We start from the raw sequence: 56,024 nt of genomic DNA on the forward strand, positions 1-56,024 counted from the left end.
AAGGTACGACAAGTTGGCGGTCCGCTACGAGGCGACCGTGCTGGTCGCAGCCATCAACGAATGGCTATGACCAGCACATTTGAAACGCACCCTAGGGGACCGGTGCGGCGCCGCTGACGGGGGCGGCGCGGACGCGGACGAGCAAGCTCCCCGCACCGGCCCGGACCACGTCACCACCACCCGGCCGGTCTCCGTTTCCGGCACCGGCACGTGAGACGTGGTTCGCTCTGGGTGCCCAGCTCACGTTAGGTTTCTCAGCATGACCGACACGAACGTTCGCACCACCGGAGCCGTCGCCGCCGGCCTCGCCACCATCGCTGCCGACGGCACCGTTCTCGACACCTGGTTCCCCGCCCCCGAGCTGGTCGCCGAGCCCGGCCCGGCCGGCACCGAGACGCTCTCCGCCGAGCGGGCCGTGGAACTCCTCGGCGCGGGCGCGGCCAAAGCGATCGGCCCGGACGCCCGCCGCAACGTCGAGGTCGTCGCGGTCCGCACGGTCATCGCGTCGATCGACGAGAAGCCGGTCGACGCGCACGACGTCTACCTGCGCCTGCACCTGCTCTCGCACCGCCTGGTCAAGCCGCACGGCCTGAGCCTGGAGGGCCAGTTCGGCTTCCTCGCGAACGTCGCGTGGACCTCCCTCGGTCCGGTCGCCGTCGACGAGATCGAGCAGGTCCGGCTGAACGCCCGCGCCGAGGGTCTGCACCTCCAGGTGACCTCGGTCGACAAGTTCCCGCGGATGACCGACTACGTCGTCCCGAAGGGCGTCCGGATCGCCGACGCCGACCGGGTCCGCCTCGGTGCGCACCTCTCCGAGGGGACCACCGTCATGCACGAGGGCTTCGTCAACTTCAACGCCGGCACGCTCGGGACGTCCATGGTCGAGGGCCGTATCTCGGCCGGCGTCGTCGTCGGCGACGGTTCGGACATCGGCGGCGGCGCCTCCACCATGGGCACCCTGTCCGGCGGCGGCAACGTGATCATCTCCATCGGTGAGCGCTGCCTGATCGGCGCCGAGGCGGGCGTCGGCATCGCGCTCGGCGACGAGTGCGTGGTCGAGGCCGGCCTGTACGTCACCGCGGGCACCCGCGTCACCATGCCCGACGGCCAGATCGTCAAGGCGCGTGAACTCAACGGCGCCTCCAACATCCTCTTCCGCCGCAACTCGGTCTCCGGCGCCGTCGAGGCCCGCCCGAACAACGCGGTCTGGGGCGGCCTGAACGAGATCCTGCACAGCCACAACTGACGAACGGCGGCCGTGACCTGCGGCCGCCTAACGGATCTTCGCTCTGACCTGCTGCCGAGCTGTCGGCAGTTGTCGACGTCGGTCACCACTGAGCGCCCTTCCACGGCCCGAGGACGGCCCGGGGGAGGGCGCTCACGTGCTTCCTCTGGCAGGGGGCAGCAGCGAACCCGTCGGCTGCGGCAGGGCTGGGGGCCATGGACTGTCGATCGATGGGGATCTCGTAGACGATCTCGCAGTGTGCGGCGGCCACGATGATGTCCGCGGTCTCCACGGGGCGTCCCTGGTCGCTGTAGCAGGTCCGCCGGATGTGGGTGACGAGCGCGGCTTCCTGGATGCCGAGGAGCGAGGCTTCCTCGGCGGTGGCCTGCCGGGGCTCGGGTTGCTCCACGGCGTGGCTGACGGTGATCCCGATGGCGGCCATGCGGTTCACGACTCCGGTCCCGGCGTGCGGGCCTCCCTCGGGGAGGACGACGAGGGTGCCGTTGGGGGGTCGTAGGGCTCCCAGCTGGTGGAGAGCTGCACGGGCCTGCCGTCGGCCAGGAACTCGTACGAGGTCCGCACGCACAGGTCGCCTTCGGCGATGCCCAGCCGCGCGGCGATGTCGGCGGGTGCGGGGACCTTGGCGTCGGTCCGGCTCTCCCAGTCGCCCTGCTTGCCGAGAGCCTTCATGTCCGTGCGGAACGGCGACCCCTGAGGCTGCTCACGCGCCGAGGACCGAACGACCCGCACGCGCTCCCGGGGCTCGGCGACGTACGTACCCGATCCGGCTCGCCCTTCCAGCACGCCCTGTGAGATGAGCAGTTCCTGCGCCCGGCGGACGACGTTCTCGCCCAAGCCGCACTCCTGGCCGATCTGCGCGCGGGGGGGGAAGGCGGTCCCCCGGCTCCCACACGTGCTCCGCGATCCGCCCCGCCGGAGTTCGTCGGCGATGCGGAGGTAAGGCGGCTGCTCAGGCATATGGCCTCAAGAGGCCGGGGGCGTCCCACCCCGTACGCCTTATGATCCGTAGCTCTAGCCGGATCGGTCAGTGAGGCCCATACCGGCCGTGCCGAGGCCATGGACGAACATTGGTGGACGGGGCCGGTTGCTGGGGTTGCGGTACTGCGCTGCTGTACGTCGAACGGGCCGGAAGCCTCTCCCGCCGGGTCCCTCATTGACCGCGAGCAACCGCGCCTTCCGGCAGGTCTGTGATACGTCGGGCGGTTACCAGGTAGCCCGCGAAACGAACGTCCGGCCGGGCCTGTGCCCACCCATCCGCCTCATTGACCGGAACCAGCACAGTCGTGCCCGGAACGGGGTGGTTCACCTTGTCCGTGGCGCCCGGGGGTACCTCGTAACGGCAGTGGACCTCAGCGATCGACAGCACCTCCACCGAGGTGGGTACATGCCCCTCCTCCTGGCCGTGATGCTCCTCGCGCAAGTCGATCTCATTCGCATGTTCGCTACCGACAACGTCGGCGTAGTCTTCCGAATCGACCTCCAGCAACGTCCAGGAGACAACGTCCCCAGGCGCGAAGTTCGTTCCGCAGCACTGGATCTGCCAGTCATCGACCCAAATCGTCAACGTCACGACGTCATTGTCCACCGAGCGCCCTGAGCTCGTCAGGGGGCTCGTGAATGATCTACGACACCCGCTTCAGAAGTTCTGTCTCGCCCCGGCGTGGTCGCAGTCCACCGCGCGAACGGGTGCCGGGAGTGTCTCCCGGTTGCCACTGCTGTTCGTGGCCGTTGATGTCAACGTTGGATGTCAGCGGAGGCAATCCCTTGGGGAGGGTCTTCGGGTGCCAAGACGGGCTTTATGGTGTACGCCGACGGCGACGTGCCAGGACTGCTACACGAAGTGGGCACGGCACACCTCGAATGGACGGCCGGCATGATGCGGTGGCACTTCGTCTCAGGGGCTGCACATTGGCCATGCGACTACGAACCCGACTCACCTTGCACGGATTATACGCCGAGTGCTACACGGGACACGTTGCGCTCGCTACGCTAGCGTTCCTAGCGCGTCATGGCGGAGAGCGGGGGACGCGATGCCCAAGATCATGAAGTGGCGTCGGAGCCGTCAGGAGCCCTCAACGTCGAGGTTCACGGCGACTGGCGACCGTTCGGTCGCGGCCAACCAAATTCAGTACGCCGTAACCGGCGACAACTTGACGATCAACCACTTGCCCAACCATGAGGCCGAACGTGCGGTGCTGTCCAGTCTGGCCAGCGAACGTCAAAGGTTACGCATGGACATGTATCGGCAGGCACTCAGCCACGCTGAGACGACCTTCCGGCTGAGTGTGTTTTTCATGGCTGGTGGCGCCGCCGTCATCCTCACCGGAGCCGTCCTCGCCCTGCTGCACGCCGGCCAGGGAGGAGCGGATTACACGCCCTTGATCACAAGCCTGACAGGCGGGCTTATCACAGGTGGTGGTGGAGCCTTGGCCATCCATGCCAACAGGGCACGCAAACACCTGACGGAGCAGGGTGACCGCCTCGATACGCAGATCGAAAGGGATCACAAGGTGGAAAAGCTGCGCGGCTGGATCGATCGAGTCGTGAACGCTGACACCAGGGACCATCTCAACGCGGCGGCGGCTATGAGCGACATGGGACTAGAACCCAACCCCGACGCGGTAGCCGAGCGCGTGCTACCGACGTCTCGTGAGCCTATCGGCCAGATTGACCCGGAAAGCCCTTCAGGAGAGTGAGTCGGTCATCGACCGCATAAACTGCACTAACTCCTCCGGGGGCACCTTGTTGGTCCATCAGCTTGGGAAGCTGCGGGCATTGTGGGCCGGCTCTTCCGCTGACCTGGGCGAACGGCCAAGGGGCGGCCTCCGCGAGCCCGGCCCCTTTCACCGTGGGTCGCCGGCGTCGGTGCCAGCGGTCCGACAAGACCGCGGTTGCAATGGAAGCAGCAGCAAGCGCGGCACACGTCCGCCAACTGTTGAAGTCGTTGGTGGCCAAGCCGATGAAGCGGAGCGCAACTGTCGTCAGGATCCACTGGACAACAGACCAGGCTGCCGCTTTGATCCATTTGCATCTGCCGCTCATGAGCCAAAGGCATCTGGCCTCTGACCGACGGTCAGGGTGCGTCTGGACGGCCTTCTGACCGTAGCTCCAGCGGGGGATCGGTCAGCGGGGGTCCTGCCGGCCGCTGGGCGGGCCCGGAGGGGCGCTACCGTGCGGGGGCGGCTACCAGGTCGCGGTACCGCACGATCCACACGGGGTCACCATGGAACGGCATGTGCTGGAATCGCTGTTGATCGGTGATGACGAGGCGTCCGTGACAGCTCTGGCCGCCCTTCGCAGCGGCGCCCCCTACTCGGTGGCGGAGCGTGTGCAACCCAAGGGCGCACACGCTGGAGTCTTCGGTCGCCGACTTCAGCGCATGCGGATGCACGGATTCGAACCCCTTGGCCTGGAGCGAGCAGTGCAGCTCATCAGGGAATACGACCGGCCTGTGCGCTCAGCGCTGATCGATCCTGGCAATCGGACACGGTTCACCCTGCTCTTCCTCGCCGAGGACGGCAGCGCACTGGTGGCCTGCGCTAGCTGGCCGCTGCCGCTGATTGCCAGGAAGCCACCGCTTTAGAGTTCGAACTACCCCCCCGGGGCCGTTGACGGCTGGTCCGACGGTTGCCCGGGGGTGCCGCCGTAGGCCGCCGTCCGGCCTCGTTGATGTCTGGGTTGGATGTCAGCGAAACAGCTCCGGAACTGGGCAGACTTCCAACGGATCGTCCGGCCGGTCCGCCCACTGCCACCACGTGTGCCGGTCCGGGCACCGCCTCACCGCCCGGCACGTCCGTCGGCCGTCGTCCTCTCGCTCGGAGAGCACCAGGCCACCAGACCCCATAGGCCGGTGGCACTCTGGACAGGCCGGGGTGTCGTTGGTCGTGGGGTGCACCCCAACTGAGTGACCTCTTCGTCCCGAAGCGCCTTGGACGGGGGTTCTGCCTCGAGCTGGTGTGGCTCTCGGCTGCGCTGATGGTCCGCAGACGTTCGTGTGCGTCCGCCGCTGTTCGTCGACGTCATCACGCAGTTGGGGACACTCATGTCTGCTGGGCAGCTTGCTTCGCCGCCGCGTTCCGGGCGTGAGCCTCGCGTCGCAGTCGGCGTTCGTAGTCCGCGATCTGGCGGGCTATGGGGACACCGGTGGCAGTTCGGATCAGCCGTTCGTTTTCACGATCCACCAGGAAAGGACCGTTGCCTCCCAACCGAGGGCGCTGCCCGCTCTGACCGTCCCGGACTGCCCCCCAGTAGAAGATCCACCCGAACGGCAAGGCCTCCACGCGCAGGATCTGAAGGTCGTACGCGCTGTGGCTCCGCATGTCGTCGATCTCGGCAAGAACCAGTCGGTGCGCGTCCTCCTCGGTCAGCATCATCCGATGATGGCATGGCGCCTTCACGTGCTGGCTCGCGTACACCCGCTTCAGAACTCCTGACGGAATGAGTACGCAGCGGGTGCTCGCGCAAACAGTCAGAACTGGCCCGGCAAGCTCGACCAACTGCGCGCGGACTGCGAACCGACCACGGCATGACCCGTACCACCGAGGGCGAACAGGCCCCCGATGACGTCCTGGTGGCCCTGGCCGACCCGATCCGCCGAGAGGTCCTGGCCGTCCTTGCCCGTAAGGCGGCGCGACCTCGACATCCCTGGCGGCACGCCTCCCCATCACCCGCCAGGCGGTGGCCAAACACCTGGCCGTCCTGGACCGCGCCGGACTGGTACGCGCCCACCGGGCCGGACGTGAGGTCCGCTACGAGGCCGACCTGCAACCACTGAGGCGGACAACGCGATGGATGGACGCCCTCACCGCCCAGTGGGAGCACCGCCTGAACGCGATCAAGGATCTGGCGGAGGGGGCCACCGGACCCTGAACCCCTGCGGCGCCGTCTCGAAGGCCCATGGCGGTGCGGAGTCTTCTCCAGCAGATCAGTGCGCATCCCAGGGTGGGGAAGGCTTCGTGGATGTCGTCGCGTATCTCGATCGGACACGCGAGGGGCACGGTCCGGGTCCGGGCTCCCCGCCTGCTGTCGTGTGGTCTACGGCTCGCCCCACTCGGGGACGCACATCATGCTGTGCGCCGGCACAACGGGTTCCCCCGGCTGCGGATCGATTCCACGGATTCGTACGGCCACGATATCGGTGGGGATGGGGGATGATCGGGCCGGGAGCGGCATCAAACGCCATCTGAAGGCCTCTGGGACGTCTTTGGCGGGCAGTTCCAGCATGGCGAGGCTGACCCACCGGTCGTAGATCGTGGGGTATATGCGGATCAAGGCGCCGCATTCGGGGCAAACCGGCGGCTCGATCCAGGTCACGTCATCAGGGTCGGGCTCGGGCCGGGGTGGGGCCGTGGCTCCGTCGGCCTCGGCCATCTCGTTGGCGAGCGTGTCCCAGCATCTCTGGCAGTAGCTCGCCATGAGGCTGATGCGCCCGCGCTCGCGTACGGAGTCGCCGACCCCGCCGCAGCGAAGACATACGGACTGGTCACCATCCCGCGTCGCCCCCATGGGTTCGAGTGTGAGCGGATCTGACCGGGTCCTAGTAGGTCGCGATTTAGACTCATTTGGCGATCACGTGCCGAGGGGCTCGGTGGAACCTCGGTGGCCGTACCGAGTCCACCGGCCTGCCCTCTCGGTGCGAACTACGGGCATGGTCGTCGCTGAGGTCTACCGGGCACGTCAGGCGGGGGCTCGGCGCCGGTGATGGTCGGGGCCGGCGGAAGTGGCGGGCTTCGCGGTGCCCGTGAACCGGCATCGATCAAACGTGCGGCCCGCTTGCGGCAGTGTCTTCCGTGGACCCTCCGCGGCCTCGCATGGTTGCCCGAATTCGGTCGATGATGAGTCCCACGGTTGCAGCCAGGAAACCGATCGCCGCTACGCCGAAACCCATCCGCAGTAGTGGCGGTCGTCCGTTGCTCAGAGCGCGGAAGCCGGCCCAGGCCGCTGCGGCCATGAGTCCGAGGCCCTGCATCCACCATCGCTCATCTCTGGCCCTTGTCATGTACTTAATCAACGCCATACGTGATGATCTCACTCACACCCACCCACCACTCACCCCAACTCCCATCCCGTCTGCCGTCGGCCCACACACCGTGGAGCGGGCGCGGTTCATGGCGTCCAGGGGGAGCGCGGCACCCCTTGACCTGCATCGCAATCAGCGCAGCCACAACTGGCGAACGGCGGCCGCGGTGCGCGGCTGCCGGTGTGCGGTCGGCCGTCGCTGAACGCCCTTCCACGGCCCGGGAACGGCCCGCGGGAGGGTGTTCGCGGTTCACTCTGTATGGGGGGCCGGACAGGCAGGGGCTTAGACGTCGTCGATGGACGCTGACCGGCCCCGCACCTCTGCTCAGTCGAGGATCGCGGTGGCTTCGATCTCGACCAGGTGGTCGGGGACGTCCAGTGCCGCGACGCCGATCAGGGTGGCCGGTGGGACCGGGGTGACGCCAAGCTTCGCGGTTGCCCGGGAGATGCCCTCCAGGAGCGGGGGGCATCTTGTCGGGGGTCCAGTCGACGACGTAGAAGGTCATTTTCGCGACGTCGTCGAAAGAGCCGCCGACCTCGGGCACATCGAGACCGCCCGCCGCCGCTTCGACGTCTGACCCCGGCCACGCGCCCCGCGAAGCCGCCCAGGGACACCGCTTCACGGCGCCGATGGCACTCAGCCCGCTCGGCGCGCTCAGCCCGCTCAGCCGGCGTCCGGCAGGGACGTCCTGAACTGCGCGAGCGCGGTGAAGTCCGCCTCGCGCAGGCCGACCCGCGGGTTCACGTGATGCAGCAGCGCGGGGCCGGGATGGCGGGCGCGGACGTACAGCGTGTCCGCCGGGCTCTGTTCGTCGTCCACCCATGCGAACGCCCGCCCGGCGGCGTACTCCACGATCGCCTCCGTCTTCCAGTGCACCCCGTCCGGCCGCTCCGCGAACAGGCCCCGGCCGAAGTCGACGTACGGCAGCTCGGGCAGGCCCACCACCGGGGCGATCCAGCGGTTGGCCGCGGCCATCCAGGTGGTCGCCCAGCACAGCTCGTAGTCGAGGGCCAGCAGTGCCGGGCCGTGGTCCGGGTTGAGCCACACCCGCAGGGGGTGCCCGGGTCGGGCGGCCGCGCGGATCGTCCTATAGCCCTCAGGACGTCGCTCGGGCTGCGCGGCGTACGGGTTGAGCGGGCCGTCGACGTCCAGGAAGAGCAGGGGGCGGCTCATGGGGACAACGTACGGCAGCGGGTGGACGGGCACGTGGAGGTTTTCCGTACCGGACAGGCATAGTGGCGCCGCCCCGCGCGCGTCAGCACGGGTACGGGGCCCGGACACGAGGTGGGCCCGGGGGAAGAGAAGGTGACGATGGATGCGGAACTGCGGGAGAGCTTTCGGGAGTTCGTGGACACCCGGTCCACGGCGCTGCTGAGAACCGCCGTGCTGCTGACCGGCGGTGACCGGCATGCCGCCGAGGACCTGTTGCAGATCGCCCTGATGAAGGCGGCGGACCGCTGGCAGCGCATCGACGAGCCCGAGGCATATGTACGGCAGGTCCTCTACCGGCAGCAGATCAGCCGCTGGCGGTTGAAGTGGCGACGGCGTGAACTCAGCGTCGCCGAGCCGCCGGAGAGCCCACCGGGACCCGACAGCGCGTCCGCCGCCGAGCTGCGGCTCGTGCTCCGCTCGGCCCTCTCCCGGCTCACCGCCCGCCAGCGCACAGTACTGGTCCTGCGCTACTTCGAGGACCTGCCCGAGGCCGACGTGGCCCGGCTGCTCGGCTGTTCCGTCGGCACCGTACGTTCCACCACCCACCGCTCCCTCGCCCGGCTGCGCGCCCTCGCGCCCGAACTGGCCGCCCTCGATCCGGACCCCGGACCCGAACAGCCGCCGTCCCGTGACTACTCGCCCGTGGAGGTGCGGCCGTGAACGTCGAGGAACTCGTCCGGGAGGCCCTGCGTGAACAGGCCGCCGAACAGCCCCCCGCGGCGCCGGGATTCGCCGACCGGGTCCTCGGTGCCCGCCGGCACCGCCGGACCCGTCGCGTCGCCGCCGTCGCCGTGGCCGCCGTGGCCGTGGTCGCCGTCGCGGTGGGCGTGCCGCTGCTCGACGGCGGCAAGGCGGACGTACGGCCCGCCGGGGTCCTCGACCCCGACGAGACCCGCGCCCACCCCGACCAGTCGCCGCCCCGCGAGCTGATCCGGGCCGGCGACGCCACCATGGCCGCCTACTACACCGTCGACACGGTCAAGGAGACGGCCCACCGTTCCCGCACCACGCGCACCTACTGGCTGCTGGACGAGCGCACCGGCCGCTACCGGAAGGACGCCCGCTGGTCGTACGTGGCCGTCGCCCCGGGCCTGAAGACCGCCGCCGTACTGGAGCGGCAGCTGCCCGCGTCGCGGATCGGCCTGCTCGACCTCGGCACCGGCGAGGTGACCCGCTGGATCCCGGTCGAGCACGGCGTCGGCGGGATCGCCTTCTCCCACGACGGCCGCAGGCTCGTCGCGACGACCTACGCCACCGACCCCGACGTCCTGACCCAGACGCAGGACGACAAGGACATCAAGGTCTTCTCCATGCCCGCCACCATGCCGCGCACCGGCTTCTACGTTCTCGACGTGGCCTCCGGGAGGGGGCCCTGGAGTGCGGTGCGCGACCCGCACGACAGCATGGGGCTGTCCACCATCAACTCCCGCCAGGACTTCGCCCTCAGCCGCTCCGGACTGTACGTCTGGTCCGGCCTGACCTCCGATCCCGGGATGCAGTTCTACGATCTCAAGGGCGACGAGGTCCCCGCGCCGGTCCGGGAGCGGAACCTGAAGTGGTACGTCGAGGCGGGACTGTCGCCCGACGGCAGGCGGGTCGCCGGCGACTTCGCGGGCAGGACCATGAAGACCTCCTCCTGGGTCCTCGACCTGGACACCGGCAAACAGGTCGAGGTGCCCGGGCAGGAGCTGCTCGCCTGGGCCGACGACACGTCGCTGATCGCCTGGGACGTGGGCAAGGACGGGGGTGGCGAGTACCACAACCGACTGGTCCTCGTCACCGTCGGCAGCGACAAGGTCGTCCCGCTGAGCGGCTTCCGTACGGGACACGACAGTTCCGCCGGCCGCTGGGAACCGGTCTTCGCCGAGCGCTGATCAGCCGCCCGCCGACACCAGTTCCGCGTACACCGCCCGCAGCCCGTCGGCCGCCTCCCGGCCGGCGGGCCTGAGCGGTGCCCGTACCGGTCCGGCCGGCAGACCCAGCGCGGTGAGCAGGGCCTTCGCCGTGACCGTGCCCGGAAGCGCCCCCGCCGTCATCGCCTCGATCAGCGGGACCGCCCGCAGCTGGAGTGCGGTCGCCCGGGCGGTGTCGCCCGCGTCGAAGGCCTCCAGGATCGCGGCGACCCGCCCAGGCACCACGTTCGCGACCGTGCTCACGCAGCCCGCCGCGCCCACCGCGTACAGGGCGAGGATGTGCTCGTCGCAGCCCGCGTAGTACGCCAACCCGGTGCGTGCCAGCACCTTCTGGGTGCCGAGGAAGTCGTACGAGCAGTCCTTCACGGCGACGATCCGGGGGTGCCCGGCGAGCCGGACCAGAGTCTCCGGTTCGATGCGGGTGCCGGTGCGGCCCGGGATGTCGTACAGCATCACCGGCAGCCCGCTCGCCTCCGCCACCTCCAGGAAGTGCGCCTCCAACGCGTCCTGCGGGGGCCGGCTGTAGTACGGCGACACCACCAGGACACCGTCGGCGCCCGCCTTCTCGGCGGCCAGCGCCAGTTCCACGGTGTGCCGGGTGTCCGCCGTGCCCACGCCCGCCACGAGCGGCACCCGCTCACCCACCGCCTCCCGCACGGCCTCGACCAGCTGCGCCTTCTCCGTGTCGGTGGTGGTCGGTGACTCACCGGTGGTGCCGTTCAGCACCAGGCCGTCACAGCCCTCCGCCACCAGGTGCGCGGCCAGCTGCCCGGCGCCGTCGAGGTCGATCGCCCCCGCCGTGGTGAACGGCGTGATCATCGCGCACAGAGTCCGTCCGAAGGGGCGCGGGGCGGGGGCAGGGGCGAGGGCGGGGGAGGCGGAGGGGGAGAGGGCGGGCCTGGTGCCCTGTGGGGTCGTCATAGGGGTAGTGTCGGCACGAACATCGGCTTAGCTCTACTTAATTCTTCTACGGTTCATGTCTTAGCAGTGCTACGAAGTCCCGGTCCGGCGGTGGCGCGAGCAGGGCTGAGCGCTGCTGATCCGGGTATCCGGAGTCTCAGTAGAGAGGAAGTCGACGACACTCAGGAGGGGCACCGATGACGAAGAGGACCGCACGCGGAACGGGGGCTCGACTGACCGGCACCGCGGGCGCGTTGGCGGCGAAGGCCGATCTCAAGGGGCGCACCCAGGCGCGTGCCGCCGATCTGATGGACAAGGCCGGCGCCCTGAGCGTGCAGTTGCGCTCGGGTGCGACCAAGGCCGGTCACCAGGCCCAGAGCCGGGCCGTCCGGGGCGGGCACGCGGCGCAGGAGCAGATGCTGAAGGCGCGGCACACCGTCCAGGAGCGGGCGCTCAGGACCGGACACGTCGTCCAGGAGCAGGCCGGGCGGGCGGGGCACCTGGCCTCCGAGAAGGCCGCCGAGGCCGGTTGTGCCGCCCAGGGGCCTCTCGCGCGGCCCGTGCGCATGGCGGTACGCGCCGCGCTGCGCCGCCCCCGTCAGATCCTGATCGCGGGCGCCGCCCTCGCCGCCGCGGGTGTGGCCGTGGGTGTGGTGCGCCGCGGTTCGCGCCGCTGAACTCCACCGGGAGGGCCGACCCCGTCGCGGTTCCGGTCCCACCGTCAGCTCCGGGCCCCGCCGTCCTGCCGAAAACTTGAGCCATCTGGACAAGAAAAGTTTTCGGTGGGAGGGTGGGGCCATGCTGGATGTGACCGTGATCGAGGACCCCGAGGCGGCGGTCGTGTCGCTGGACCCCGTCCGGGCCCGGCTGCTCGCCGAACTGGCCGCCGCGCCCGCGTCGGCCACGATGCTGGCCGGCAGGGTGGGGCTGCCGCGGCAGAAGGTGAACTACCACCTCAAGGCGCTGGAGCGGCACGGCCTGGTCGAGCTGGCGGGAGAGCGGCGCAAGGGAAACGTCACCGAGCGGCTGATGCGGGCGACCGCCGCGTCGTACGTCATCTCACCGGCCGCGCTGCCCGCCGTGCAGCCGGACCCGGACCGCTTCCGTGACCAGCTCTCCGCGCGCTGGCTGCTCGCGCTCGGCGCGCGTCTCGTGCGGGACGTCGGCACGCTGCTCACCGGCGCCGCGAAGGCCCGCAAGCGGCTGGCGACCTATGCGCTGGACGGCGAGGTCCGCTTCGCCTCCGCCGCCGACCGGGCGGCCTTCGTGCAGGAGCTGACGGCGGGCGTGAGCGCGCTCATCCGCAAGTACGACGCGCCCGGCGCGGAGGGCGGCCGGGACCACCGCATCGTCGTCGCCGTCCATCCCGCACTCATGGAACCAGCCGCCCCCGGGCACCAGGACCCCTCCGCCCCCGTCCCCGGGCACCAGGAACCCTCCGCCCCCGCCCCCGGGCACCAGGACCCCTCCGCCCCCGTCCCCGGGCACCAGGACCCCGCCCTCCCCGCCCCCGCGGACGGCGGACCGGCCGTGTCCGTGACCGGCCGGCCACCCGCCGCGCCCGGCTCGACCGCCCCCGATCCGGACCAGTAGGCAGCAGGAGTCCCGTCATGGCCAAGGAATTCGAGATCGTCCGTGAGTTCGAGGTCGACGCCACGCCCGCGGAGGTGTGGGAGGCGATCACCCACGGCACCGGTGGCTACCTGTGGCCGATGGAGCCGCCCGAGCCCAGGGTCGGCGGCGCGGCGGCCTTCGGCTCGACCGTCACCGCCTACGACCCGCCGCACCACCTGGTCACCCGCAGTGAGGACGTCGGCTTCCCGACGCAGAGCGCCAACCAGCTGGAGCACCTCATCGAGCCGCGCGACGAAGGCCGCCGCGCCTGGGTGCGCTACGTGCACAGCGGGATCTTCACCGACGACTGGGACAACCAGTACGACGGCGCGAGCCGGCACACCGGCTTCTACCTGCACACCCTGCGCGAGTACCTCACCCACTTCGCGCCCCGCCCGGTCACCTTCGCCCAGGTGAACGGGCCGGAGGCGTCCCGGGCGCCGGACGCGTTCGACGCGGTGGCGCGGGCCCTCGGCCTGCCGGACGACGTGGCCGAGGGTGCCAAGGCGGCCGTACGCGGGCCCGGCGGGCGGACCCTGGACGCGGTGGTCGACTACCGCGACCGGTACTTCGTCGGGCTGCGCACCGACGACGCCCTCGTCCGGTTCTTCGGGCGCAACCACTGGGGCGCCCCGGTCGGCATCAGCGTCCACGACTTCGCGCCGGACGCCCACGCCGCTGCGAACGAGGCGGCCTGGCAGGACTGGCTGAACGGCGTGTTCGGCCGGTCCTGAACCGGACCCGCCGCTCACGGGCGGAAGCGGAGCACGCACGCTGCCGTACCGGAAGTCGCCGTCGCGGCGGATCTTGCTGATCATGATCTGGTCCGGGGACATACGGACGTGCCGGGACGCGCGACGTCGGTGTGGCGTGCGTAGATAAAGGGTGGACAGTTGTCCCCCCGCTTTCTACGCGCGTCAATCTCCTGCGCGGTAGCGGGAGTTGTCAAGGTTTCGGCCATGTGCGGGGCCGGACGGGGAGATGAACCGGTCGGCATGGGTGGAAATCCGTCTAGGCTGAGCGGTTGAGCCGTACGGCGTCCAGGTGGCCGTACGGATGTCGATACGGCGTCCAGGTCGCCGTACGGCCGCCCAGGCATCCGAGGAGAACCAGCCGATGTCAGACAGCTCGCCCCTGCCGCCGGTGCGGTTGCTCCCCGAAGCGGAGCTGGCGCGCGCCGCACTGTCCACGCCGCTGCTCTCCCGGGCCGCCCGGCTCGCCCGCTGGGCCGGCCCGGACACCCGCGTCGACGCAGGTGGCGAACTGGTCGAGGAACAGCTGCCGGCCGCCGCCGAACTGCTCGGCCTCGTCGGGGACGATGCCGCGGCGTACGCCGGTGAGGCCTGGCGGGTCGCCGTGGACGCCGGGCTGGTCGAGATCGTCGACGAGGAGGCCGGCGCCGTGGCGGCGGGGGAGGAGCTGGGGCAGCTCACCGGGGGCTCGCCGCACGACGTCCTCGCGGTGTGGCAGGCGGCGCTCGACACCGTGATCGCCGACGCGAGCGTGCCCGACCTGGACGGAATTGTCGACGCGCTCGACGAGGGCGGCGAGGTCGATTTCTCGTCACTCGGGTGGGACCCCCAGGCGGAGGCTGACTTCCTCGACGGCGTCCTCGGCAACCTCTATCTGCTGACGGCGAGCGAGGACGGACCCGGTGCGGCGCCGGTGCCGCTGCCCGCGCTCGCCGCGTCGATGATCGTGCCCAGCGACATGGGCGAGCCGACCAACGACGTCCTCGAACAGGTCTCCGACGCGATGATGCGGCTCGACGACCAGTTCCGGCTGCTGGAGCCGGTCGGGCTGGTCGAGTACCAGCCGGTGGACGAGGCGCTGATGGCCGACACCGACGAGGAACCGGCGGCGGGACCGGTCGACGAGGCCGACGTCTCCCGCTACGGCATGGTGCGGCTCACCCCGCTCGGCGCCTACGGGCTGCGGGCGCGGCTGTTGGAGGCGGGCTTCGAGGCGCCGGCGGTCGGCGAACTCGCCGACAAGGGCGCGGACGCGCTGCTCGACGGTACGGCCGCCTTCCCGCAGGGAGCCGCGCGGGCCGAGACCGAGCAGTGGCTGGCCCGCCGTGAGTCCCTGGCCGCCGCACGGGAGTTGCTGTCCGCCGCGCGCGGCGCGGACCCGGGCGCCCCGCTGCGGCGGCTGCGCTGCCAGCAGGCGCTGTCACTGCTCGGACCGGAGGCCGAGCCCGCCCTCCGCGAGGTCCTGGACGACGCCGAACTGGGTGGTCTGGCGCGGGTCTGGCTCGCCGAACGCGGCGCGGCCGACGTGCCGCAGCCCTCCCAGGACCTGATCTTCTGGCTGACCATCGACACGGTGGCCGCGCAGCTCGCGGCCGAGGGGAACTCGGACGAACTCCAGGCCCTCGTCGAGGGGTTGGCCCGGCAGCATGCCGGGTTCTTCGCCGAGGCGTGGCGGGTGGGGCACCCGGACACGGCCGAGGTGCTGGAGGCGATGGGCCGGCTGCACCCGGACAAGAAGGTGGCGAAGGAGGCCAGGAAGGCGGCCTTCAAGGCGCGTTCCCAGCACGGGGTGTAGGGAGCGGGAGGGGGTTTCCGCGGCGCGACTTTTGGCTCCCGTGGGCCGGTGCTTACGGATTCATGGAAAAACCGGAGCCGAAGTCGCCCGCTGTTCAACCGGCGTTCAGGAGCGGCCGGGAGCGTGTGCGCCGTCTTGAGGTCCGCCACCCTCCACGGCACTTTGACCGTCACAGGAGACACCATGTCGCTCACCCGCAGGGACTTCGCCAGGAAATCCGCGATCACCGGTGCAGGTGTCGCGCTGGCGGGCACCGTCGGCGCCCTCGCCACCGCCCCGAACGCGCTCGCCGCTGCCGACTCCGCCGAGGGCGAGTCGGCGCACGGACACCGCGGCGTCGGCTACGGCCCGCTGGTCGCCGACCCGCACGGCATCCTCGCGCTCCCCGCCGGCTTCAGGTACGAGATCATCACGTACAGCGGCCGGACCAGGCTGGAGTCCGGCGAGTTCACCCCCTCAAACCATGACGGGACCGCCGCCTTCGACGGCCCGCGCGGCGGCACCCTGCTCGTCAACAACCACGAGCTGAAGGGCCCGCGGCCCGACTGGGACCACCCGGTCCCGCTCACCGAGGGCCTGGTCTACGACCCGGCCGCCTCCGGCGGCTGCACGGTCGTCGAGGTCCGGCCCGGCGGCCACGTCGCCGAGTGGGTCGGCATCGCCGGTACCTCCACCAACTGCGCGGGCGGCAGCACCCCGTGGGGCACCTGGCTGACCTGCGAGGAGACCGAGGACAAGGCCGGTGCCAACGGTATGACCAAGGACCACGGCTACGTCTTCGAGGTGGACCCCGAGGACCGCCGGGCCAACCGCGACCCGAAGCCCGTCAAGGCGCTGGGCCGGTACGCCCACGAGGCCGTCGTCGTGGACCCCGGGCGCGGCCACCTCTACCTCACCGAGGACGCCTCGGGACCCAACGGCCTGCTCTACCGCTGGACCCCGCCGCAGGGCTTCCACCACGGCCGCGGCAGGCTGCGCACCCTCGCCGACGACGCGGGCGCCCTCCAGGCGTTCAAGTGCTTCGACTCCGGCGGTGTGTTCGTCGACGACCTGTCCCGCGCCACGAAGGTCGGCACGGTCTACGGCGTCGACTGGGTCGACGTCCCCGACCGCGACGCGAAGTCGGTCTCCGTGCGCAAGCAGTTCGGCACCGGTCAGATCACCCGCGCCCGCAAGCTGGAGGGCATGTGGTGGGGCGACGGCGGCGCCTACATCGTCTCCTCCTACGCCCGTGCGGAGAGCCCGGTCCAGCACGACGGCGCCGTCTGGTTCTACGACCCGAAGCGCCGCACCCTCACCCTCAAGGTCCTCATCGGTGTCAACCCGGACCCGTCCGCGGAAGGCGCCTTCGACGGCCCGGACAACATCACCGTCTCCCCGTACGGCGGTCTCGTCATCGCCGAGGACGGCGAGGGCCTCCAGCACCTTTTCGGCGCCACCGAGAGCGGCCGCACCTACCCGATCGCCCGCAACGAACTGAACATCGGCACCGCGGACGACCCGGAGTACAGCGAGTTCACCGGCGTCACCTTCTCACCCGACGGCCGGACCCTGTACGCCAACATCCAGACGCCGGGCATCATGCTCGCGATCACGGGACCCTGGAAGCGCTGGCAGCGGTAGAGCGCGGGTTCCCGCGCACGGGAGGCGGCCTTGTCCGGCGCTGGACTGACATCTAACATGTCAGTTCATGGAGGCTCTGCGACCCGTCGCCCGTACCCTGCTCCGCGACCGTGCCCACGCCGCGATCAGGGACGCCATCGTCACCGGGGACATCGAACCCGGTGCGGTGGTGCGCGACGCCGAGCTCGCGGAGCGGCTCGGACTGTCCCGGGCGCCGGTGCGGGAGGCGTTCTCCCGGCTCGTCGACGAGGGGCTCCTGGAGAGCAAACCGCAGAGCTACACGCGGGTCACCCCGGTCGTGGCCGCCGAGGTGCGGGACGCGGCGGCCGTGGTCGGCGCCCTGCACGAACTGGTCACCCGGGCCGCGGTACCCCGGCTGCGGGACGCCGATCTGGACGAGATGCGCGTGTCCAACGCCCGGTTCGCCGCCGCCGTGCGGGCAGGTGACGTGGACGAGGCGCTGCGCGCCGACGACGACCTGCACGACGTGCTGGTCCGGGTGGCCGGAAACCGCGCGGCCGCCGCCACCGTCGCCCGCTACACCCCGCTCATCCGCCGCCTGGAACGCCGTCGCTTCGGCGAGGGCGGCTCCTGCCGCTCCGCCGGCCTGCACGAGCGCCTGATCGAGGCCTGCGCGGCGGGGGACGCGGAGGCGGCGGCGCGGGTCACGGCGGACATCTGGCACACCCTCGGGGACCTGGCAGACGACGCCACCCACTGACCGCTCCGCCAGGAGGCGCCCCATGTCCCTTTCCTCGTACGACCGTTACCCGCTCCTCTTCGGCCCCTCGCCGGTGCACCCCCTGGAGCGGCTCAGCGCCCACCTCGGCGGCGCCGCGCTGTGGGCCAAGCGGGAGGACTGCAACTCCGGGATCGCCTACGGCGGGAACAAGACCCGCAAGCTGGAGTACCTGGTCGCGGACGCGCTGGCCAAGGGCTGCGACACGCTCGTCTCCATCGGCGGGGTGCAGTCCAACCACACCCGCCAGGTGGCCGCCGTCGCCGCCCGCGCCGGGCTCGCGTGCGTGCTGGTGCAGGAGAGCTGGGTGGAGTGGCCGGACTCCGTCTACGACAAGGTCGGCAACATCCTGATCAGCAGGCTGGCCGGAGCCGACGTACGCCTCGTGCGGGCCGGGTTCGGGATCGGCTTCAAGGAGAGCTGGGAGCTGGCGCTGCGCGAGGTCGAGGAGTCGGGCGGCAAGCCGTACGCCATTCCGGCCGGCGCCTCCGACCACCCGCTCGGCGGGCTCGGCTTCGCGGGCTGGGCGTACGAGGTGGCCGAGCAGGAGCGGCAGTCGGGTGTCTTCTTCGACACGGTGATCGTGTGCTCGGTGACCGGTTCGACGCAGGCCGGCATGGTCGCCGGGTTCGCGGCGCTGGAGGAGGCGGGCGGCCGCCGGCGCCGGGTCATCGGCATCGACGCCTCGGCCAGACCCGTCGAGACCCGCGAACAGGTCGCCCGCATCGCCCACCGCACCGGCCGCCTCATAGGTCTGCGGCGTGACCTGACCGTCGACGACGTCGAACTCGACGAGCGCTACCACGCGGGCGTCTACGGAGTCCCGGACGACACCACCCTGGCCGCGATGCGCCTCGCGGCCCGCACCGAGGGCATGGTCACGGACCCGGTGTACGAGGGGAAGTCCATGGCGGGGATGATCGACCTGGTCGAACGGGGCGAGATCGACCGCGGCTCCACCGTGCTGTACGCACATCTGGGCGGCCAGCCGGCGCTGAACGCGTACAGCGCGCTCTTCTAGCCGGGACCTCCGCTCCGGCGGGCACGCCCGACCCTCTGTGCCCGGCAGCCGGGCACAGAGGGTCGGGCGTGCGGGAACCTACTTGGCGAGGAAGGACAGCAGGGCGGCGTTCACTTCCTCGGCGTGCGTCCACAGCAGGCCGTGCGGGGCGCCCTCGACCTCCACGTACTCGGCCGACGGCAGCAGCGCGTGGAACGGACGTCCGGTCGCGTCGATGGGCAGGATGCGGTCACCGGTGCCGTGCAGGATCAGCGTGGGGACGTCGACCTTCGCCACGTCGGCGCGGAAGTCGGTGATCCAGGTCGGCACGCAGGCCACGGACGCGTGGGCGGAGGCACCGGCCGCCACGTTCCAGCTGTTGCGGACGGCCTCCTCGCTGATCCGGCTGCCCAGCGTCTCGTCCAGGTTGTAGAAGTCCTGGTAGAAGGCGGTGAAGTAGGCGTACCGGTCCTTGCTGACCGCGTCCAGGATGCCGTCGAAGACCGCCTGGTCGACGCCGGTCGGGTTGTCGTCGGTCTTGAGCAGGAAGGGCTCCAGGGAGGCCAGGAAGACCGCTTTGGCGACCCGGCCCGAGCCGTACGTGCCCAGGTAGCGGCCCACCTCGCCGGTTCCCATCGAGAAGCCGACCAGGACCGCGTCCGTCAGGTCGAGCGCGGTGAGCACCTTGTCGAGGTCGCCGGCGAAGGTGTCGTAGTCGTAGCCCGTGGTGGGCTGGGAGGAGCGGCCGAATCCGCGGCGGTCGTAGGTGACGACGCGGTGCCCGGCCTCCAGCAGGACCGGCACCTGCTTCTCCCAGGAGTGGCCGTCGAGCGGGTACCCGTGGATCAGCACGACGGGCTGGCCGGTGCCGTGGTCCTCGTAGTAGAGCTCGATCGGCGCGCTGTTCTCCTCGCCAACGGTGATGTACGGCATGACGGTTCGTCCTCCTCGGTTCGGAGAGTCCAGCACACCACCGTCGCCGGACTCCCGCCAGGCAGAAGTGCAGGCGGAAGTAGAGAGCGCTTGTTCTAATTGTCGTGATGACCAGACGTTCCTCCTCCGACCTGCCCCACGGCGGCACCGCCTTCGGTGTGACGCTGCGTTCCCTGCGCCGGACGGCCCGGCTGACCCTGGAGGAGCTGTCACAGGCGTCCGGCGTCAGCGTCCGCGCCCTCGGCGACATGGAACGCGGCCGCAGCCGCGGACCGCAGCGCCGTACCGTCGACGCACTCGCCACCGCCCTGGACCTCGACCACGAGCAGCGACAGCGGCTCCAGCGGCTGGCCGACGCCGGCCGGGAACGCGGCGGTCCGGCCGCGCCGCCGTACCTCCTGCGCACGGTCCCGGACTTCACCGGACGCAGGCGGGAGCTGGCCGATCTGGAGGCGCTCGCCGAGGGGGCCGGCACCCGCGCCGTGGTCCTCTTCGGGCCCGGCGGGCAGGGCAAGACGACCCTGGCCGCGCAGGCCGCGCGGCAGCTGACGGGAGAACACTTCCCGGACGGCTGCGTCAGCGTGCAACTGCACGGCATGAGCGACACGCCCGTGCCCCCGGCCGAGGCACTGGTCCTGCTGCTGACGGCACTCGGGCACCCGCCCGACCGGATCCCGGTGGACCCGGTGGCGCGCGAGGCCGTCTACCGGGCCACGCTCAGCGACCGGCGGGTGCTGGTCGTCCTCGACGACGCGGCCGACGAGGCGCAGGCCAGGCCACTGCTGCCGGACGCGGAGGGCAGCTTCGTGCTCGTCACCAGCCGGCGGCCGCTGACCGGCCTCGAGGGCGTCCGGCGGATCAGGCTCGGCGCGCTCAGCGGCGGGGAGTCGGTGACGCTGCTGGAACGGATCCTCGGGACCCCGCGCACCGACGGACAGGCGGACGGCATCAGCCGGCTGGCGGAGCTGTGCGGGCATCTCCCGCTGGCCCTGCGGATCGTCGGCAACCGCCTGTCCAGCCGCCCCGCCTGGACCCCGGCCCGGCTGGCGGACCAACTCGCCGACGAGGAAGGGCGGCTGGGCACCCTGGTCGCGGGCGACCTGGCGGTACGCGGCGCGCTCGCCCTCTCCTACCGCCAGCTCACCGCTCCCCGCAGGCTGCTGCTCCGCCGCCTCGGCCTGCTCCCCGGCCATGAGACCGGCCCCCACCTCGCCGCCGTGCTCACCGGCGGCGACGACCCGGTCGCCGTCCGGGACGCCCTCGACCTGCTGGTCGAGCGGGGCCTGCTGGAGGAGCCCACGCCGGGCCGCTACGCCTTCCACGATCTCGTACGGCTCTTCGCGCGCGAGCGACTGCGGGCCGAGGAACCCGCGCCGCCCGTCGAGGCCGCCGCGCTGCGCATGGCGGACTGGCTGCTGCGGTCGGCCTCGGCGGCCGGCCGCTGGTTCGAGGCACCCGGTGCGGACGAGCCGTGGCCGGGCGCACCCCCGGCCTTCGCCCCGGCGTCCGCGGCGGCGGCGGAGGAGTGGCTCAGCACCGAGCGCGCCCACTGGGCGGGCGCGTTGCGGCTCATGTTCGAGGCGGAGCGGCACCAGGAGATCGTCCACACGGCGCGCACGCTGTACTGGTTCTCCGACCGCTGGGGCACCTGGCCCGAGTGGCGCACCCTGTTCACCTACGGCGTCCGCTCCGCCGCGGCGCTCGGCGACCCGGCGGCCCAGGCCCACCAGCTCAACTGCCTCGCCTGGACGTACTCGGTGGGCGGCGCCCGGTACGAACAGGCCGAAGAGCACGCCCGGCAGGCGCTGGACCTGGCCACCGAGGCCGGTGACAGGGGCCAGCAGGGCTGGGCATGGACCTACATCGCCGGGGCCTGCATGCGGTTGGACCGGCCCGCGGAGGCGGCCCGGGCCGCCGAGGAGGCCGTACGGCTCTTCGAGGCGACCGGTGACCGGGCCGGGCAGACGGTCTCCCGCCGGGTGCTGGGCAGCGCCCTGCGGGAATCCGGCCGCGCGGAGGAGGCGTTGGCCGTGCACCGGGACCTGCTCGGAGCGGACGCGGGGGACGTGCCCGGTTTCCAGGAGTTCGCCCAGGCGATCCTGCGCCATCAGATAGCTGGTGACCTGCTGGCCCTCGGGCGCTGGTCGGACGCGGTGGCCGCCTACCGGGCGGTCGTCACCCCGGCCACCCATGGCGGCACCGACCGCTTCAAGGCCCAGGCGCTCAGCGGACTCGCCACCGCCCTGGAGCACTGCGGGGACACGGCCGAGGCCCGGGCCCGGCTCGCCGAGGCGCACCGGCTGTTCACCGCTGCCGGGGACGCGGCCGCCGCCGAACGGACGGCGGCCGCGCTCGACCGGCTCGCGACCTGACGCGGTCGGCGACGACGAGGAGGGCCCGCGGCCGGGTCTACAGCGCCTCCGCCCCCGGCTTCACCATGTTGCGCACCGTGCGGGCCTTCACGAACGAGCCGAGCGCCGTCATGTCCCACTCCCCGGAGAACTGGCGGACCAGCTTGGCCATCAGGACGCCCGTCTGCGCCTCCGCGCCGGTCAGGTCGAAGCGGACCAGTTCCTCGCCGGTCGCGGCGTCCAGAAGACGGCAGTACGCCTTGGCGACCTCCGTGAACTTCTGGCCCGAGAACGAGTTGACGGTGAAGACCAGGCCGGTGACCTGCGGGGGGATCCGGCCGAGGTCGACCACGATCACCTCGTCGTCGCCGCCTCCCTCGCCGGTGAGGTTGTCGCCGGAGTGCTTGATCGCGCCGTTCAGGATGGACAGCTTGCCGAAGTAGCAGCTGTCGACATGGTCGCGCTGCGGGCCGTAGGCGACGACCGACGCGTCCAGGTCGATGTCCTTGCCGCGGAACGCCGGTTCCCAGCCGAGGCCCATCTTGACCTGGGTGAGCAGTGGGCTGCCGCCCTTGACCAGGGACACGGTCTGGTTCTTCTGGAGGCTGACCCGGCCCTTGTCGAGGTTGACCTTCCCGGCCCCCGGGGCGGGGGCGGCGGGAGGGGCGGCCGGCATCGGGGGAGCGGCGACCGGCGCCTGGTGCACCGCCGCAGCCGGGGGCGCGGCCGGAGCCGGGGGTGCGGCCGCGGCCGGTTCCTCCACCGTCACGCCGAAGTCCGTCGCGATGCCGGCCAGCCCGTTCGCGTAGCCCTGGCCGACCGCGCGGGCCTTCCACGCGCCGCCCCGGAGGTAGATCTCGACGACCACCAGGGCCGTCTCCGTGCCCAGTTGCGGGGGCGTGAAGGTGGCCAGCACCGAGCCGTCGTCCGCGTCGCGGATCGTGGCCGTCGGCTCGATGCCCTGGAAGGTCTGCCCCGCGGTGTCGGGGCTCGCGGTGACCACGATCTTCTCGATGCCCGCGGGGACCGAGGCGGTGTCGACGATGATCGCGTCGGGCGCGGCACCGCCTCCCGAGCGGTAGGTCACGCCCGCGCCCGTCGGCTGGTTGTAGAAGATGAAGTCGTCGTCGGAGCGCACCTTGCCGTCGCCCGTCAGCAGCAGGCCCGACACGTCGAGCCGCACCGGAGCGGCGACGTCCACCGCCACCCGGGAGGCGGAGAGCGGGATGTTCGAGCCAGGGGTCATAGCTGTCATGCCGGGTGAACGAACGACCCCGCTTTACCGTTCCCTTAAACTTCTACGGCACCACCACGATCTTCCGTCCCACCCCCGCCGCGAACTGCTCCAGCGCCTGCGGATAGCCGTCCAGCGGCAGCCGGTCGCTGATGAAGACATCGGGGTCGAGGACGCCGTTCGCGAACAGCTCGGCGGCGCGCTCGTAGCTGTGCAGCACGGCCATGGAGCCGGTGACGGTGATCTCCTGGTTGTAGATCCGGTACGGGTCGATCGTCACCCGCGTCGCGTAGTCGGCCACCCCGAACTGGAGGAACGTGCCGGCCTTGGCGACCCGGTCCAGGCCGTCCTGGATCGCCGCCGCGTTGCCGGTCGCGTCGATCACCACGTCCCAGCCCCGCGGCCGGTCCAGCTCGTCCGCGTTCGCGGCGGCCGCCGAGACGCCCAGCCGTCGCGCGGTCTCCAGGCGGGCCGGGTTCAGGTCGACGACGTCGACGCTCGCCGCGCCGGTCCGCTTGGCCAGCTCCAGCATCATCAGGCCCATGGTGCCCGAGCCGTAGATCAGGACGTGGGCGCCGAGGCGGGAGCCGAGGACGTCGTAGCCGCGTACCGCGCAGGAGAGGGGCTCGATCAGGGCCGCGTCCTGGGTGCGGACGTGCTCGGGGAGTTTCACGCAGTTGGCGACGGGGGCGAGGGCGTACTGCGCGGCGCCGCCGGGCACGGTCACGCCGATCGCGGCCCACCGCTCGCAGAGGTTGTTGTGGCCGTCCCGGCAGTAACGGCACTCGTGGCAGTACAGGGACGGGTCGACCGCGACCCGGTCGCCGACCGCCACCTCGGTCACCTGGGCGCCGACGCCCACCACCTCGCCGGCGAACTCGTGCCCCGGCACGATCGGCAGCTCGGGCGCGAACTCGCCCTGGAGGATGTGCAGGTCGGTGCCGCACAGACCGCAGGCGGCGACCTCGACGACCACCTCCCGGGGTCCGGGCGTGGGGTCGGGCACCTCGGTGACGACGGCGCGGCCCACGGACTCGATGACGGCGGCCTTCATTTCACGGCTCCGAGCGACAGGCCCTGGACCAGTTTGTCCTGGGCGGCGAACCCCGCGGCGAGCACCGGCAGGGAGACGACGAGCGACGCGGCGCACACCTTGGCCAGGAACAGGCCCTGGCTGGTGATGAAGCCGGTCAGGAAGACGGGGGCGGTCTCGGCGACCACGCCGGTCAGCACCCGCGCGAACAGAAGTTCGTTCCAGCTGAAGATGAAGCAGATCAGAGAGGTCGCGGCGATGCCGGGCAGGGCGATCGGGGCCACCACGCGCGCGAGGATCGTCGGCAGGCGGGCGCCGTCGATCTGCGCGGCCTCGATGACGGCCACCGGGACCTCGGCGAGGAACGACTGCATCATCCACACCGCGATCGGCAGGTTCATCGAGGTGTAGAGGATGACCAGGAACCAGATGTTGTCCAGCATCCCGGTGTTCTTCGCGAACAGGTAGATGGGCAGCAGCCCGGCGACCACCGGCAGCATCTTCGTGGACAGGAAGAAGAACAGGACGTCCGTCCACTTCCTCACCCGCCGGATCGACAGCGCGTAGGCCGCCGGGAAGGCGAGGACGAGCACGAAGAGGGTGGAGACGACCGACGCCACCGCCGAGTTGATCAGTGCCGGCCAGGGGCTCGCGCCGCCGCCCGCGCCGAAGAACTCGCGGTAGCCGTCCAGGGTGAGGGCGGCGCCGAAGGAGGGCGGGTTGGTCGCCGCGTCCGCCTCGGAGTGGAAGGACGTCAGCGCCATCCAGGCGACGGGGAAGAAGAAGACGATGCCGACCAGCCAGGCCACCAGGCCGATGCCGCGGCCGCGGTGCTTCCTGACGTGCGGGGCGAGGACGCTCATGCGCGGGACGCCTCCTCTCGGAACAGGGACGACACCACGCGCAGGGCGAAGGTCGCGAGGACGATCGAGCCGATGACCACCAGGACGCCGGCGGCCGAGGCGAGGCCGTTCTCGTGGGCCTGGTAGAAGCTCTGGTAGACGGTGTAGGGCAGGTTGGCGGTGCCCAGGCCGCCGGACGTGATCGTGAAGACCGCGTCGAAGTTCTGGACGATGTAGATGCTGCCCAGCAGGGCGCCGAGTTCGAGATAGCGGCGCAGGTGCGGGAGGGTCAGGTGGCGGAAGATCTGCCATTCGCCCGCGCCGTCCACCCGGGCGGCCTCGATCTGCTCCGGGTCCCGGCTCTGCAGCCCGGCGAGCAGGATCAGCATCATGAACGGCGTCCACTGCCATACCAGTGCGGCCTCGACCGCCAGCAGCGGGGTGTTGGAGATCCAGTCGGGCTGCGGTCCGCCTACGTAGTGCAGCAGACCGTTGAGCAGGCCGTACTCGGGGTTGTAGAGGACGTGCTTCCAGAGCAGGGCCGCGGCCACCGGGACGACGAGGAACGGCGCGATCAGCAGGGTGCGGACGATGCCCCGGCCGCGGAACCTGTTGTTCAGCAGCAGGGCGAGCGCGAGGCCCAGCACCAGGCTGACCAGCACCACGGTCACGGTGAGCAGCACGGTCGTCCACACCGAGTGGCGCAGGTCGGCGTCGGTGAGCACCTGGCGGTAGTTGTCGACGCCGGCGAAGTGCCGGGCCTTCGGGTAGAGCGCGTTCCAGTCGAAGAAGGAGATGACCACCGTGGCCACGAACGGCAGCTGGGTCACGACGATCATGAAGACCAGGGCGGGCAGGAGCGGGGCCCGGGTGGCCCAGGCGCGCAGGCGGGCGGAGGGCGGCCGTGCGGCGCGTGCGGGTGTCGCTGCGTAGGGGGCTGTCGTCGCGGTCATCGTCCCTCGTACTCCTTGGAGATCTTCTCGGCGAGCTGCTGGGACTTCTTCAGGGCCGAGTCGACGGACTGCCGTCCGGCGATGGCCGAGCTGATCTCCTGGGAGACCTTGGTGCCGAGATCGGTGAACTCGGGAATGTCGACGAACTGGATGCCGGGCGCGGGGCGCGGCTGCACGCCGGGGTCATTGGGACGGGCGCTCTCGATGGCCTCCTTGGTCATCTCCTGGAAGGCCGCGGCCGACTTGACGTAGTCGGGGTCGGTGTACGTCGACGCCCGTTTGCCCGCCGGGACGTTGGACCAGCCGCTGGTCTCGCCGACCAGTTGCTCGTACTCCTTGCCGGACGCCCAGGACACGAACTTCCAGGCCTTGTCGGGGTTGCGGGAGGCCTTCTGGATGCCCCAGGCCCAGGTGTAGAGCCAGCCGGCGGACTTCGTCCGCTCCACGGGCGCGGGGACGTAGCCGAGCTTGCCCTTGACCGGGGAGCCGTTCGCCTCCAGGAGGCCGGCCGCGGAGGTGGCGTCGTACCACATGGCGGTCTTGCCCTGGGTCATGTTGTTGAGGCACTCGGCGAAGCCGGACTGCGGGGCGCCGGACTCGCCGTGCGCGCGGACCAGGTCGACGTAGAACTTGGTGGCCTTCTCGAAGCCGGGCGCGTCCAGCCGTGCCTTCCAGTCCTTGTCGAACCAGGTGCCGCCGAAGGTGTTCACGACCGTGGTCAGCGGTGCCATCAGCTCGCCCCAGCCGGGCAGGCCGCGCAGGCAGATGCCGCGCATCCCGGACCGCGCGTCGTCCACCTTGGCGGCGAGGTCGGCGACCTGCTGCCAGGTGGGGTGGGCGGGCATCGTCAGGCCCTTCGCCGCGAAGACGTCCTTGCGGTACATCAGGAACGACGACTCGCCGTAGAAGGGCTGGCCGTAGAGCTTGCCGTCGGAGGCGGTCAGGGCCTGCCGCATCGGCTTGAGGACGTCCTTCTCGTCGTAGCCGGGGTCCTTCGCGACGTAGGAGTCCATCTCGTGCAGCCAGCCGTTGCGGGCGTAGATCGGTATCTCGTAGTTGGACAGGGTGGCCACGTCGTACTGGCCGGCCTGGTTGGCGAAGTCCTGGCTGATCTTGTCGCGGACGTCGTTCTCGGGCAGCACCGTGAAGTTGACCTCGATGCCGGTCTCCTTGGTGAAGCGCGGGGCGAGCTTCTGGAGTTCCGTCATCTGGGGGTTGTTGACCATCAGCACGTTGATCGAGTCGCCGCCGGAACCGGACCCGCCCGCACCGACCCAGCAGCCGGAGAGCAGCGGGGCGAGCAGCGTCCCTGCGGCGGCCACGGCGAGTGTGGCTCGCGGCCTCCGTCGGCTCGGGGTTCGCATGGATCGCTCCTGGATGAATCGTGATATATGGGGTATTTGAGGGTGAGGCTCGGCCTTCCGGGGGGCGCGGGGTGGCGTCAGACCCGGATGACCTGAGGGCCCAGCAGGGAGTAGCGGTGGGCCTCGGCGGAGGGCAGCAGGGTGCTCGTCACGATCGCCTCCAGGGCTTGGACCCCGGCGAAGCGGCAGAAGCTGACGGCCCCGAACTTGGTGTGCACGCCGGCGAAGACCGTCCTGCGCGCGGCTCGGATCGCCTGTGCCTTGACCTCGCCGACGGCGGGGTCCGGGGTGGTCAGCCCGTGTTCGCGCGAGACGCCGTTGGCCCCGATGTAGGCGAGGTCGAGTACGAAACCGGCGAGCATCTTCGTCGTCCAGTGGTCGACGGTGGCGAGGGTGCCCGCCCGGACGCGTCCGCCGAGCAGCAGCACCGACGTGTTCTCGCTCCCGGCGAGCGCGCCCGCGACCGGCAGCGAGGCGGTGACCACGGTCAGCGGCCGGTCCGCCGGCAGCGCCTCGGCGATCAGCCGGGGGGTGAAGCCCTCGTCGACGAAGACGGTCTCGGCGTCGCCCAGCAGGTCGGCGGCGGCCGCGGCGATGCGCCGCTTCTCCGGGACGTGGCTGGTCGAACGGAAGGCGAGCGTGGTCTCGAAACCGGCGCTCTCGACGGGGTACGCGCCCCCGTGGGTGCGGCGGACCAGGCCGTGGTCCTCCAGGGCGCGCAGGTCGCGCCGGATGGTCTCCTTGGCCACGCCCAACGCCTCGGCGAGTGCGGTGACGTCGACCGAGCCGGTGGTGCGGGCGGCCCGCACGATCTCGCGCTGGCGTTCCTCCGCCGTCCTGGTGCTCATCCCGTCACCCGCTTCCCTGTGGAACCGCCCGTTCGGGCCATGCAGCAAGTTCTACAGCGGGCACCTGAGGCTGACCAGGTCTGTTGCGGGCCCGATGGTGCCCGTCTGTGCCCGTTTCCCGGGTGCCGTGCCCGCCTCGGACCTGCGCCGCCGCCGGGCGGGCGGTGGGATCGGGCGGCCCGGATGCCCGAACACGCCGACGGGCGGGCCCGTTCGGTGCCCGCCCGCCGTGCGGCGTCGTTCTCCTGTGTCAGTACGGCCAGATCGGCGGGTCGTTCACGAACCGGCCGCCCAGGTGGGTGTGGGCCGGGTTCTGCGGGTCGAGTTCGCCGAGATCGGCGACGAGTTTCCCGGCGAACCGCTCCGAGTCGTCCTGCGGTTCGTAGCCGAGCGCCCGCGCGGTGCTCAGGTCCCACCACAGGCGGGTGTTGGCGGAGGAGCCGTAGACGACGGTGTGGCCGACCTTGTCGGCGGTCAGCGCCGCGTGGAAGAGGCGGGCGCCGTCGGCCGGGCTCATCCACACCGAGAGCATGCGCACGTCGGCCGGTTCCGGGAAGCAGGAGCCGATGCGGACGGAGACGGTCTCCAGGCCGTGCCGGTCCCAGTACAGCTGGGCGAGGTCCTCGCCGAACGACTTGGACAGGCCGTAGAAGGTGTCGGGGCGGCGCGGGGTGTCGACCGGGATCAGCGGTTCGCCCGCGCGCGGGGCGCGGGTGTAGCCCACGGCGTGGTTCGAGGAGGCGAAGACGATCCGCCGTACGCCGGCCTCGCGGGCGGCCTCGTAGAGGTTGTACGTGCCCTCGATGTTCGACCGCAGGATCTTCTCGAAGGGTGCCTCCAGGGAGATCCCGGCGAGGTGCAGGACCGCGTCCACGCCCCGTACCGCCTCGCGCAGCGCCTGCTTGTCGGCGAGGTCGGCGGTGATCGCGTCCGGTTCGCCCTCGACGGGCCGCACGTCCAGCAGGCGCAGTGCGTAGCCGTACTCCGGGAGCAGGGAGCGCATCAGGGTGCCGAGCCCGCCTGCGGCGCCGGTGAGCAGTAGCGTGCGGGGAGTGGGCATCCACGGTCTCCTTGACTCGACTTGACTCGATGCCGGTCGTGTACGTGCATGATATTCACATTCATGGACACGCTAGGGAGCCGGGGCGCGCCCCGTCAAGTCTGTCGTGGCGTGCGGAAATCCGCTCGCATGTTGGTCGAATGCCTCCTTGACCGGCCCTTAGAAGGGCTCGTAACGTGGTCACGTTCATGAATATGGACGCCGATCAGAAACGTGCATCGACAGGGAGCGCCCGTGACGCCAGCCCCGCTCGCCGCCCGGCTTCGTGACCCGCGCGGGCCCCTCTTCTTCCCCGTCACGGCCTACGGCCCCGACGGCTCCCTCGACCTCGACGTCTACCGTGAGCACGTCCGGCGGGGCGTCGAGGCGGGGGCCGCCGCGGTGTTCGCCTGCTGCGGCACCGGGGAGTTCCACGCGCTGCTGCCCGAGGAGTTCGAGGCCTGTGTGGGCGCGGCCGTGGCGACGGCCGACGGCCGGGTGCCGGTGGTCGCGGGCGCCGGCTACGGCACCGCGCTCGCCGTCCGCTACGCGCGTCTCGCCGAGGCCGCCGGCGCCGACGGCCTGCTCGCCATGCCGCCCTACCTGGTGGCCGCCGGCCAGGAGGGCCTGCTGCGGCACTACCGGGAGGTGACCGCGGCGACCGGTCTCCCCGTGATCGTCTACCAGCGCGACAACGCGGTGTTCACCCCGGCCACGGCCGTCGAACTCGCCCGCACCGAGGGCGTCATCGGCTTCAAGGACGGCCTTGGCGACCTGGACCTGATGCAGCGCATCGTCAGCGCCGTCCGCACCGAGGTCCCCGGCGACTTCCTCTACTTCAACGGCCTGCCCACGGCCGAGCAGACCCAGCTCGCCTACCGGGCCATCGGCATCGACCTCTACTCCTCGGCCGTCTTCTGCTTCGTCCCCGAGATCGCCCTCGCCTTCCACACCGCCCTGCGCGAAGAGGACCGGACGACGGTGGCCCGCCTGCTCGACGGCTTCTACCGCCCGTTCGTCGAACTCCGCGCCCAGGGCAGGGGATACGCCGTCTCGCTCGTCAAGGCCGGGGTACGGCTGCGCGGTCTGGACGTCGGCGAGGTCCGGCCACCGCTGCACGAACCGCACGACGATCATGTGAAGCAGCTCGCCCGACTGGTCGAGCGCGGCTACGCACTGCTGGAGGGGAACGCGTGACGGTGTCCGAAGGAGGACGGGTGAAGTCGCCGAACGGGGCGGCGCGGTTGAGGACGTCGGCGTTCGTCTACCCCTGGGACGTCAACGGCGACCCCGGGGCCCCGCACCGCTTCGCCGCGCTCGGTGTGGACCAGGTGACCCTCGCCTCCGCCTACCACTCCACCCGCGCGCTGACCCCGCGCCATCCGCGCCGCCGTATCGTCACCGCCGAGCACGCGGCCGTCTACTACCCGACGGACGACCGCTGGGCGGGCCGCCGGCTCCGCCCGTACCCGGCGGGCGACTGGGCACCCGGCGACGCCTTCGGGGAAGCGGCCGAGGCCCTGCGCGACGCCGGACTCGACGTCCACACCTGGGTGATCCTCGCCCACAACTCCCGCCTGGGCGCCGAGCATCCGGACACCTCGGTCGTCAACGCCTACGGCGACCGCTACCCCTGGGCCCCCTGCATCGCCCAGCCCGCCACCCGGGAGTACCTCACCGACCTCGCCGCCGAGGCCGCGGTCCGGCCCGGCGCGGCAGGCACCGAACTGGAGTCCCTCGGCTGGTACGGCCTGCAGCACCTGCACGCCCACGACAAGACCGCGGGGGTCGGCCTCGGGGACGCCGGCCAGTACCTGATGGCGCTGTGCTTCTGCCCGGCGTGCCGGGCCGGCTACGGCGAACAGGGCCTCGACGCCGACGAGTTGGCGGCAACCGTCCGGGACGCGCTGGAACCGCTGTGGCGGGGCGCGGCGGACGACGCCGGCTGGCCGACGGTCGAGAAGCTGCTGGGCGAACCGGTGGCGGCGGCCACCCGCGCCTGGCGGGACGACAGAGCCCGCACCCTCCAGGAGGCGGCCGTCGCCGCGGTCCGCGCGGCCGCCCCCGAGGGCTTCCAGGTGCTGCTGCACGCCGACCCGGTGACGTATCACTGCGGAGCCAACGCGGGCGTGGACCCCGCCCACGTGCTGTCGGTCGCGGACGGTGTCGTGGTCCCCTGTGCGGGCGGTACGGCCCTGCTGGCGCCCTTCGCCGAGCACGCCCGGCCGGACACGGTCCTCGCCGCCAACTTCACGGTGGTCTCCGGAATGGGCGGCAGCCCCGGCACCCTGGCCGCCGACACGGTGCGGGCCCGCGACCGGGGCGCGACCGAACTGCGGTTGTATCACGCCGGGTTGGCATCGGACGGCGACCTGGCGGCGGTACGGGAGGCGCTGCGCTGAGCCGGCACGCAGGCGGTGCCGAGCAGCGCACCGCCGAGGATTATCAGCAACGGCCGGTGGTCGACGAGTTCGACGAGGGCGGACCCGGTCGCGAGGCCGAGCACGTTCGGTGTGAACATCAACGTGTCGGCGGTCGCGGTCGCCCGCCCCAGCGTGGCGGCCGGGATCTCGCGCTGTACGGCCGTGTGGGCGGCGATCAGCACACAGGGCAGGCCGAGTCCGCCCGCGAGGCCGCACACCAGCAGCACCGGGTCGTACGGCACCGCCCGCCCGGCCGTCGCCAGCCCGGTCAGCGCGATCCCGGCCACCGCGAACCACCGCTCGCCGAGCCGTCGTAGCGCGGGCCCGGAGACCAGCCCGACCGCGACCGAGCCCACCCCCTGAGCGGCGTACAGCACCCCCACATAGGCGGGGGAGTGGCCGAGGGCGTCCACCACGGCGTAGTTCAGGCTGCTCGCGACCGAGACCAGGCCCATCGTGGCACCGCCCGCGCAGACCAGCGGCCGCAGCACCGGGTGCGCCCACAGCAGCCGGATCCCCTCGGCGGTCCGCCGGCGCCGGCTCCCGTCGGGGCGCTCGGGGCGTTGCTCCCGGACCCGCAACAGGGCGCACAGCCCCGCCGCCAGGACGAAGGTCAGGGCGTCCAGCAGGACGACGCCCGGCCCGCCGTACGCCGTGTACAGGGCGGCGCCGGTCAGCGGGGCGACCAGCTTCATGCCCTCGCGGGCGGTCGTCCGCAGCCCGTTGAAGTCGCCGAGCAGGGCGGGGTCGACGGCGGCGACGACCAGGGCGGAGCCGGCCGCGTCCGCGACGACGCCCGCCGCTCCGTAGAGGAGGAGGACGGCGAACAGCAGCGGGACGGAGCCGGGCGAGTGGACCGCGCAGAGGGGCAGCAGGAGGGCGGCGAGCGCGAGGTTCGCGCAGATCACCAGGGGTTTGCGGCGGACGCGGTCGGCGAGGGCGCCGAGGACGGGGCCGAGGAGGGTGGGGGTCCACAGGGCGGCGGTGCACAGGGCGGCGAGGCCGTCGGAGCCGGTGAGGTCCTTGACCCAGACACCGGCCACCAGCCAGAGCGCGGAGGTGCCGAAGCCGGACACCACGACGCCGGTGAGGTAGAGGGCCGCGTCGCGGTCCCGGAGCAGCCGTGTCACGGCCCATGAGCTGGGGGTCGTCATGCCTGCTCATCGTGCGTCTAAGGCGGGCCGCGGGGATCGGGAGGATGCCCTAGGAACAGGAGCCGCAGTCGCCCGTCACCCGCACGATCTTTGACAGAAGCATTGACGGGACACGGTTGCCCTCCCTACCTTCGTCCGCGTCGTACTTCGTACGTCATATATGAGACGCGATATGCGAGATCAGATACGTCAGACCGGGCCGTGACGGCCCGGTACGTGACCCCGAGAGGCGCGCATGACCTCTGTGCCCACGCCGATCCCGTCCCGCACGCAGTACGTGCTGGACGCGATCAAACACCGCATCCTCACCGGGCAGCTGACGCCCGGTCAGGCCCTGGTGGAGACCGAGCTGGCCGCGCAGTTCGGGGTGTCCAAGACGCCGGTGCGGGAGGCGCTCAAGACCCTCGCGGGAACCGGTCTCGTCGTGATGAGCCAGTACAAGGGCGTCACGGTGCGCATGGTGGACGCGGACATGGCGCGCGAGGTCTACGACGTACGGCTGCTCCTCGAACCGGAGGCCCTGAGGCGCGCCGTCCACCGGGGCGCCTCCCTCGACGCCGCTCGCGACGCCCTCACCCGCGCCGCCGACGCCACCGACACCGCCGAACGCTCCCTCGCCAACCGGGACTTCCACCGCGCCCTCTACCTCCCGTGCGGCAACCCGCTGCTCGGCCGGATGCTGGACGAGGTCCGCGACCAGGCCGCCCTCGTCTCCGCGGTCGCCTGGGCCGCCTCCCCCTCCTGGGAGCAGGAGGCCGGTGAGCACCACGAGATCCTGCGGCTGGCGCTGGCGGGCGACGCCGACGGCGCCGCCCGCGCCCTGCACTCCCACATCGCGTCCTTCGTCGACCGAGCGTTCCCCCGGGCAGCCGACCAGGAAGGCCAGGAATGAGCAGCGTGGCGTTCGAGACCCAACGGGCGGCCCTGGCCGACGTCGTGGCCATCCCGGTGACCCCCTTCGCCGAGGACGGCAGCGTCGACCAGGACGCCCACCGGGCCCTGCTGCGCCGGCTCCTCGACGGCGGGATCCGCACCCTCACCCCGAACGGGAACACCGGCGAGTTCTACGCCCTGGCCCCCGAAGAACGGCGGCTCGTCACCGAGCTGACGCTCGACGAGGCCCGGGACCGGGCCGTGGTCCTGGTCGGTGTCGGCCACGACGTCCCCACCGCCGTCGCCTCCGCCCGGCACGCCCGGGAGCACGGCGCGCAGATGGTGATGGTCCACCAGCCCGTCCACCCGTACGTCTCGCAGGCGGGCTGGGTCGACTACCACCGCGCGATCGCTCAGTCCGTGCCCGGCCTCGGTGTCGTGCCCTACGTCCGCAACGCCCAGCTCACCGGCGCCCGGCTCGCCGAACTCGCCGACGCCTGCCCGAACGTGATCGGCGTCAAGTACGCCGTCCCGGACGCCGCGAGGTTCGCCGCCTTCGCCAGGGACGCCGGCCTCGACCGGTTCGTGTGGGTGGCGGGACTCGCGGAGCCGTACGCCCCCTCCTACTTCTCGGCCGGTGCCACCGGGTTCACCTCCGGTCTCGTGAACGTCGCCCCGGCCGTCTCGCTGAACATGATCGAAGCGCTTCGATCCGGCGACTACCCGGCCGCCATGAAGGTCTGGGAGCAGATCCGCCGCTTCGAGGAGCTCCGGGCCGCGCGCGGTTCCGCCGACAACGTCACCGTCGTCAAGGAGGCGCTCGCCTCCCTCGGCCTGTGCCGCCGCGACGTCCGCCCGCCCAGCAGGCACCTGCCCGAGGAAGAACGCGCCGAGGTCGCCGCGATCGCCGCCGGATGGTCCGTATGAAGAAGCCCGAGGAACTCAGAAGCCACCAGTGGTACGGCACCGAAGGCCTCCGTTCCTTCAGTCACCGTGCCCGCACCCGCCAGCTCGGCTACCTCCCCGAGGAGCACCTCGGCAAGCCGGTCATCGCGATCCTCAACACCTGGTCGGACATCAATCCCTGTCATGTGCACCTCCGTGATCGGGCGGGGGCCGTCAAGCGCGGCGTCTGGCAGGCCGGCGGGTTCCCCCTGGAGTTCCCGGTCGCCACCCTCTCCGAGACCTTCCAGAAGCCGACCCCGATGCTCTACCGCAACCTCCTGGCCATGGAGACCGAGGAGCTGCTGCGGTCGTATCCCGTGGACGGCGCCGTCCTCATGGGCGGCTGCGACAAGTCCACCCCGGCCCTCCTCATGGGCGCCGCCTCCGTCGACCTGCCCACCGTCTTCGTGCCCGCCGGGCCCATGCTCCCCGGCCACTGGCGCGGCGAGGTCCTCGGCTCCGGCACCGACATGTGGAAGTACTGGGACGACAGGCGCGCCGGCCTGATCGGCGACTGCGAGATGACCGAGCTGGAGAGCGGACTGGCCCGTTCCCCCGGTCACTGCATGACGATGGGCACGGCCTCCACGCTCACCGCGGCCGCCGAGGCGCTCGGGGTGACCGTGCCGGGGGCGTCCAGCATCCCGGCCGTCGACTCCGGGCACGACCGGATGGCCGCCAGTGCGGGGATGCGGATCGTCGAACTCGTCCACAAGGACCGCAGGCTCTCCCGGCTGCTCACACCGGAGGCCTTCGAGGACGCGGTCACCACCGTGCTGGGCCTCGGCGGCTCCACCAACGCCGTCATCCACCTCATCGCCATGGCCGGCCGGGCCGGGGTGCGGCTCACCCTCGACGACTTCGACCGCATCGCCCGTACGGTGCCCGTCCTCGCCAACGTGCGGCCCGGCGGACAGACGTACCTGATGGAGGACTTCCACTTCGCGGGCGGCCTGCCCGGCTTCCTGTCCCGCATCCCCGACCTGCTCCACCTCGACCGGCCGACGGTGTCGTACGACACCTACCGCGAGCAGCTCGCCGGCGCCCAGGTGCACGACGACGACGTCATCCGGCCCCGGGACAACCCGGTGGCCGCCGAGGGCGGGGTCGCGGTGCTGCGCGGCAACCTGTGCCCGGACGGCGCGGTCATCAAGCACATCGCCGCCGAACGGCACCTGCTCAAGCACACCGGGACGGCCGTCGTCTTCGACGACTACCGGACCATGCAGCGCACCATCGACGACCCGGACCTCGGTATCACCGCCGACAGCGTGCTCGTCCTGCGCAACTCGGGGCCCAAGGGCGGTCCCGGCATGCCCGAGTACGGCATGCTGCCCATCCCCGGCCACCTCCTCAAGCAGGGCGTGCGGGACATGGTCCGGATCTCCGACGCCCGGATGAGCGGCACCAGTTACGGCGCCTGCGTGCTGCACGTCGCGCCCGAGTCGTACGTCGGCGGCCCCCTCGCGCTCGTGCGCAGCGGGGACACCATCACCCTCGACGTCGAGGCGCGCACCCTCCACCTCCACGTGGACGACGAGGAGCTGGCCGGGCGCCGGGCCGAGTGGACGCCGCCGCCCGTGCGCCACGGGCGCGGGTACGGGGCGCTCTACGACCAGCAGATCACCCAGGCCGACACCGGCTGCGACTTCGCGTTCCTGGCCCGGCCAGGAGAAGTCCCGGACCCGTACGCGGGTTAGCGCCCCCTCCGCCCCGATCGTCGAAGCGCTTCACCCACCAGCGTCGAGCAAGCGCTTCCTGCACCCGCTGTAACCGATGCGAACGGAGAACAGTCGTGGCCCAAGCCGCAGCCGTGGCGAACCCGCCCGCGCCACCCCGGCGGCGCCGTGCCTCCGCGACGCCGCGCAGGCTCCCGTACCTGCTGATCGCCCCGGCGGCCCTGCTGATGCTGGGCTTCATCGCCTACCCGGTGCTCAGCGTCTTCTACTACAGCCTCCAGAACTACAACCCGACCAAGCCCTGGCGGAACGGCTTCGCGGGCTTCGGCAACTTCACGCAGGCCTTCGCCCACGACCCGCAGTTCTGGGACACGCTGACCTTCAGCGCCCAGTGGGTCGTGGTGGAGGTCGGGCTGCAACTGCTGTTCGGGCTGGCCCTCGCGCTGATCGTCAACCAGACCTTCGTGGGCCGGGCGCTGGGCCGGGCGCTGGTCTTCTCGCCCTGGGCCGTCTCCGGCGTGCTGACCTCCGCGATCTGGGTGCTGCTCTACAACTCCCAGACGGGCATCACGCGTTACCTTGCCGACGCGGGCATCGGATCGTACGGCACCAGCTGGCTGTCGGACACGTCGACCGTCTTCCCGGCGGCCGTGGTCGCCGACCTCTGGCGCGGCGTCCCCTTCTTCGCGATCCTCATCCTCGCCGACCTCCAGTCCGTGTCGAAGGACCTGTACGAGGCCGCCGAGGTCGACGGGGCGAGCACGCTCAAGCAGTTCTGGCACATCACGCTGCCGCACCTCAAGGACGCCATCGTCCTGTCCACGCTGCTGCGCGCGGTGTGGGAGTTCAACAACGTGGACCTGCTCTACACCCTGACGGGCGGCGGCCCGGCGGGCGAGACGACGACCCTTCCGCTGTACATCGCCAACACCAGCGTCGACGCCCACAACTTCGGCTACGCCTCGGCGCTGACCACGGTGGCGTTCGTGATCCTGCTCTTCTGCTCGGTCGTCTACCTGCGGCTCAGCAAGTTCGGAGGCGAGACGAAGTGATCACCGAGATCGCACCGGCCGCACCGCCCGTGGTGACCGAACCCGCTCGCCCCGGGAAGCGGCGCCGCGCCTGGGACGAGGTCCCGCGCTGGCAGATCTACCTCCCCCTCGGGGTCTACCTCCTCTTCACCCTGGTCCCGTTCTACTGGATCCTGCTCTTCGCCGTCCGCCCCGCCGGATCCACCTCGCTGGTCCCCTGGCCGGTCACCTTCGACCACTTCCGGAAGGTGTGGACCGAGCGCAGCTTCGGCACCTACTTCACCAACAGCGTCTACGTCGGCATCGCGACCCTGGTGCTGACCACGCTCGTGGCGCTGGCCGGCGGCTACGCCCTGGCCCGCTTCGACTTCCGGCTCAAGCGCGGCTTCATGCTCGCCCTGCTCTGCTCCCAGTTCGTGCCGGGCGCGCTGCTCCTGGTGCCGCTCTTCCAGATCTTCGCCAACCTGCGGATGATCAACTCGCTCGGCAGTGTCGTCCTCGCGGAGACCGTCTTCCAGCTCCCGCTGTCGATGATCCTGATCAGCGGCTTCATCAGGAACGTGCCGTACTCCCTGGAGGAGGCCGCCTGGGTCGACGGCTGCAACCGGCTCACCGCCTTCCGCATCGTCGTCCTGCCGCTGCTGCGACCCGGGCTGGTCGCGGTCGGCTCGTTCGCCTTCGTGCACGCCTGGAACCACTTCCTGTTCGCCCTGATGTTCCTCTCCGACCAGAGCAAGCAGACCATCCCGGTCGGCCTGAACACCCTGATGAGCGCGGACAGCGTGGACCTGGGTGCGCTGGCGGCGGGTGGGATCATCGCGGCCGTACCGGTCGTGATCGTGTTCGCCTTCATCCAGAAGTGGCTGATCACCGGCTTCAGCGCCGGGGCGGTGAAGGGATGAGACGCCTTTCGGACCGCTCGGGACAAACGCTTACCCTGCTCGCGAAGATCGGCAACGCAGGGAGGACCACATGACCATCGACATCGTCCTGGCAGGCGCGCGCGGCCACGGCCGCTGGCACCTGGAGAACATCCGCCGGCTCCAGGAGCAGGGTCTCGTACGGCTCGCCGGCATCTGCGAGCTGACCCCGCTGGGCGCCGACGAGCTGCCGGAGGGACTCGGGCAGCCGGTCCAGTCCGGTGACTTCGGCGCGCTGCTGGATGCGACCGGCGCCCGCGTCGCCGTGATCTGCACCCCCATCCCCACCCACACCGACCTGGCCCTGACCGCGGCCGAGCGGGGCGTGCACGTGCTCCTGGAGAAGCCGCCCGCACCGTCGTACGCCGAGTTCCGGCGGATGGCCGACGGCATCGCCAAGGCGGGCGTGGCCTGCCAGATCGGCTTCCAGTCGCTGGGCTCGGGCGCCGTGCCCGCGATCCGCGGGCTGATCGAGCAGGGCGCGATCGGCACGGTGACGGGGGTGGGCGGGGCGGGCGCCTGGGCCCGGCCCGAGTCCTACTACCGGCGTGCGGCCTGGTCCGGCAAGCGGCGGCTGAACGGCGTGGACGTGGTCGACGGGGTCCTCACCAACCCCCTCGCGCACGCAGTCGCCACCGGACTCGCGCTGCTCGGCACCACCCGCGCCGAGGACGTCACCGGCATCGAGACCGAACTGCTGCGCGCCAACGACATCGAGTCCGACGACACCTCCTGCGTGCGCGTCTCCACCCCGCGCGGCCCGGTCACCGTCGCCGCGACGCTCTGCGCCGAGGAGCCCGGGGACCCGTACGTCCTGGTCCACGGTGACCGCGGCCGGATCACCTTCTGGTACAAGCTGGACCGGGTGCTCGTACAGCGGGCGGGCCACGGTCCGGAGGAGATCGAGTACGGCACCACGGACCTGCTGGAGAACCTCGTCGACCACCTCACCACGGACGCCGATCTACTGGTCGAGCCGGACGCGACGGGCGCCTTCATGAAGGTCGTGGAAGCGATCCGGCTGGCCGACGACCCGGCCGCGCTGCCCGCCGACGCCTGGCGCCACCTCCCCGACGAGGACCGCCGGGTGGTGACCGGCATCGACCGACTGGTCGCGGCCAGCGCCGACACCCTCGCCCTCTACTCCGAGCTGAGCGCCCCCTGGGCCCCGCAGACAGAGGTGAGCACATGACGGACGCCGCCCTGCCGTTGAAGGCCGCCGGCCGCCGGGCCGGCTGCCACGTCAGCCACCCCGGACTCCCGGCCCGACCCGCTCCCCGCCCCTACCTGCACCCCGTCACCACCCCGGCCGCCGCCTCGGCCGGCGACGACGACTCCGCCGCCCGGCTGCGGACCGGGATCGGCGCGGTGGCGCGCCGCCGGTTCCCCTGCGACGTGAGGGCGGCCTTCGTGCCCGCGGCCACCTCGCAGTTCCGGATCAGCGCCCAGTAACCGTCGTCCCTGGTGGGAGCCGCAATGACGCACCGTCGTAGCAAGCGCTTGCCGAATCGGGGCACCGCCCCCACCGGCGTGTATCTCCACTGGATCCCGAAGAAGAGACCCGAGGAAGAGAGCCGACCGATGAAGAGCAGCATCCGCAGAAGCAGGCGTGCGGCCGTGGCCGTCGCCCTGGGCTCCGTGCTCGCGCTGACCGCCACCGCCTGCGGCGACGACGGCAGCGGCAGCGCGGGGGACAAGGGCACCGAGGGCTCCGGCAAGGGCACGATCACCTTCTGGGACAACAACGGCGGTGTCCGCACCGACGTCTGGAAGCAGATCATCGCCGACTTCGAGAAGCAGAACCCCGACATCAAGGTGAAGTACGTCGGCATCCCCGCCGCGAGCGCCCAGTCCAAGTACGACACGGCCATCCAGGGCGGCGGTCTGCCCGACGTCGGCGGCGTCGGTACCGCGATGCTCGCCGAGGTCGCGGTGCAGGGCGCGCTGGAGCCGCTGGACAGCCGGCTGGCGAAGAGCTCGCTCAACGGCAAGCTGAACCAGAAGCTGCTGGACAACAGCCGGGCCGCGGGCGGCGGCGACCAGCTCTTCCAGATCCCGACCTCGTCCAACAACGGTGTGCTGTGGTACCGGACCGACCTGTTCAAGAAGGCCGGCCTGGACGCGCCGACGACGTGGACGAAGTTCTACCAGGCCGCCGACAAGCTCACCGACAAGGGCAAGAACGCGTTCGGGTTCACCATCCGCGGCGGTGAGGGGTCGATCGCGCCGGCGCTCGACGCCGCGTACGGCCAGAGCGGGATCACCTCGTTCTGGAACGGCGACAGGACCACGGTCGACGACCCGAGGAACGTGGCCGCGCTGGAGAAGTACGTCGCGCTGTACAAGAAGGACACGCCGTCCGCCGACGTCAACAACGACTTCACCAAGATGGTCGCGCAGTGGGACAGCGGCACGATCGGGATGCTGAGCCACAACCTCGGGTCGTACCAGGACCATCTGAAGGCGCTGGGAGCGGACAGGTTCCGGGGGCTGCCGAATCCGACCCAGGACGACGGTACGCGGGTACAGATCTCCAACCCGGTCGACGGGCTGAGTGTCTTCAAGTCCAGCAAGAACAAGGCGGCCGCCTGGAAGTTCGTCGAGTTCGCCCTGTCGCACGAGGAGAACTCGAAGTTCAACGAGTCGGCGGGGCAGATCCCGGCGAACACGGAGGCGGCGTCCGACGCGTGGATCCAGAAGGCCGAGCCCACCAAGCTGGCGGCCGAGGCGCTGAACGGTGCCGGTACGAAGATCGTGCAGCTGCCTTACTACCTGCCGGACTGGAACACCATCTCCAAGGCCGACAACGAGCCGAACTTCCAGAAGGTGCTGCTTGGGAAGATGACGGCGAAGGAGTTCCTGGACACGCTGGCCGATCAGCTCGACAAGGCGCAGGCGGACTGGAAGAAGAACCACTGATTCGGGCGGTTGCGGTTGTGGGGGACTGCGAGTCCGTAGTGGCTGGTCGCGCAGTTCCTCCCCCAGCCTTCGGCCGGGGTACCCCCAGCGCCCCTTGGTAGGACACCCCGATCCCTGTTTGAAAGGCGACCCACGTGTCCCTCACGCGCAGACAGGTGACATCCGCGGCTCTCGCGGCCGTTCCGCTCGTCGGCCGCGGCCCTGAGAGAAGTCACCGCACCCTCTACATCGCCGGTGATTCCACCGCCGCCCGGAAGACCGCCGACGAGGCTCCCGAGACCGGGTGGGGCATGGCGCTGCCCTTCTTTCTCCGGAAAGAGGTCGCCGTCTCCGACCAAGCGGTGAACGGAAGGAGTTCGAAGAGCTTCGTCGACGAGGGGCGGCTGGACGCGATCCTCGCCACCGTCCGGCCGCACGATCTGCTGCTCGTCCAGTTCGCGCACAACGACGAGAAGAGCGCCGATCCCACCCGGTACACCGAGCCGTGGACGACGTACCAGGAGTACCTGCTGAAGTACGTCGAGGGCGCGCGGGCGCGCGGTGCCCGGCCCGTGCTCGCCACCCCGGTCGAGCGCAGGAGGTTCGACGCCGACGGCAACGCCGTGCCGACCCACGGCGACTATCCGGCGGCGATGCGTGCGCTGGCCGCGCGGGAGCAGGTGGCGCTGCTCGACATCGAGGCGCTGTCGCTGGCCCTGTGGCAGTCGCTGGGCGTCGAGGCGACCAAGACGTACTTCAACTGGACCGGCACCGAGCAGGACAACACGCACTTCAACCCGCCGGGGGCCATCGCGGTGGCCCGGCTCGTGGCGCAGGAGCTGCTGCGCACCCGGGTGCTGGCCCGGCACGACGTCGTCCGGCTGCACGAGTCCATCCCGACTTCCTGGATCACCTGGCCATCCGCATAGCCGAGGAGAACCGCACAGTGCGTACACATATATGTCATGGACGCGTCATAGGTATGCTGGCCGGCTGCACGGCTCTCGTGCTGGCCGCGACCGGGACCGCGCAGGCCGCCGCCCCGCACCGGACCGCGCTCGACCGGCAGGTGCTGGCCGCGCACGACGGCTGGGGCTCGGCCACGACCGGGACCAGCGGCGGCTCCGCCGCCGACCCCGCGCACGTCTACACCGTCACCACCTGGGACCAGTTCAAGGCCGCCCTCGCCGACGGCGGCAGCGCACCGAAGATCGTCCGCGTGGTGGGGACGATCGACGCCGACGGGCCGAGCTGTGACTCGTTCGCCGTGCCCGGCTACGACTTCGCCGCCTACCTCGCCGCGTACTCGCCGCAAGTCTGGGGGCGCTCCACCAACCTGGACAACGAGCCCGACGACAGTCCCGAGGGGCTGCGGCGCGCCTCGCAGGCCCAGCAGGACGCCTACGTCAAGGCCTACGTCCCGGCCAACACCACCATCGTCGGCGTCGGCAAGGACGCCGGCTTCAAGGGCGCCAGCCTGCAGATCAAGGCCGTCGACAACGTCATCGTCCGCAACCTGAGCTTCGAGAGCCCCCTTGACTGCTTCCCGCAGTGGGACCCGACCGACACCGCCGACGGCAACTGGAACTCCGAGTACGACAGCGCGGTGATCTACGGGTCGACCCACGTCTGGATGGACCACGACACCTTCACCGACGGCGACCACCCGGACAGCACCCTGCCCTCCTACTTCGGGCGGATCTACGAACAGCACGACGGTGAGCTGGACATCGTCAAGGGCGCCGACTACGTCACCGCCTCCTGGAACGTCTTCGAGGACCACGACAAGACGATCCTGATCGGCAACAGCGACAGCGCCTCCACCGCCGCCGTCGACCGGGGGCACCTCAGGGTCACCTTCCACCACAACCTGTTCTCCAACCTGGTGGAGCGGGCACCCCGGGTGCGGTTCGGGCAGGTCGACTCCTACAACAACCACTTCGTCGCCGAGAACGGCTACGGCTACAGCTACGGCATCGGCATGGAGTCCCAGCTCGTCGCCGAGCACAACGCGTTCACCCTGCCGGACGGCGTCGGCGCCGGAACGATCCTGAAGAAGTGGAAGGAGGCGCCGCTCACCGCGGACGACAACTACGTCAACGGCGAGCCGACGGACCTCATCGCCGTCCACAACGCCCAGGTCCCCGGCGAGATCCTGCGGTCCGGGGCCGGCTGGACCCCCACCCTGCGCACCGGGATCGACCCCGCGCGGGCCGTGCCGCGCATCGTCGACTGCGGCGCGGGCGCCGGCCGGCTGCGCTGACCCGGCCGCCCCGGGGCCGGGGCACCAGCGCCCCGGCCCCCTCCGGCCCCTGCCACCGCGAAGGACGTACCGCCGGCCCCCTCCGCGTCCCCCTCCGTCGCCAAGGAGCACCCGCATGTCCTCGCCCCTCCTCCCCCTGTCCAGACGGGGTTTCCTGCTCGCGGCCGCCGGGACGGGCGCCGCGCTCGGTCTGGCCGCCCTGCCCGCGCACGCCGCCGGCCGTCCCTTCGGGCGGTACGGGTCGCCCGAGCGCCGCCGCACCCCGGGGACCCTGTACGTCGACCCGCACGGGCGCGGCGACTTCACCACCGTCCAGGCCGCCGTGACCGCCGCCACCGGCAGCGGCCGGACCCTGGTCCTCGCCCCGGGCGTCTACCGGGAGACGGTGTCCCTCGACACCACCCGCACCGAGGCCACCTGGATCGGCGCCGCCGAGGACCCCCGTGCCGTGGTGATCGTCTTCGACCACGCCAACGGCACCTCCAAGCCCGGCGGCGGCACCTACGGCACCTCCGGATCCGCCACCACGACCGTGCAGGCCGACGGGTTCACCGCCCGCTGGATCACCTTCGCCAACGACTGGCTGCGCGCCGACCACCCGGACATCACCGGCACCCAGGCGGTCGCCGTCAAGGTGCAGGGCGACCGGAGCGCCTTCACCGACTGCCGGTTCCTCGGCCATCAGGACACCCTGTACGCCGATTCGACGGCGCTCGGCACCTTCGCCCGCCAGTACTTCGCGCGCTGCTACGTCGAGGGCGACGTCGACTTCGTCTTCGGGCGGGCGACCGCGGTGTACGAGCACTGCCACTTCCGCACCCTGGACCGCACCGACCTGGCCGCCCCGCCGTACGGCTTCGTCTTCGCGCCCTCCACGGCCGTCGCCAACCCGCGCGGCTACCTGGTGACCAGGAGCCGGGTGAGCAGTGCGGCGCCGGACGCCTCCTACAAGCTGGCCCGCCCGTGGGTGCCGGGTTCCGACACCACCGCCCGTCCGATGCTCACCGTCCGTGAGACCTGGCTCGGCCCCGGCATCGACGCCGCGGCTCCCTACACCAACATGTCGGACACCTATCCGTGGCAGAACCAGCGGTTCGCCGAGTACCGCGACACCGGGCCGGGCTCCGTGATCTCCGTCCCCGGGAACCGGCCCCAGCTCACCGCCGCGGAAGCCGGGGCGGCGACGCGCGAGGCGTATCTCGGCGACTGGAAGCCCTGGAAGGAGGACTGCTGACATGCGCCGGCGCACCCTCCTGGCGGGCGTCACCGGCGGCCTGCTCACCGCCGCCGCCCGGCCCGCGCTCGCGTCCTGCCAGCGGGTCCTGCACGTCCGCCCCGGGGAGTCGGTCCAGGCGGCCGTCGAGAGGGTGGACGGACCCGGCTGGACGATCGTCGTGCACCCGGGGACGTACCGCGAGGTCGTCGACGTGCCGCCGGAGGCCGCGGAGTTGACGCTCCGCGGGGCCCTTCGTGATCCGCGCGCCGCCGTCATCGTCTTCGACCACGCCAACGGGACGCGGAAGCCGGACGGGAGCACCTACGGCACCGCGGGCTCGGCCACCTTCACCTCGGCCGCCCCCGGGCTGACCGTCCGGGACCTGACCGTGGCCAACGACTGGCTGCGCGCCGACCACCCCGAGATCACCGGCACCCAGGCGGTGGCCGCGTACACGTACGGCGACCGCACCCTCTTCGAGAACGTCCGGCTGCTGGCCCACCAGGACACCCTGTTCGTCGACACGACCGGGCCGGCCGCCTTCGACCGGCAGTGCTTCCGGCGCTGCTACGTCGAGGGCGACGTCGACTTCGTCTTCGGGCGGGCGACCGCCGTGTTCGACCGCTGCCACTTCCACACCCTGCCGCGGGACGTCGGCTTCACCCCCAAGGGCATGGTCTTCGCCCCCTCCACCGCCCGCGCCAACCCGCACGGCATCCTCGCCGTCCGCTCCCGGTTCACCTCCGGCGCGGAGGACGGGGCGTACAAGCTGGCGCGGCCGTGGGTCCCGTCGTACGAGACCACCGCCTGGCCCTCACTGGTCGTGCGGGACAGTCTCATCGGCCCCGGGATCGACCCCGTCGCCCCCTACACGAACATGCGGGACGCCTATCCCTGGCAGTCCATGCGGTTCGCGGAGTACCGCAACTCCGGGCCGGGCGCGGTGATCAGCGTCCCCGACAACCGGCCCCAGCTCACCGCCGCCGAGGCCGCGTCGCACACCCCCGCGAGCTGGCTCGGCGACTGGACGCCCTGACAGACCTCCTCCTCCTGATCGACGAAAGGACCCGCACGTCATGCGTCGACTCAGCACCCTCACCGCACTCGCCGTGACCACGGCGTCGCTCGGACTCGCCGTGACCGCCACCCCGGCGCACGCGGCGACCGTCGTGGTCGGCAACTCCACCGACCTGTCCAACGCCATCAAGAACGCCACCGCCGGCACCGTCATCCAGGTCCGCGGCGGCACCTACCGCCCCACGGCCACCCTCCAGTCCACGGTCGACGGCACGTCCTCGGCGCCCATCACGCTCACCGCGTACGGCTCGGAGACGGTGAAGATCGACGGCTCGTCGCTGCCCGCCGGCTCCTGGATCTTCAAGCTGACCGCGGACTACTGGAACGTCTCCGACATCACCTTCCAGAACTCCCCGGACAGCGCGGTCGTCTGCCAGTCCTGCACCGGCACCGTCTGGTCGAACATCAAAACCATCAACGGCGGCGACTCCGGCTTCACGCTCACCGGCGACGGGACCGTGAACAACACCGTCAAGAACCTGGACAGCTACGGCAACTACGACGCCGCCGAGCACGGCCAGAACGCCGACGGCGTCGCCATCAAGTTCGGCTCCGGCACCGGCAACCTCGTCACCGGCGCCCGGCTGTACAACAACTCGGACGACGGGATCGACCTCTGGTCCTTCTCCTCGCCGGTCACCATCGAGCACACCTGGTCCTTCGGCAACGGCGTCAACCGCTGGGGCGACTCCGCCTTCGAGGGCAACGGCAACGGCTTCAAGCTGGGCGGCAACGGCGTCACCGTCGCGCACGTCGTCAACAACTCGGCCGCCTGGGGCAACGCGGGCAACGGGTTCACCGAGAACTCCAACACCGGTGCGATCACCGTCAACCGCACCACCGCCTACGCCAACTCCAAGGGGGGCTACTACTTCGCCACCAGCGCGGCCCGCCTCGGCAAGAACCTCGCGGTGAGCAACGGCGGCGGCTCCGTCACCAAGGGCTCCGCGGTGGTCTCCGCGGGCAACAACTGGGACAGCGGCGTCAGCACCCCCGCCTTCAGGTCGACGGACGCCTCGACGGCGTACAACGCCCGCCGGTCGGACGGCTCGCTGCCCGCGACGACCTTCCTGACCACCGGCAGCACGACCATCGGCGCGACGATGGACTGAGCCGTCCAGGGCGCTTGACCCGGTTTTTGCCCGCCGATGAGGTATCGATCGGGCAACGGGTCTCGCGCCCACCCGGATGACGCGCGTAGAACTCCTGTCATGAATAAGTCACTTCGGATCGCGGCGGTCGTCGCCTCCTGTGCCGTCGCCGGAGGTGCCCTCTACGGCGCCGGTGCCGCCACCGCCGGCCAGTCGACGGCGAACTCCACCCACGAGCCCTACAACATCGGGCTCCTGGTGAAGGACATCGACACGTACTACGGCACCACCGCCGACGCGAACGGCGTGTACCAGGCGTCCCCGGACAGCCCGTACGCCAAGGACCTGGCGCGCGTCGACGCGGCCGTCGAGCGCCAGATCGACAAGGCGGCGCGCAGGGCGCACCGCCACGGTGAGAAGCCCGCGGTGGTCTTCGACATCGACGACACGCTGCTGCTCAGCCTCGACTACGAGAAGCGCTACAACTACACCTACAACGGCACCACCTGGGCCGACTACGTCAACAAGGCCGACCGGCCCGGCGTCTTCGGCAGTGCCGAACTGGTCCGGTACGCGCAGAGCAAGGGCGTCGAGGTCTTCTACAACTCCGGTCTCAGCGAGGCACAGCGCACCGCTGCCGTCGCGAACCTGAAGAAGATCGGCGCCGACGTCAACCTCGACGCTGCCCACATGTTCCTCAAGGACAAGGCCGCCCCGCCGTCCTACCTGAGCGCCTGCGCCACCCCGGGCACCTGGAACTGCACCACGGTGCAGTACAAGTCGGGCACCCGCAAGCACATCGAGGAGGACCTCGGGTACGACATCGTCGCCAACCTCGGCGACCAGTACTCGGACCTGGACGGCGGTTACGCGGACCGCACGTACAAGCTGCCGAACCCGACGTACTTCGTGTCGTAAACGGGATCCTCGGATGCGAGGCGGAAACGGGCCGGGGCGGTCCCGCCGGCCCGTTCCGCCCCGGTCACCGCTACGAGCCGCCCCCGGTGCCGGTGCGGGCCGCGAAGTCGCCGGTCACCGCGTACTGCTTGCCGGCCGTGTCGCCGCCGGTGATCGTGTACGTGTCGCCCCCGGTGTCGCGGCCGCCCTGCCGGTGGTTGTACTGGCCCGCGAACACCCATGTGCCGACGGCGACCTCGCGGCCCGGCTTCAGCGTCCACGTGTAGACGAGGAAGCCGTCCTGCTCGGCCGCCGTCTGGGTGAAGTCGGCCTCCGGCAGCGAGCGCCATGCTCCGGTGTTCGCCACCCCACCGGTCTGGGCCACCTTCAACCGCACCGTCAGGGACGTCAGCCGGCCGGTGGTCTTCAGGGTCACGTCGGACTGCGCCCAGAATTCGTTGCTGTGCGCGTCCACCGAGCCGTCCGACGACAGCGGGCCGTCCCGCTCGCCCGTCGCGACGGGCGAGCCGGGGGAGGCCTTCGGGGAGGAGGACGGCGTCGAGCTCGGCCCCAAGGAGGCGGACGCCGAGGGCGGGGCGGGCGCCGGCGGGGCCGCCGAGTGGGAGGGCGGTCGGCTGGACGCGTCCGCGGAGGCGGAGGGCGTGGGGGAGACCGCGACCGTCTTCTCGGTGGGGGCGGACTTCACGGCCGAGGCGACCGCGTAGCCGCCGACGCCGAGGACCGCGGCGACCGCGGCCGTGGCGCTCACCACCCGGATCCAGCCGACCAGCGGTGGCAGGGCGGCGCGATGGCCGGGGCGGCTCTGCTGGACCATGCCCCGCTCGATCCGGGCCAGGATGCGGGCACGGTCGGGTTCGTGCGCCTCGGCCGCCTCGTGCAGCCGGGCGCGCAGCTCGTCGTGCACGTCCTGCTGCCTCATCGGTTCCTTCCTCCGCTCTGGCCGACGCGCGGTGCCATCGCCGTGTGCACCCGCTGCGGACCACCCTGCTCGCCGAGCAGCTTCCGCAGTTCGGCCATGCCCTTGGACGTCTGGCTCTTCACCGTACCCACCGAGATCCCGAGGGCAAGCGCGGTGTCCTTTTCCGACAGGTCGAACGCGTGCCGGAGGACCACGCACGCCCGTTTGCGAAAGGGCAGGCGGCGCAACGCGCCCTGGACGTCCAGCACTCCGGCGACGTCCGGGTTCTCGGCCCGTTCCTCGCGGCGCGACCAGAACAGGGCGACCCGGCGCCGCTCGCGCACGGTGCTGCGGACACGGGTGCGGGCCAGATTGGCGACGACACCCCGGGCATAGGCCACCGGGTGGTCGGCCGCGCGCACCCGGTCCCAGCGGTGCCACAGCGCCAGCAGCGCGTCGGCCGCGAGGTCGTCGGCGGCGTCGGCCTCGCCGGTCAGCAGATGGGCCAGCCGGGAGAGTTCGGCGTGGTGGCTCTCGAAGAAGGCGTGGAACTCCACGGAGGCGGCGTCATTGACGACTGTGCCCACGTGTGACCTCCGAAGGAACGTTCCGGCGAGGAACGGAGCGTAGCAGTGATCATTCGGTGTGCCCGGTACGGGGGTTCGGTGTACGCGCGTCCGATTCCGTAACACGAGGAAAACCTGAAACGCGTTCGACACGGGAACAATCCAGCCAGCATCCGCACACCGACGCTCAGGAGTACGACCATGTCCGAGACGCAGAAGGTGGACCGGCCGAGAGACGCCGCGCCACCTGCCGGGAACGGCGTCGACCGGTTCTTCAGGATCTCCGAACGGGGGTCCAGCTTCGGCCGGGAGATACGCGGCGGCTTCGCCACGTTCTTCACGATGGCCTACATCCTTGTCCTGAACCCCATCATCCTCGGCAGCGCCAAGGACAAGTTCGGCCACACCCTCGACACCGGTCAACTCGTCACCGCGACCGCACTGGTGGCCTGCGTGATGACGATCATCATGGGCGTCGGCGGCAACCTCCCGCTCGCCATCGCGGCCGGGCTCGGCCTCAACGCCGTGGTGGCCTTCCAGCTGGCGCCCCTGATGAGCTGGTCCGACGCGATGGGCCTGGTCGTCCTCGAAGGACTGCTGATCTGCGTGCTCGTGGTGACCGGGCTGCGCGAGGCGATCATGAACGCCATCCCGCAGCAGATGAAACAGGCGATCGGCGTCGGCATCGGCCTGTTCATCGCGTTCATCGGCTTCGTCGACGCGGGCTTCGTCAGCCGGATCCCGGACGCCGCGGACACCACCGTGCCGGTACAGCTGGGTGCCGTGGGCCGGCTCACGGGATGGCCCGTCCTCGTCTTCTGCGTCGGCGTACTCCTGACCATCGCGCTGGTCGCCCGCAAGGTGAAGGGCGCGATCCTGATCAGCATCGTCACCATGACCGTCGTGGCGATCGTCATCAACTCGGTCGCCGACATCAAGAGCTGGGGTCTGACCACGCCGAAGGTCCCGGACAAGATCGTGGACGCCCCCGACTTCGGGCTCATCGGTCACTTCAGCCTGTTCGGCGGCTTCGCCAAGGCCGGTGTGCTCACCGCCGTACTGCTGGTCTTCACCCTGATCCTGTCCGACTTCTTCGACGCCATGGGCACGATCGTCGGCATCAGCGCGGAGGCAGGGCTGCTGGACGACAAGGGGCAGGTGCCCGGCATCGGGCGGGTGCTGTTCATCGACGGGGCGGCGGCGGTGGCCGGCGGTCTCGGGTCGGCCTCCTCCAACACGGCGTACATCGAGTCGGCGGCCGGGGTGGGGGAGGGCGCCCGCACCGGGTTCGCCAACCTCGTCACCGGCGGGCTGTTCGGACTCGCCCTCTTCCTCACCCCGTTGCTGACCATCGTGCCGCTCCAGGCGGCGGCGCCCGCGCTGATCGCCGTGGGCTTCCTGATGATGACCCACGTCAAGCACATCGACTGGGACAAGTACGAGATCGCGATCCCGGCGTTCCTGACGATCGCCGCGATGCCGTTCACCTATTCGATCACGGACGGCATCGGGGCCGGGTTCCTGGCGTACGTGGTGATCAAGGCGGTGCTGGGGAAGGCGAAGGAGGTCAGCTGGCTGCTGTGGGTGGTGTCGGCGCTGTTCCTGGTGTACTTCGCCATTGATCCGGTGGAGCAGGTGCTGGGGGTGAAGTAGCGGGTGGGGCGCGGGTCCGCTGTCGGCCGCGGGTTCGTCGTGGCTGGTCGCGCAGTTCCCCGCGCCCCTGCGGGGCGCTCCAGCTCGGGCCGTTACCTCAGGGCTGCCTGCATCATCGCCCTGGCCACCGGCGCCGCCAGGCCGTTGCCGCTGACCTCGGACCGGGCCGCGTCGGACTGTTCGACCATCACCGCCACCGCGACCTCCTTGCCGGTGCTGTTCGACTTGCCGTACGACGTGAACCAGGCGTACGGCGTCTTGCTGTTGTTCTCACCGTGCTGGGCGGTGCCCGTCTTGCCGCCCACCGTGACCCCGGCGATCCGCGCGTTCGTGCCCGTGCCCTGCTCGATGACCGTCTGCATCGCGGACTGGAGCTGCTCCGCCGTCGACGAGCTGACGATCTCCTTGGTGCTCGTGTCGTCGTCGTAGTTCTTGAGCACGTCGCCGCCGCTGTCGGTGATCTGGGAGACCATGTGCGGGGAGACCAGCTTGCCGCCGTTGGCGATGGCGGCCGAGACCATGGCCATCTGGAGCGGGGTCGCGGTGACGTCGAACTGGCCGATGCCGGAGAGACCGGTCTGGGCCTTGTCCATGTCCTTGGGGTAGACGCTGGCGTAGGGCCGCACGGGGATGTCCAGCTTGCTGTCGTCGAAGCCGAACTTCTCGGCCATCGCCCGCACCTTGTCCTGGCCGAGGTCGACGGCCATCTTGCCGAAGACGTTGTTGCAGGAGTACTGGAGGGCCACCCGGATCGGCGCGTTCGCGCAGGGCGCGGTGCTGCTCTCGTTCTTCAGCGGGGTCGTGGTGCCCGGCAGGGTGTACGGGACGGGACTGACCGTCTTGACGTCGACGTTCTTGTAGAGGCCGTCCTCCAGGGCGGCCGCCGCGACCACCAGCTTGAACGTCGAGCCCGGCGGCAGCGGCTGGCGCAGCGCCCGGTTGGTGAGCGGTTTGTCCGCGTCGGCGTTCAGCGACTTCCAGGCCGTGCCGGCGGTGTTCGCGTCGGTGAGCGTGTCGGGGTCGTACGACGGGGTGGACACGACCGCCAGGATCCTGCCGGTCTTCGGGTCGATCGCGACCGCCCCGCCCTTCTTGTCGCCGAGCGCCTTGTAGGCCGCCTTCTGGACGTCCGGGTCGATCGTGGTGATCACGTTGCCCGGGTCGGCGCGCTGTCCGGTGAGCGTGTCCATCACCGTCTTCAGCCGGTTGTCGGTGCCGTTGAGCAGGTCCTGGTAGATGCCCTCCAACTGGGTCGGGGCATAGGCCTGCGAGGAGTAGCCCGTCACCGCCGCGTACAGCTTGCCGGCCGTGTAGGTGCGCTTGTACTTGAGGTCGCTGCCCGACGTCCGTGCCGAGCCGGTGATCGCGTCACCGGCCACGATGATGTTCCCGAGCGGCTGCGAATACGTCTGGATCGCGTTCCGCCGGTTGTACTTGTCGTCCGCGAGGGCCTGACCGTCGTAGAACTGCACCCATGTCGCCCTGCCCAGCAGGGCGAGCACGAGCAGCAGTGTGAAGACGGACGCCCGCCTGATCGTCTTGTTCATCCCGCTCAGACAGACGAGCGAATGCGGGGGGTGCGTTCCCGTCGCCGTGGAATTCTCATCGTCCGCTCATGCGGACGCCGGTCAGAGCCGTCGCGTCGCCAGGGTCAGCCGGTCCCGGGCGTCGAAGAGGGCGTCCTTGATCATCTGCTCGTGGGCGGGGGTCAGCCGGGCCACCGGGACCGAGCAGCTGATCGCGTCGCGGGCCGGGGTGCGGTAGGGGATCGCCACGCCGAAGCAGCGCAGGCCCAGCGTGTTCTCCTCGCGGTCGACCGAGAAGCCCTGCTCGCGGATCTGGTGGAGTTCCTCGATGAGCTTCTCGCGGTCGGTGAGGGTGTGCTCGGTGAGCGCGGGCAGCGTCTCCGGCAGCAGCTTGCGGACCTGTTCGTCGGTGTGGGTGGCGAGCAGCGCCTTGCCGAGGGAGGTGGAGTGGGCGGGCAGGCGGCGGCCGACCCGGGTGAACGGGCGCAGGTAGTGCTGGGACTGGCGGGTGGCCAGGTAGACCACGTTGGTGCCGTCCAGGCGTGCCAGGTGGATGGTCTCCGTGGTGTCGTCGGAGAGCCGGTCCAGGGTCGGGCGGGCCGCCGCGACCACCTCGTCGCCGTCGATGTAGGACGTGCCGACCAGCAGGGCCCGCACCCCGATGCCGTACCGGGTGCCGGTCGCGTCCGTCTCCACCCAGCCCAGCTCCACCAGGGTGCGCAGCAGCATGTAGAGGCTGGACTTGGGATATCCGACGGCCTCCTGGACCGCCGCGAGGGAGTGCATACCGGGGCGGCCGGCGAAGTACTCGAGCAATTCCACGGTCCGCACCGCGGACTTGACCTGCGCCCCGCCGCCTGTCTCGCCTGCCGCCATCGCCCTTGACCCCTTCGTTGGACGGGAAACCGAAGATATAGTCTCCGACAGCATATTCATCATCAGAGACAGCGTTCAGTATATCGAACATCCCTGGTGAATGACCCGGATACTGCGGCAGAACGCAACTCATGGAGGGACCCGCGGTGGCAGCAGCACCAGTCTGGAGTGTCGACCCGCGCACCGGGAAGCAGCGCGAACAGGTTGCGGTGGAGGCCACAGCCGAGGAGGTGGACGCCGTCGTCACGGCCGCGCACGCGGTACGCGGCTCCCTCGCCGGCCGCACCGTCCGCGCCGCCTTCCTGCGCTCGGCCGCCGCCGGACTCGAAGCGGCCAAGGACCGCCTGGTCGAGGCCGCCGACGCGGAGACCGCGCTCGGCCCGGTCCGGCTCACCGGCGAACTCGCCCGTACCGCCTACCAGCTGCGGGCCTTCGCGGACATCGTGGACGAGGGCGCCTTCCTCGACGTCGTCATCAACCACCCGGACGCCACCGCCACCCCGCCCATCCCCGACCTGCGCCGCTACAAGGTCCCGCTGGGTGTCGTCGCCGTCTACTCGGCCTCCAACTTCCCCTTCGCCTTCTCGGTCGCCGGCGGTGACACCGCGAGCGCGCTGGCCGCCGGCAACCCGGTGGTCGTCAAGGCCCACCCCGACCACCCGGCGCTGTCCGAGCTGGTCGCGAAGGTGCTGCGCCGGGCCGCCGCCGAGCACGGCCTCCCGGAGGCCGTGGTCGGTCTCCTGCACGGCTTCGAGGCCGGGATCGAGCTGATCAGGCACCCGCTGATCGCCGCGGCCGGTTTCACCGGTTCGGTCCGCGGCGGGCGGGCGCTCTTCGACGCCGCCGCGGCGCGTCCGGTCCCGATCCCCTTCCACGGCGAACTGGGCTCCCTGAACCCGGTCCTCGTCACCGAGGCCGCCGCTGCCGAGCGCGGCGGCGAGATCGGCACCGGGCTCGCCGGTTCGATGACGCTGGGCGTCGGACAGTTCTGCGTGAAGCCCGGCCTGGTGCTGGTGCCGTCGGGCGCCGCGGGGGACGGGCTGGTCAAGTCCCTCACGGACGCGGTCAGCGACACCGACGCGGGCGTGCTCCTCGACCACCGGATGCGGGACAACTTCCTCGCCGGGGTCGCCGAACGCGCCGAACTCCCCGAGGTGGCGAGCCCGGTGACGCCGGGGGCGGGGGGCGAGCACACCGTCAGCGCGGGGTTCCTCTTGGTCGCGGCGGACAAGCTGGCCCAGGCGGGCGCGTACGACCTGCTCCTGGAGGAGTGCTTCGGGCCGGTGACCGTGGTGGTGCGTTACGAGGACCGTGACGAGGCGACGGCGGTGCTGTCGCGGCTGCCGGGGAACCTCACGGCGACGGTCCACCTCTCCGCCGAGGAGGCCGCGGGGGAGGGGCTCGGGGCGGAGATCCTCGCGGAGCTGACGCCGCTGGCCGGGCGCGTGCTGGTCAACGGCTGGCCGACGGGGGTCGCCGTGGCTCCGGCCCAGCACCACGGCGGTCCGTACCCGGCGACGACGTCCACGTCCACGTCCGTGGGCGGCACGGCCATCGAGCGGTGGCTGCGGCCGGTGGCGTACCAGGGGGCGCCGTCGGCCCTGTTGCCCGCGGAGCTCCGGGACGAGAACCCGCTGGGGCTTCCTCGGCGGTTCAACGGGGTGCTGGAGCGGTAGCGCCGTGGGGCGCGCGGCTGCCCCTGCGCGCCTCGAAAAGCACTGCTGACACAATCCGACCATGGACCTGGAACTTCCCGAACTCCCTTTCCCCCTCCGTACCTACGGGCCCGACGGACACTGGTTCTACGAGGACGGTGTGCTCACCGGGTGGGCCGGGGCACGGCAGGACCGGTTCGTGCCGCCCACCGGGGAGGCACTCGAACCCGCCTCGGACGCGCCCCGGCTCCTTGGGGCGCCCGAAGGGGACTTCCAGCTGATCGCCCGGGTCACCGTCGGGTTCGGTGCCGCCTTCGACGCCGGTGTGCTGTACGTCCACGTCGGCGACCGGGCCTGGGCCAAGCTCTGCCTGGAGAACTCCCCGGACGTGCCCACCGTCTGCACGGTGGTCACCCGGGGCCACTCCGACGACTCCAACGCCTTCACGGTGGACGGCAGTTCGGTCTGGCTGCGGATCAGCCGCACCGGCCGGGCACTGGCCTTCCACGCCTCCCGCGACGGGCGGAAGTGGACCTTCGTCCGGCTCTTCACGCTCGGCGGCGACAAGGAGACCGACGCCGCGCTGGTCGGCTTCATGACCCAGTCGCCGCTCGGCGAGGGCTGTGTGGTGACGTACGACCACATCGAGTTCAGGCCCGGCTGGCCGGACGACCTGCGCGACGGAAGCTGAGGGAACCGGCAGGGGCCCGGTCCTGTCCTCCCTTGCATGATCAGTGACCACGTGCACGCCCCTCGCGTCATCCGGACCGCGCTGCCCGCCGAGGCGGAGAAGATCGCCGCGCTGCACCGCCGGGCCCGGTCGACCTACTACCCGGACGGCCTGCCGGACGACGGGACCGACTGGACGGCGGCCTGGCGGAGTGCCCTGGGCCGGCCCGACGGCCAGGTGCTGTGCGTGGCCGAGGCGGGCGAGATCATCGGCATCGCCTCC

The 56,024-nt window shown here is 71.1% G+C and carries 52 protein-coding genes and 2 pseudogenes (1 of these 54 running past the window's edge); 34 read left to right on the plus strand and 20 right to left on the minus strand.

All coding sequences use genetic code 11. The features are described 5' to 3' along the window. The first annotated feature begins 259 nt into the window (after positions 1-259). Positions 260-1,246, plus strand: a complete 987-nt coding sequence (gene dapD, locus AB0958_RS27540) for a 2,3,4,5-tetrahydropyridine-2,6-dicarboxylate N-succinyltransferase (protein ID WP_366893156.1) — start codon at positions 260-262, stop codon at positions 1,244-1,246. Positions 1,247-1,448: 202 nt separating this feature from the next. Here dapD and AB0958_RS27545 read toward each other — a convergent pair. Both AB0958_RS27545 and AB0958_RS27550 read right to left on the minus strand, forming a co-directional pair. Beyond that, positions 1,449-2,203: pseudogene (locus tag AB0958_RS27545) on the minus strand (GntR family transcriptional regulator); the annotation flags it as partial. 193 nt (positions 2,204-2,396) lie between these two features. Beyond that, positions 2,397-2,816: a DUF6578 domain-containing protein gene (locus AB0958_RS27550; RefSeq protein ID WP_366893157.1), complete on the minus strand. Its 420-nt coding sequence runs from the start codon at positions 2,814-2,816 to the stop codon at positions 2,397-2,399. Between the two features lie 460 nt (positions 2,817-3,276). On the opposite strand from AB0958_RS27550, the gene AB0958_RS27555 reads away from it, so the two are divergent. Continuing rightward, on the plus strand, positions 3,277-3,942 hold the full coding sequence (locus AB0958_RS27555) for a hypothetical protein (protein ID WP_366893158.1): 666 nt from the start codon (positions 3,277-3,279) through the stop codon (positions 3,940-3,942). A 527-nt stretch (positions 3,943-4,469) separates the two neighbouring features. Then, positions 4,470-4,829, plus strand: a complete 360-nt coding sequence (locus AB0958_RS27560; RefSeq protein ID WP_366893159.1) for a hypothetical protein — start codon at positions 4,470-4,472, stop codon at positions 4,827-4,829. 457 nt (positions 4,830-5,286) lie between these two features. Here the strand turns inward: AB0958_RS27560 and AB0958_RS27565 are convergent, their stop codons facing one another. Beyond that, positions 5,287-5,619 carry a hypothetical protein gene (locus AB0958_RS27565; RefSeq protein ID WP_366893160.1) on the minus strand — a complete coding sequence of 111 codons (333 nt, stop codon included), beginning with the start codon at positions 5,617-5,619 and terminating at the stop codon, positions 5,287-5,289. A 304-nt stretch (positions 5,620-5,923) separates the two neighbouring features. Here AB0958_RS27565 and AB0958_RS27570 point away from each other — a divergent pair, with 304 nt between their 5' ends. Continuing rightward, entirely contained in the window at positions 5,924-6,115 is a 192-nt protein-coding gene (locus AB0958_RS27570; RefSeq protein ID WP_366893161.1) for a hypothetical protein, read from the plus strand. A gap of 165 nt (positions 6,116-6,280) precedes the next feature. On the opposite strand, the gene AB0958_RS27575 is transcribed toward AB0958_RS27570, so the two are convergent. The 3 genes and pseudogenes from AB0958_RS27575 to AB0958_RS27585 form a co-directional block, all read right to left on the minus strand. After that, positions 6,281-6,559, minus strand: coding sequence for a DUF6083 domain-containing protein (locus AB0958_RS27575; protein ID WP_366893163.1), 279 nt, complete (start codon positions 6,557-6,559; stop codon positions 6,281-6,283). 1,030 nt (positions 6,560-7,589) lie between these two features. Beyond that, a pseudogene (locus tag AB0958_RS27580) lies at positions 7,590-7,797 on the minus strand (RidA family protein); the annotation flags it as partial. A 131-nt stretch (positions 7,798-7,928) separates the two neighbouring features. Continuing rightward, the gene (locus AB0958_RS27585) at positions 7,929-8,438 is read right to left on the minus strand and encodes a hypothetical protein (protein WP_366893164.1); all 510 of its coding nucleotides are present in this window, start codon (positions 8,436-8,438) and stop codon (positions 7,929-7,931) included. A 138-nt stretch (positions 8,439-8,576) separates the two neighbouring features. Here AB0958_RS27585 and AB0958_RS27590 point away from each other — a divergent pair, with 138 nt between their 5' ends. Together AB0958_RS27590 and AB0958_RS27595 are read left to right on the plus strand one after the other, a co-directional pair. Further along, entirely contained in the window at positions 8,577-9,137 is a 561-nt protein-coding gene (locus tag AB0958_RS27590) for a SigE family RNA polymerase sigma factor (RefSeq protein WP_366893211.1), read from the plus strand. Beyond that, positions 9,134-10,351, plus strand: a complete 1,218-nt coding sequence (locus AB0958_RS27595; protein WP_366893166.1) for a WD40 repeat domain-containing protein — start codon at positions 9,134-9,136, stop codon at positions 10,349-10,351. The genes AB0958_RS27590 and AB0958_RS27595 overlap by 4 nt, the downstream gene beginning before the upstream one ends. Here AB0958_RS27595 and dapA read toward each other — a convergent pair whose 3' ends face one another. Beyond that, positions 10,352-11,311, minus strand: coding sequence for a 4-hydroxy-tetrahydrodipicolinate synthase (gene dapA, locus AB0958_RS27600; RefSeq protein ID WP_366893167.1), 960 nt, complete (start codon positions 11,309-11,311; stop codon positions 10,352-10,354). 176 nt (positions 11,312-11,487) lie between these two features. On the opposite strand from dapA, the gene AB0958_RS27605 reads away from it, so the two are divergent. The 7 genes from AB0958_RS27605 (at position 11,488) to AB0958_RS27635 (ending at position 18,834) form a co-directional block, all read left to right on the plus strand. After that, the gene (locus AB0958_RS27605; protein ID WP_366893168.1) at positions 11,488-11,967 is read left to right on the plus strand and encodes a hypothetical protein; all 480 of its coding nucleotides are present in this window, start codon (positions 11,488-11,490) and stop codon (positions 11,965-11,967) included. A gap of 121 nt (positions 11,968-12,088) precedes the next feature. Further along, entirely contained in the window at positions 12,089-12,883 is a 795-nt protein-coding gene (locus tag AB0958_RS27610) for a helix-turn-helix domain-containing protein (protein ID WP_366893169.1), read from the plus strand. A gap of 17 nt (positions 12,884-12,900) precedes the next feature. Continuing rightward, complete coding sequence (locus tag AB0958_RS27615) at positions 12,901-13,638, plus strand: SRPBCC domain-containing protein (protein WP_366893170.1); 738 nt, start codon at positions 12,901-12,903, stop codon at positions 13,636-13,638. A 382-nt stretch (positions 13,639-14,020) separates the two neighbouring features. Continuing rightward, positions 14,021-15,451, plus strand: a complete 1,431-nt coding sequence (locus AB0958_RS27620) for a hypothetical protein (protein WP_366893171.1) — start codon at positions 14,021-14,023, stop codon at positions 15,449-15,451. Between the two features lie 183 nt (positions 15,452-15,634). Beyond that, positions 15,635-17,074: an alkaline phosphatase PhoX gene (locus tag AB0958_RS27625; RefSeq protein WP_366893172.1), complete on the plus strand. Its 1,440-nt coding sequence runs from the start codon at positions 15,635-15,637 to the stop codon at positions 17,072-17,074. A gap of 67 nt (positions 17,075-17,141) precedes the next feature. Continuing rightward, positions 17,142-17,795 (plus strand): GntR family transcriptional regulator, encoded by a 654-nt coding sequence (locus AB0958_RS27630; protein ID WP_366893173.1) that lies wholly within the window; start codon positions 17,142-17,144, stop codon positions 17,793-17,795. A 22-nt stretch (positions 17,796-17,817) separates the two neighbouring features. After that, positions 17,818-18,834 carry a 1-aminocyclopropane-1-carboxylate deaminase gene (locus AB0958_RS27635; RefSeq protein WP_366893174.1) on the plus strand — a complete coding sequence of 339 codons (1,017 nt, stop codon included), beginning with the start codon at positions 17,818-17,820 and terminating at the stop codon, positions 18,832-18,834. A 78-nt stretch (positions 18,835-18,912) separates the two neighbouring features. Here AB0958_RS27635 and AB0958_RS27640 read toward each other — a convergent pair whose 3' ends face one another. After that, positions 18,913-19,746 (minus strand): alpha/beta hydrolase, encoded by an 834-nt coding sequence (locus tag AB0958_RS27640; protein ID WP_366893175.1) that lies wholly within the window; start codon positions 19,744-19,746, stop codon positions 18,913-18,915. A gap of 107 nt (positions 19,747-19,853) precedes the next feature. On the opposite strand from AB0958_RS27640, the gene AB0958_RS27645 reads away from it, so the two are divergent. Further along, positions 19,854-22,118 carry a helix-turn-helix domain-containing protein gene (locus tag AB0958_RS27645; protein ID WP_366893176.1) on the plus strand — a complete coding sequence of 755 codons (2,265 nt, stop codon included), beginning with the start codon at positions 19,854-19,856 and terminating at the stop codon, positions 22,116-22,118. A gap of 37 nt (positions 22,119-22,155) precedes the next feature. On the opposite strand, the gene AB0958_RS27650 is transcribed toward AB0958_RS27645, so the two are convergent. From AB0958_RS27650 to AB0958_RS27680, 7 genes are all read right to left on the minus strand, one after another. Beyond that, on the minus strand, positions 22,156-23,343 hold the full coding sequence (locus AB0958_RS27650) for a TerD family protein (RefSeq protein WP_366893177.1): 1,188 nt from the start codon (positions 23,341-23,343) through the stop codon (positions 22,156-22,158). 52 nt (positions 23,344-23,395) lie between these two features. Beyond that, complete coding sequence (locus tag AB0958_RS27655) at positions 23,396-24,385, minus strand: zinc-dependent alcohol dehydrogenase family protein (RefSeq protein WP_366893178.1); 990 nt, start codon at positions 24,383-24,385, stop codon at positions 23,396-23,398. After that, positions 24,382-25,227 (minus strand): carbohydrate ABC transporter permease, encoded by an 846-nt coding sequence (locus AB0958_RS27660; RefSeq protein WP_366893179.1) that lies wholly within the window; start codon positions 25,225-25,227, stop codon positions 24,382-24,384. The genes AB0958_RS27655 and AB0958_RS27660 overlap by 4 nt, the downstream gene beginning before the upstream one ends. Next, a complete protein-coding gene (locus tag AB0958_RS27665) occupies positions 25,224-26,159 on the minus strand; it encodes a sugar ABC transporter permease (protein ID WP_366893180.1) in 936 nt (311 codons plus the stop codon). The genes AB0958_RS27660 and AB0958_RS27665 overlap by 4 nt, the downstream gene beginning before the upstream one ends. Next, complete coding sequence (locus tag AB0958_RS27670) at positions 26,156-27,523, minus strand: sugar ABC transporter substrate-binding protein (RefSeq protein WP_366893182.1); 1,368 nt, start codon at positions 27,521-27,523, stop codon at positions 26,156-26,158. The genes AB0958_RS27665 and AB0958_RS27670 overlap by 4 nt, the downstream gene beginning before the upstream one ends. A gap of 77 nt (positions 27,524-27,600) precedes the next feature. Further along, positions 27,601-28,371, minus strand: coding sequence for a DeoR/GlpR family DNA-binding transcription regulator (locus AB0958_RS27675; protein WP_366893183.1), 771 nt, complete (start codon positions 28,369-28,371; stop codon positions 27,601-27,603). Positions 28,372-28,621: 250 nt separating this feature from the next. Beyond that, positions 28,622-29,431: an NAD(P)-dependent oxidoreductase gene (locus tag AB0958_RS27680; protein WP_366893184.1), complete on the minus strand. Its 810-nt coding sequence runs from the start codon at positions 29,429-29,431 to the stop codon at positions 28,622-28,624. Positions 29,432-29,665: 234 nt separating this feature from the next. On the opposite strand from AB0958_RS27680, the gene AB0958_RS27685 reads away from it, so the two are divergent. Together AB0958_RS27685 and AB0958_RS27690 are read left to right on the plus strand one after the other, a co-directional pair. After that, positions 29,666-30,607: a 5-dehydro-4-deoxyglucarate dehydratase gene (locus AB0958_RS27685; RefSeq protein ID WP_366893185.1), complete on the plus strand. Its 942-nt coding sequence runs from the start codon at positions 29,666-29,668 to the stop codon at positions 30,605-30,607. A 47-nt stretch (positions 30,608-30,654) separates the two neighbouring features. Beyond that, the gene (locus AB0958_RS27690; protein WP_366893212.1) at positions 30,655-31,812 is read left to right on the plus strand and encodes a hypothetical protein; all 1,158 of its coding nucleotides are present in this window, start codon (positions 30,655-30,657) and stop codon (positions 31,810-31,812) included. On the opposite strand, the gene AB0958_RS27695 is transcribed toward AB0958_RS27690, so the two are convergent. Next, a complete protein-coding gene (locus AB0958_RS27695) occupies positions 31,755-32,987 on the minus strand; it encodes an MFS transporter (protein WP_366893186.1) in 1,233 nt (410 codons plus the stop codon). The genes AB0958_RS27690 and AB0958_RS27695 overlap by 58 nt on opposite strands. Positions 32,988-33,222: 235 nt before the next feature. Between AB0958_RS27695 and AB0958_RS27700 the strand changes: the two genes are divergently transcribed. From AB0958_RS27700 to AB0958_RS27765, 14 genes are all read left to right on the plus strand, one after another. Beyond that, positions 33,223-33,879 (plus strand): GntR family transcriptional regulator, encoded by a 657-nt coding sequence (locus AB0958_RS27700; protein WP_366893187.1) that lies wholly within the window; start codon positions 33,223-33,225, stop codon positions 33,877-33,879. Continuing rightward, the gene (locus AB0958_RS27705) at positions 33,876-34,787 is read left to right on the plus strand and encodes a dihydrodipicolinate synthase family protein (protein WP_366893188.1); all 912 of its coding nucleotides are present in this window, start codon (positions 33,876-33,878) and stop codon (positions 34,785-34,787) included. Before AB0958_RS27700 ends, AB0958_RS27705 begins: the two co-directional genes overlap by 4 nt. Next, positions 34,775-36,505 (plus strand): L-arabinonate dehydratase, encoded by a 1,731-nt coding sequence (araD, locus tag AB0958_RS27710; RefSeq protein WP_366893189.1) that lies wholly within the window; start codon positions 34,775-34,777, stop codon positions 36,503-36,505. Before AB0958_RS27705 ends, araD begins: the two co-directional genes overlap by 13 nt. A 95-nt stretch (positions 36,506-36,600) precedes the next feature. Further along, positions 36,601-37,536: a sugar ABC transporter permease gene (locus AB0958_RS27715; RefSeq protein WP_366893190.1), complete on the plus strand. Its 936-nt coding sequence runs from the start codon at positions 36,601-36,603 to the stop codon at positions 37,534-37,536. Next, a complete protein-coding gene (locus tag AB0958_RS27720; RefSeq protein ID WP_366893191.1) occupies positions 37,533-38,417 on the plus strand; it encodes a carbohydrate ABC transporter permease in 885 nt (294 codons plus the stop codon). Before AB0958_RS27715 ends, AB0958_RS27720 begins: the two co-directional genes overlap by 4 nt. Positions 38,418-38,487: 70 nt before the next feature. Then, positions 38,488-39,627: a Gfo/Idh/MocA family oxidoreductase gene (locus AB0958_RS27725; RefSeq protein WP_366893193.1), complete on the plus strand. Its 1,140-nt coding sequence runs from the start codon at positions 38,488-38,490 to the stop codon at positions 39,625-39,627. After that, complete coding sequence (locus tag AB0958_RS27730) at positions 39,624-39,887, plus strand: hypothetical protein (RefSeq protein ID WP_366893194.1); 264 nt, start codon at positions 39,624-39,626, stop codon at positions 39,885-39,887. The genes AB0958_RS27725 and AB0958_RS27730 overlap by 4 nt, the downstream gene beginning before the upstream one ends. Before the next feature lie 129 nt (positions 39,888-40,016). Further along, the gene (locus AB0958_RS27735; RefSeq protein ID WP_366893195.1) at positions 40,017-41,354 is read left to right on the plus strand and encodes a sugar ABC transporter substrate-binding protein; all 1,338 of its coding nucleotides are present in this window, start codon (positions 40,017-40,019) and stop codon (positions 41,352-41,354) included. Between the two features lie 134 nt (positions 41,355-41,488). Next, a complete protein-coding gene (locus tag AB0958_RS27740; protein WP_366893196.1) occupies positions 41,489-42,262 on the plus strand; it encodes a rhamnogalacturonan acetylesterase in 774 nt (257 codons plus the stop codon). Between the two features lie 53 nt (positions 42,263-42,315). Then, positions 42,316-43,596, plus strand: a complete 1,281-nt coding sequence (locus AB0958_RS27745; RefSeq protein ID WP_366893197.1) for a pectate lyase — start codon at positions 42,316-42,318, stop codon at positions 43,594-43,596. 115 nt (positions 43,597-43,711) lie between these two features. After that, the gene (locus tag AB0958_RS27750; protein WP_366893198.1) at positions 43,712-44,830 is read left to right on the plus strand and encodes a pectinesterase family protein; all 1,119 of its coding nucleotides are present in this window, start codon (positions 43,712-43,714) and stop codon (positions 44,828-44,830) included. A 1-nt stretch (position 44,831) separates the two neighbouring features. Next, on the plus strand, positions 44,832-45,848 hold the full coding sequence (locus tag AB0958_RS27755; RefSeq protein ID WP_366893199.1) for a pectinesterase family protein: 1,017 nt from the start codon (positions 44,832-44,834) through the stop codon (positions 45,846-45,848). Between the two features lie 40 nt (positions 45,849-45,888). After that, positions 45,889-47,001 carry a chondroitinase-B domain-containing protein gene (locus AB0958_RS27760; protein WP_366893200.1) on the plus strand — a complete coding sequence of 371 codons (1,113 nt, stop codon included), beginning with the start codon at positions 45,889-45,891 and terminating at the stop codon, positions 46,999-47,001. Positions 47,002-47,100: 99 nt separating this feature from the next. Further along, complete coding sequence (locus AB0958_RS27765) at positions 47,101-47,898, plus strand: HAD family acid phosphatase (RefSeq protein ID WP_366893201.1); 798 nt, start codon at positions 47,101-47,103, stop codon at positions 47,896-47,898. Positions 47,899-47,968: 70 nt separating this feature from the next. Here the strand turns inward: AB0958_RS27765 and AB0958_RS27770 are convergent, their stop codons facing one another. Both AB0958_RS27770 and AB0958_RS27775 read right to left on the minus strand, forming a co-directional pair. Further along, positions 47,969-48,817 carry a hypothetical protein gene (locus AB0958_RS27770; RefSeq protein ID WP_366893202.1) on the minus strand — a complete coding sequence of 283 codons (849 nt, stop codon included), beginning with the start codon at positions 48,815-48,817 and terminating at the stop codon, positions 47,969-47,971. Further along, positions 48,814-49,383: a SigE family RNA polymerase sigma factor gene (locus AB0958_RS27775; protein WP_366893203.1), complete on the minus strand. Its 570-nt coding sequence runs from the start codon at positions 49,381-49,383 to the stop codon at positions 48,814-48,816. The genes AB0958_RS27770 and AB0958_RS27775 overlap by 4 nt, the downstream gene beginning before the upstream one ends. Positions 49,384-49,563: 180 nt before the next feature. Between AB0958_RS27775 and AB0958_RS27780 the strand changes: the two genes are divergently transcribed. Beyond that, positions 49,564-51,015, plus strand: coding sequence for an NCS2 family permease (locus AB0958_RS27780; protein WP_366893204.1), 1,452 nt, complete (start codon positions 49,564-49,566; stop codon positions 51,013-51,015). 92 nt (positions 51,016-51,107) lie between these two features. Here AB0958_RS27780 and AB0958_RS27785 read toward each other — a convergent pair whose 3' ends face one another. Beyond that, positions 51,108-52,562: a penicillin-binding transpeptidase domain-containing protein gene (locus AB0958_RS27785; protein WP_366893205.1), complete on the minus strand. Its 1,455-nt coding sequence runs from the start codon at positions 52,560-52,562 to the stop codon at positions 51,108-51,110. Between the two features lie 81 nt (positions 52,563-52,643). Continuing rightward, entirely contained in the window at positions 52,644-53,417 is a 774-nt protein-coding gene (locus tag AB0958_RS27790; RefSeq protein WP_132886054.1) for an IclR family transcriptional regulator, read from the minus strand. A 146-nt stretch (positions 53,418-53,563) separates the two neighbouring features. Here AB0958_RS27790 and AB0958_RS27795 point away from each other — a divergent pair, with 146 nt between their 5' ends. The 3 genes from AB0958_RS27795 to AB0958_RS27805 all read left to right on the plus strand — a co-directional run. Further along, on the plus strand, positions 53,564-55,093 hold the full coding sequence (locus AB0958_RS27795) for an aldehyde dehydrogenase (NADP(+)) (RefSeq protein ID WP_366893206.1): 1,530 nt from the start codon (positions 53,564-53,566) through the stop codon (positions 55,091-55,093). A 61-nt stretch (positions 55,094-55,154) separates the two neighbouring features. Then, complete coding sequence (locus AB0958_RS27800) at positions 55,155-55,763, plus strand: DUF1349 domain-containing protein (RefSeq protein WP_366893207.1); 609 nt, start codon at positions 55,155-55,157, stop codon at positions 55,761-55,763. A gap of 36 nt (positions 55,764-55,799) precedes the next feature. Beyond that, a protein-coding gene (locus AB0958_RS27805) for a GNAT family N-acetyltransferase (protein ID WP_366893208.1) crosses the window boundary here: on the plus strand, positions 55,800-56,024 show its beginning. It continues 279 nt past the right edge of the window; 225 of the gene's 504 nt are visible here — the first part of the coding sequence; it begins with the start codon at positions 55,800-55,802; its stop codon lies beyond the right edge, outside the window.

Origin of the sequence: Streptomyces sp. NPDC006655 (assembly GCF_040703965.1) — a bacterium.
Taxonomy (GTDB): Bacteria; Actinomycetota; Actinomycetes; order Streptomycetales; family Streptomycetaceae; genus Streptomyces.

What these genes read in the sequence shown, in the direction of transcription:
- AB0958_RS27695 (WP_366893186.1), bottom strand. Translation starts at nt 32,987, where the DNA reads ATGACGACCCCCAGCTCATGGGCCGTGACACGGCTGCTCCGGGACCGC.
- AB0958_RS27585 (WP_366893164.1), bottom strand. Translation starts at nt 8,438, where the DNA reads ATGAGCCGCCCCCTGCTCTTCCTGGACGTCGACGGCCCGCTCAACCCG.
- AB0958_RS27780 (WP_366893204.1), top strand. Translation starts at nt 49,564, where the DNA reads ATGTCCGAGACGCAGAAGGTGGACCGGCCGAGAGACGCCGCGCCACCT.
- AB0958_RS27765 (WP_366893201.1), top strand. Translation starts at nt 47,101, where the DNA reads ATGAATAAGTCACTTCGGATCGCGGCGGTCGTCGCCTCCTGTGCCGTC.
- AB0958_RS27725 (WP_366893193.1), top strand. Translation starts at nt 38,488, where the DNA reads ATGACCATCGACATCGTCCTGGCAGGCGCGCGCGGCCACGGCCGCTGG.
- AB0958_RS27665 (WP_366893180.1), bottom strand. Translation starts at nt 26,159, where the DNA reads ATGACCGCGACGACAGCCCCCTACGCAGCGACACCCGCACGCGCCGCA.
- AB0958_RS27620 (WP_366893171.1), top strand. Translation starts at nt 14,021, where the DNA reads ATGTCAGACAGCTCGCCCCTGCCGCCGGTGCGGTTGCTCCCCGAAGCG.
- AB0958_RS27755 (WP_366893199.1), top strand. Translation starts at nt 44,832, where the DNA reads ATGCGCCGGCGCACCCTCCTGGCGGGCGTCACCGGCGGCCTGCTCACC.
- AB0958_RS27630 (WP_366893173.1), top strand. Translation starts at nt 17,142, where the DNA reads ATGGAGGCTCTGCGACCCGTCGCCCGTACCCTGCTCCGCGACCGTGCC.
- AB0958_RS27705 (WP_366893188.1), top strand. Translation starts at nt 33,876, where the DNA reads ATGAGCAGCGTGGCGTTCGAGACCCAACGGGCGGCCCTGGCCGACGTC.
- AB0958_RS27800 (WP_366893207.1), top strand. Translation starts at nt 55,155, where the DNA reads ATGGACCTGGAACTTCCCGAACTCCCTTTCCCCCTCCGTACCTACGGG.
- AB0958_RS27785 (WP_366893205.1), bottom strand. Translation starts at nt 52,562, where the DNA reads ATGAACAAGACGATCAGGCGGGCGTCCGTCTTCACACTGCTGCTCGTG.
- AB0958_RS27635 (WP_366893174.1), top strand. Translation starts at nt 17,818, where the DNA reads ATGTCCCTTTCCTCGTACGACCGTTACCCGCTCCTCTTCGGCCCCTCG.
- AB0958_RS27650 (WP_366893177.1), bottom strand. Translation starts at nt 23,343, where the DNA reads ATGACCCCTGGCTCGAACATCCCGCTCTCCGCCTCCCGGGTGGCGGTG.
- AB0958_RS27670 (WP_366893182.1), bottom strand. Translation starts at nt 27,523, where the DNA reads ATGCGAACCCCGAGCCGACGGAGGCCGCGAGCCACACTCGCCGTGGCC.
- AB0958_RS27730 (WP_366893194.1), top strand. Translation starts at nt 39,624, where the DNA reads ATGACGGACGCCGCCCTGCCGTTGAAGGCCGCCGGCCGCCGGGCCGGC.
- AB0958_RS27745 (WP_366893197.1), top strand. Translation starts at nt 42,316, where the DNA reads ATGCTGGCCGGCTGCACGGCTCTCGTGCTGGCCGCGACCGGGACCGCG.
- AB0958_RS27555 (WP_366893158.1), top strand. Translation starts at nt 3,277, where the DNA reads ATGCCCAAGATCATGAAGTGGCGTCGGAGCCGTCAGGAGCCCTCAACG.
- AB0958_RS27700 (WP_366893187.1), top strand. Translation starts at nt 33,223, where the DNA reads ATGACCTCTGTGCCCACGCCGATCCCGTCCCGCACGCAGTACGTGCTG.
- AB0958_RS27605 (WP_366893168.1), top strand. Translation starts at nt 11,488, where the DNA reads ATGACGAAGAGGACCGCACGCGGAACGGGGGCTCGACTGACCGGCACC.
- AB0958_RS27760 (WP_366893200.1), top strand. Translation starts at nt 45,889, where the DNA reads ATGCGTCGACTCAGCACCCTCACCGCACTCGCCGTGACCACGGCGTCG.
- AB0958_RS27770 (WP_366893202.1), bottom strand. Translation starts at nt 48,817, where the DNA reads ATGAGGCAGCAGGACGTGCACGACGAGCTGCGCGCCCGGCTGCACGAG.
- AB0958_RS27625 (WP_366893172.1), top strand. Translation starts at nt 15,635, where the DNA reads ATGTCGCTCACCCGCAGGGACTTCGCCAGGAAATCCGCGATCACCGGT.
- dapD (WP_366893156.1), top strand. Translation starts at nt 260, where the DNA reads ATGACCGACACGAACGTTCGCACCACCGGAGCCGTCGCCGCCGGCCTC.
- dapA (WP_366893167.1), bottom strand. Translation starts at nt 11,311, where the DNA reads ATGACGACCCCACAGGGCACCAGGCCCGCCCTCTCCCCCTCCGCCTCC.
- AB0958_RS27560 (WP_366893159.1), top strand. Translation starts at nt 4,470, where the DNA reads ATGGAACGGCATGTGCTGGAATCGCTGTTGATCGGTGATGACGAGGCG.
- AB0958_RS27750 (WP_366893198.1), top strand. Translation starts at nt 43,712, where the DNA reads ATGTCCTCGCCCCTCCTCCCCCTGTCCAGACGGGGTTTCCTGCTCGCG.
- AB0958_RS27680 (WP_366893184.1), bottom strand. Translation starts at nt 29,431, where the DNA reads ATGCCCACTCCCCGCACGCTACTGCTCACCGGCGCCGCAGGCGGGCTC.
- AB0958_RS27655 (WP_366893178.1), bottom strand. Translation starts at nt 24,385, where the DNA reads ATGAAGGCCGCCGTCATCGAGTCCGTGGGCCGCGCCGTCGTCACCGAG.
- AB0958_RS27590 (WP_366893211.1), top strand. Translation starts at nt 8,577, where the DNA reads ATGGATGCGGAACTGCGGGAGAGCTTTCGGGAGTTCGTGGACACCCGG.
- AB0958_RS27790 (WP_132886054.1), bottom strand. Translation starts at nt 53,417, where the DNA reads ATGGCGGCAGGCGAGACAGGCGGCGGGGCGCAGGTCAAGTCCGCGGTG.
- AB0958_RS27640 (WP_366893175.1), bottom strand. Translation starts at nt 19,746, where the DNA reads ATGCCGTACATCACCGTTGGCGAGGAGAACAGCGCGCCGATCGAGCTC.
- AB0958_RS27660 (WP_366893179.1), bottom strand. Translation starts at nt 25,227, where the DNA reads ATGAGCGTCCTCGCCCCGCACGTCAGGAAGCACCGCGGCCGCGGCATC.
- AB0958_RS27615 (WP_366893170.1), top strand. Translation starts at nt 12,901, where the DNA reads ATGGCCAAGGAATTCGAGATCGTCCGTGAGTTCGAGGTCGACGCCACG.
- AB0958_RS27735 (WP_366893195.1), top strand. Translation starts at nt 40,017, where the DNA reads ATGAAGAGCAGCATCCGCAGAAGCAGGCGTGCGGCCGTGGCCGTCGCC.
- AB0958_RS27645 (WP_366893176.1), top strand. Translation starts at nt 19,854, where the DNA reads ATGACCAGACGTTCCTCCTCCGACCTGCCCCACGGCGGCACCGCCTTC.
- AB0958_RS27675 (WP_366893183.1), bottom strand. Translation starts at nt 28,371, where the DNA reads ATGAGCACCAGGACGGCGGAGGAACGCCAGCGCGAGATCGTGCGGGCC.
- araD (WP_366893189.1), top strand. Translation starts at nt 34,775, where the DNA reads ATGGTCCGTATGAAGAAGCCCGAGGAACTCAGAAGCCACCAGTGGTAC.
- AB0958_RS27565 (WP_366893160.1), bottom strand. Translation starts at nt 5,619, where the DNA reads ATGATGCTGACCGAGGAGGACGCGCACCGACTGGTTCTTGCCGAGATC.
- AB0958_RS27610 (WP_366893169.1), top strand. Translation starts at nt 12,089, where the DNA reads ATGCTGGATGTGACCGTGATCGAGGACCCCGAGGCGGCGGTCGTGTCG.